This window comes from Rossellomorea sp. QJM3NY_18, from assembly GCF_056173145.1.
This window is the reverse complement of sequence record NZ_CM149659.1, coordinates 4,150,687-4,208,357: the sequence shown is the minus strand read 5'-3', so window position 1 is coordinate 4,208,357 and position 57,671 is coordinate 4,150,687. Positions and strand designations below refer to the sequence as shown.

58 protein-coding genes (2 of these 58 only partly in view) are annotated in these 57,671 nt (G+C 45.9%); 35 read left to right on the top strand and 23 right to left on the bottom strand.

What is annotated here, in order from left to right:
• From AC0VXY_RS21585 to AC0VXY_RS21565, 5 genes are all read left to right on the top strand, one after another.
• A protein-coding gene (locus AC0VXY_RS21585) for a DNA alkylation repair protein (protein ID WP_475526509.1) crosses the window boundary here: on the top strand, position 1 shows a 1-nt sliver of it. 695 nt of this gene lie to the left of the window's left edge; just 1 of its 696 coding nucleotides falls inside the window; the start codon falls outside the window, past its left edge; the stop codon is cut by the window's left edge — 1 of its three bases falls inside, at position 1.
• Between the two features lie 108 nt (positions 2-109).
• A complete protein-coding gene (locus tag AC0VXY_RS21580) occupies positions 110-1,288 on the top strand; it encodes a MalY/PatB family protein (protein ID WP_475526508.1) in 1,179 nt (392 codons plus the stop codon).
• Between the two features lie 255 nt (positions 1,289-1,543).
• Positions 1,544-2,734: a glycine C-acetyltransferase gene (locus tag AC0VXY_RS21575; protein WP_475526507.1), complete on the top strand. Its 1,191-nt coding sequence runs from the start codon at positions 1,544-1,546 to the stop codon at positions 2,732-2,734.
• A gap of 90 nt (positions 2,735-2,824) precedes the next feature.
• Positions 2,825-3,766, top strand: a complete 942-nt coding sequence (locus AC0VXY_RS21570; protein ID WP_475526506.1) for an L-threonine 3-dehydrogenase — start codon at positions 2,825-2,827, stop codon at positions 3,764-3,766.
• A gap of 452 nt (positions 3,767-4,218) precedes the next feature.
• Complete coding sequence (locus AC0VXY_RS21565; RefSeq protein ID WP_475526505.1) at positions 4,219-5,475, top strand: ATP-binding protein; 1,257 nt, start codon at positions 4,219-4,221, stop codon at positions 5,473-5,475.
• Positions 5,476-5,529: 54 nt separating this feature from the next.
• Here AC0VXY_RS21565 and AC0VXY_RS21560 read toward each other — a convergent pair whose 3' ends face one another.
• Complete coding sequence (locus tag AC0VXY_RS21560; RefSeq protein WP_475526504.1) at positions 5,530-6,891, bottom strand: YjiH family protein; 1,362 nt, start codon at positions 6,889-6,891, stop codon at positions 5,530-5,532.
• A 366-nt stretch (positions 6,892-7,257) separates the two neighbouring features.
• Between AC0VXY_RS21560 and sda the strand changes: the two genes are divergently transcribed.
• Entirely contained in the window at positions 7,258-7,389 is a 132-nt protein-coding gene (gene sda / locus AC0VXY_RS21555) for a sporulation histidine kinase inhibitor Sda (protein WP_224944160.1), read from the top strand.
• 121 nt (positions 7,390-7,510) lie between these two features.
• Here the strand turns inward: sda and AC0VXY_RS21550 are convergent, their stop codons facing one another.
• The gene (locus AC0VXY_RS21550; protein ID WP_475526503.1) at positions 7,511-8,824 is read right to left on the bottom strand and encodes a short-chain fatty acid transporter; all 1,314 of its coding nucleotides are present in this window, start codon (positions 8,822-8,824) and stop codon (positions 7,511-7,513) included.
• A gap of 970 nt (positions 8,825-9,794) precedes the next feature.
• A complete protein-coding gene (locus tag AC0VXY_RS21545; RefSeq protein ID WP_475526502.1) occupies positions 9,795-11,309 on the bottom strand; it encodes a BCCT family transporter in 1,515 nt (504 codons plus the stop codon).
• Between the two features lie 160 nt (positions 11,310-11,469).
• On the opposite strand from AC0VXY_RS21545, the gene AC0VXY_RS21540 reads away from it, so the two are divergent.
• On the top strand, positions 11,470-12,339 hold the full coding sequence (locus AC0VXY_RS21540) for a Cof-type HAD-IIB family hydrolase (protein WP_475526501.1): 870 nt from the start codon (positions 11,470-11,472) through the stop codon (positions 12,337-12,339).
• Positions 12,340-12,399: 60 nt separating this feature from the next.
• On the top strand, positions 12,400-13,491 hold the full coding sequence (locus AC0VXY_RS21535) for a PQQ-dependent sugar dehydrogenase (protein ID WP_475526500.1): 1,092 nt from the start codon (positions 12,400-12,402) through the stop codon (positions 13,489-13,491).
• Positions 13,492-13,559: 68 nt separating this feature from the next.
• Here the strand turns inward: AC0VXY_RS21535 and AC0VXY_RS21530 are convergent, their stop codons facing one another.
• The 3 genes from AC0VXY_RS21530 to AC0VXY_RS21520 form a co-directional block, all read right to left on the bottom strand.
• Positions 13,560-13,652 carry a putative holin-like toxin gene (locus tag AC0VXY_RS21530; protein ID WP_219169586.1) on the bottom strand — a complete coding sequence of 31 codons (93 nt, stop codon included), beginning with the start codon at positions 13,650-13,652 and terminating at the stop codon, positions 13,560-13,562.
• 73 nt (positions 13,653-13,725) lie between these two features.
• Positions 13,726-13,947 carry a helix-turn-helix domain-containing protein gene (locus AC0VXY_RS21525; RefSeq protein WP_435988918.1) on the bottom strand — a complete coding sequence of 74 codons (222 nt, stop codon included), beginning with the start codon at positions 13,945-13,947 and terminating at the stop codon, positions 13,726-13,728.
• Positions 13,948-13,950: 3 nt separating this feature from the next.
• Complete coding sequence (locus tag AC0VXY_RS21520; protein WP_435988919.1) at positions 13,951-14,526, bottom strand: sigma-70 family RNA polymerase sigma factor; 576 nt, start codon at positions 14,524-14,526, stop codon at positions 13,951-13,953.
• A 300-nt stretch (positions 14,527-14,826) separates the two neighbouring features.
• Between AC0VXY_RS21520 and AC0VXY_RS21515 the strand changes: the two genes are divergently transcribed.
• Positions 14,827-15,171, top strand: coding sequence for a hypothetical protein (locus AC0VXY_RS21515; RefSeq protein ID WP_475526499.1), 345 nt, complete (start codon positions 14,827-14,829; stop codon positions 15,169-15,171).
• A gap of 50 nt (positions 15,172-15,221) precedes the next feature.
• Here the strand turns inward: AC0VXY_RS21515 and AC0VXY_RS21510 are convergent, their stop codons facing one another.
• From AC0VXY_RS21510 to AC0VXY_RS21475, 8 genes are all read right to left on the bottom strand, one after another.
• On the bottom strand, positions 15,222-16,016 hold the full coding sequence (locus AC0VXY_RS21510) for an SDR family NAD(P)-dependent oxidoreductase (protein ID WP_475526498.1): 795 nt from the start codon (positions 16,014-16,016) through the stop codon (positions 15,222-15,224).
• 225 nt (positions 16,017-16,241) lie between these two features.
• Positions 16,242-16,889, bottom strand: a complete 648-nt coding sequence (locus AC0VXY_RS21505) for a TetR/AcrR family transcriptional regulator (protein WP_261749256.1) — start codon at positions 16,887-16,889, stop codon at positions 16,242-16,244.
• Positions 16,890-16,922: 33 nt separating this feature from the next.
• Positions 16,923-17,939: an ABC transporter permease gene (locus tag AC0VXY_RS21500; RefSeq protein ID WP_475526496.1), complete on the bottom strand. Its 1,017-nt coding sequence runs from the start codon at positions 17,937-17,939 to the stop codon at positions 16,923-16,925.
• Positions 17,929-18,657: an ABC transporter ATP-binding protein gene (locus AC0VXY_RS21495; protein WP_475526495.1), complete on the bottom strand. Its 729-nt coding sequence runs from the start codon at positions 18,655-18,657 to the stop codon at positions 17,929-17,931. Before AC0VXY_RS21495 ends, AC0VXY_RS21500 begins: the two co-directional genes overlap by 11 nt.
• A gap of 170 nt (positions 18,658-18,827) precedes the next feature.
• On the bottom strand, positions 18,828-19,511 hold the full coding sequence (bshB2, locus tag AC0VXY_RS21490) for a bacillithiol biosynthesis deacetylase BshB2 (RefSeq protein WP_098438675.1): 684 nt from the start codon (positions 19,509-19,511) through the stop codon (positions 18,828-18,830).
• A gap of 34 nt (positions 19,512-19,545) precedes the next feature.
• Positions 19,546-19,893 (bottom strand): YojF family protein, encoded by a 348-nt coding sequence (locus AC0VXY_RS21485; RefSeq protein ID WP_475526494.1) that lies wholly within the window; start codon positions 19,891-19,893, stop codon positions 19,546-19,548.
• 185 nt (positions 19,894-20,078) lie between these two features.
• Positions 20,079-20,882, bottom strand: a complete 804-nt coding sequence (pdxK, locus tag AC0VXY_RS21480) for a pyridoxine/pyridoxal/pyridoxamine kinase (RefSeq protein ID WP_435988926.1) — start codon at positions 20,880-20,882, stop codon at positions 20,079-20,081.
• Between the two features lie 155 nt (positions 20,883-21,037).
• Positions 21,038-21,388 (bottom strand): YflT domain-containing protein, encoded by a 351-nt coding sequence (locus tag AC0VXY_RS21475; RefSeq protein ID WP_435988927.1) that lies wholly within the window; start codon positions 21,386-21,388, stop codon positions 21,038-21,040.
• Positions 21,389-21,521: 133 nt separating this feature from the next.
• Here AC0VXY_RS21475 and AC0VXY_RS21470 point away from each other — a divergent pair, with 133 nt between their 5' ends.
• From AC0VXY_RS21470 to AC0VXY_RS21455, 4 genes are all read left to right on the top strand, one after another.
• Positions 21,522-22,280 (top strand): DUF4230 domain-containing protein, encoded by a 759-nt coding sequence (locus AC0VXY_RS21470; protein WP_475526493.1) that lies wholly within the window; start codon positions 21,522-21,524, stop codon positions 22,278-22,280.
• Positions 22,281-22,295: 15 nt separating this feature from the next.
• Positions 22,296-22,970 carry a uracil-DNA glycosylase gene (locus AC0VXY_RS21465; RefSeq protein ID WP_475526492.1) on the top strand — a complete coding sequence of 225 codons (675 nt, stop codon included), beginning with the start codon at positions 22,296-22,298 and terminating at the stop codon, positions 22,968-22,970.
• A 285-nt stretch (positions 22,971-23,255) separates the two neighbouring features.
• Positions 23,256-23,549, top strand: a complete 294-nt coding sequence (locus tag AC0VXY_RS21460) for a YwdI family protein (protein ID WP_475526491.1) — start codon at positions 23,256-23,258, stop codon at positions 23,547-23,549.
• Between the two features lie 15 nt (positions 23,550-23,564).
• The gene (locus AC0VXY_RS21455; protein WP_475526490.1) at positions 23,565-23,936 is read left to right on the top strand and encodes a DUF423 domain-containing protein; all 372 of its coding nucleotides are present in this window, start codon (positions 23,565-23,567) and stop codon (positions 23,934-23,936) included.
• Between the two features lie 49 nt (positions 23,937-23,985).
• Here the strand turns inward: AC0VXY_RS21455 and gerQ are convergent, their stop codons facing one another.
• From gerQ to hemQ, 3 genes are all read right to left on the bottom strand, one after another.
• Complete coding sequence (gene gerQ, locus AC0VXY_RS21450) at positions 23,986-24,453, bottom strand: spore coat protein GerQ (protein WP_336200802.1); 468 nt, start codon at positions 24,451-24,453, stop codon at positions 23,986-23,988.
• Positions 24,454-24,477: 24 nt separating this feature from the next.
• The gene (locus tag AC0VXY_RS21445) at positions 24,478-24,900 is read right to left on the bottom strand and encodes a cell wall hydrolase (protein WP_435988932.1); all 423 of its coding nucleotides are present in this window, start codon (positions 24,898-24,900) and stop codon (positions 24,478-24,480) included.
• 139 nt (positions 24,901-25,039) lie between these two features.
• Entirely contained in the window at positions 25,040-25,786 is a 747-nt protein-coding gene (hemQ, locus tag AC0VXY_RS21440; RefSeq protein WP_435988933.1) for a hydrogen peroxide-dependent heme synthase, read from the bottom strand.
• A gap of 297 nt (positions 25,787-26,083) precedes the next feature.
• Here hemQ and pta point away from each other — a divergent pair, with 297 nt between their 5' ends.
• Together pta and lipL are read left to right on the top strand one after the other, a co-directional pair.
• Positions 26,084-27,055, top strand: coding sequence for a phosphate acetyltransferase (pta, locus tag AC0VXY_RS21435; RefSeq protein ID WP_475526489.1), 972 nt, complete (start codon positions 26,084-26,086; stop codon positions 27,053-27,055).
• 179 nt (positions 27,056-27,234) lie between these two features.
• Positions 27,235-28,077: an octanoyl-[GcvH]:protein N-octanoyltransferase gene (lipL, locus tag AC0VXY_RS21430; protein ID WP_475526488.1), complete on the top strand. Its 843-nt coding sequence runs from the start codon at positions 27,235-27,237 to the stop codon at positions 28,075-28,077.
• A 109-nt stretch (positions 28,078-28,186) separates the two neighbouring features.
• Here lipL and AC0VXY_RS21425 read toward each other — a convergent pair whose 3' ends face one another.
• Complete coding sequence (locus AC0VXY_RS21425) at positions 28,187-29,002, bottom strand: RsfA family transcriptional regulator (RefSeq protein WP_435994351.1); 816 nt, start codon at positions 29,000-29,002, stop codon at positions 28,187-28,189.
• Positions 29,003-29,250: 248 nt separating this feature from the next.
• Here AC0VXY_RS21425 and AC0VXY_RS21420 point away from each other — a divergent pair, with 248 nt between their 5' ends.
• From AC0VXY_RS21420 to AC0VXY_RS21410, 3 genes are all read left to right on the top strand, one after another.
• The gene (locus tag AC0VXY_RS21420; protein WP_060674304.1) at positions 29,251-29,475 is read left to right on the top strand and encodes a YuzB family protein; all 225 of its coding nucleotides are present in this window, start codon (positions 29,251-29,253) and stop codon (positions 29,473-29,475) included.
• 272 nt (positions 29,476-29,747) lie between these two features.
• Entirely contained in the window at positions 29,748-31,046 is a 1,299-nt protein-coding gene (locus tag AC0VXY_RS21415; RefSeq protein ID WP_475526487.1) for an HD domain-containing protein, read from the top strand.
• Between the two features lie 46 nt (positions 31,047-31,092).
• Complete coding sequence (locus AC0VXY_RS21410; RefSeq protein ID WP_435988937.1) at positions 31,093-31,602, top strand: YwgA family protein; 510 nt, start codon at positions 31,093-31,095, stop codon at positions 31,600-31,602.
• Positions 31,603-31,669: 67 nt separating this feature from the next.
• Here AC0VXY_RS21410 and AC0VXY_RS21405 read toward each other — a convergent pair whose 3' ends face one another.
• Both AC0VXY_RS21405 and AC0VXY_RS21400 read right to left on the bottom strand, forming a co-directional pair.
• Positions 31,670-31,858: a DUF4083 family protein gene (locus AC0VXY_RS21405; protein WP_435988938.1), complete on the bottom strand. Its 189-nt coding sequence runs from the start codon at positions 31,856-31,858 to the stop codon at positions 31,670-31,672.
• Positions 31,859-32,011: 153 nt separating this feature from the next.
• Positions 32,012-32,197, bottom strand: coding sequence for a 2-hydroxymuconate tautomerase (locus AC0VXY_RS21400; RefSeq protein WP_034765056.1), 186 nt, complete (start codon positions 32,195-32,197; stop codon positions 32,012-32,014).
• A gap of 277 nt (positions 32,198-32,474) precedes the next feature.
• Here AC0VXY_RS21400 and AC0VXY_RS21395 point away from each other — a divergent pair, with 277 nt between their 5' ends.
• Positions 32,475-33,080: a site-2 protease family protein gene (locus AC0VXY_RS21395; protein WP_435994353.1), complete on the top strand. Its 606-nt coding sequence runs from the start codon at positions 32,475-32,477 to the stop codon at positions 33,078-33,080.
• 15 nt (positions 33,081-33,095) lie between these two features.
• Positions 33,096-33,602 (top strand): YwhD family protein, encoded by a 507-nt coding sequence (locus AC0VXY_RS21390; protein WP_475526486.1) that lies wholly within the window; start codon positions 33,096-33,098, stop codon positions 33,600-33,602.
• Between the two features lie 314 nt (positions 33,603-33,916).
• Here AC0VXY_RS21390 and AC0VXY_RS21385 read toward each other — a convergent pair whose 3' ends face one another.
• Positions 33,917-35,977, bottom strand: a complete 2,061-nt coding sequence (locus AC0VXY_RS21385) for a transglycosylase domain-containing protein (RefSeq protein ID WP_475526485.1) — start codon at positions 35,975-35,977, stop codon at positions 33,917-33,919.
• 423 nt (positions 35,978-36,400) lie between these two features.
• On the opposite strand from AC0VXY_RS21385, the gene speE reads away from it, so the two are divergent.
• The 5 genes from speE (at position 36,401) to AC0VXY_RS21360 (ending at position 40,810) form a co-directional block, all read left to right on the top strand.
• The gene (gene speE / locus AC0VXY_RS21380; protein ID WP_435988941.1) at positions 36,401-37,231 is read left to right on the top strand and encodes a spermidine synthase; all 831 of its coding nucleotides are present in this window, start codon (positions 36,401-36,403) and stop codon (positions 37,229-37,231) included.
• Positions 37,232-37,334: 103 nt separating this feature from the next.
• Positions 37,335-38,207 (top strand): agmatinase, encoded by an 873-nt coding sequence (gene speB / locus AC0VXY_RS21375; RefSeq protein WP_258264530.1) that lies wholly within the window; start codon positions 37,335-37,337, stop codon positions 38,205-38,207.
• 207 nt (positions 38,208-38,414) lie between these two features.
• Entirely contained in the window at positions 38,415-38,852 is a 438-nt protein-coding gene (locus AC0VXY_RS21370; protein WP_286162912.1) for a YwiB family protein, read from the top strand.
• Positions 38,853-38,856: 4 nt separating this feature from the next.
• Positions 38,857-40,527: an arginine--tRNA ligase gene (gene argS / locus AC0VXY_RS21365; protein ID WP_475526484.1), complete on the top strand. Its 1,671-nt coding sequence runs from the start codon at positions 38,857-38,859 to the stop codon at positions 40,525-40,527.
• Positions 40,528-40,630: 103 nt separating this feature from the next.
• Positions 40,631-40,810 (top strand): XapX domain-containing protein, encoded by a 180-nt coding sequence (locus AC0VXY_RS21360; RefSeq protein ID WP_032086963.1) that lies wholly within the window; start codon positions 40,631-40,633, stop codon positions 40,808-40,810.
• 46 nt (positions 40,811-40,856) lie between these two features.
• Here the strand turns inward: AC0VXY_RS21360 and uvsE are convergent, their stop codons facing one another.
• Both uvsE and cls read right to left on the bottom strand, forming a co-directional pair.
• The gene (uvsE, locus tag AC0VXY_RS21355; protein WP_475526483.1) at positions 40,857-41,810 is read right to left on the bottom strand and encodes a UV DNA damage repair endonuclease UvsE; all 954 of its coding nucleotides are present in this window, start codon (positions 41,808-41,810) and stop codon (positions 40,857-40,859) included.
• Between the two features lie 11 nt (positions 41,811-41,821).
• Positions 41,822-43,027: a cardiolipin synthase gene (gene cls / locus AC0VXY_RS21350; protein WP_475526481.1), complete on the bottom strand. Its 1,206-nt coding sequence runs from the start codon at positions 43,025-43,027 to the stop codon at positions 41,822-41,824.
• 301 nt (positions 43,028-43,328) lie between these two features.
• Between cls and AC0VXY_RS21345 the strand changes: the two genes are divergently transcribed.
• The 10 genes from AC0VXY_RS21345 to AC0VXY_RS21300 form a co-directional block, all read left to right on the top strand.
• Positions 43,329-45,446: a 4Fe-4S dicluster domain-containing protein gene (locus AC0VXY_RS21345; protein WP_475526480.1), complete on the top strand. Its 2,118-nt coding sequence runs from the start codon at positions 43,329-43,331 to the stop codon at positions 45,444-45,446.
• Between the two features lie 325 nt (positions 45,447-45,771).
• A complete protein-coding gene (locus AC0VXY_RS21340; RefSeq protein ID WP_435988947.1) occupies positions 45,772-46,959 on the top strand; it encodes an acetyl-CoA C-acetyltransferase in 1,188 nt (395 codons plus the stop codon).
• A 224-nt stretch (positions 46,960-47,183) separates the two neighbouring features.
• Complete coding sequence (locus AC0VXY_RS21335) at positions 47,184-48,035, top strand: 3-hydroxybutyryl-CoA dehydrogenase (RefSeq protein ID WP_435988948.1); 852 nt, start codon at positions 47,184-47,186, stop codon at positions 48,033-48,035.
• A 29-nt stretch (positions 48,036-48,064) separates the two neighbouring features.
• Entirely contained in the window at positions 48,065-49,201 is a 1,137-nt protein-coding gene (locus AC0VXY_RS21330; RefSeq protein WP_475526479.1) for an acyl-CoA dehydrogenase, read from the top strand.
• Positions 49,202-49,371: 170 nt separating this feature from the next.
• The gene (locus AC0VXY_RS21325; RefSeq protein ID WP_475526478.1) at positions 49,372-50,511 is read left to right on the top strand and encodes an acyl-CoA dehydrogenase; all 1,140 of its coding nucleotides are present in this window, start codon (positions 49,372-49,374) and stop codon (positions 50,509-50,511) included.
• 111 nt (positions 50,512-50,622) lie between these two features.
• Positions 50,623-51,276, top strand: a complete 654-nt coding sequence (locus tag AC0VXY_RS21320; RefSeq protein WP_336201559.1) for a TetR/AcrR family transcriptional regulator — start codon at positions 50,623-50,625, stop codon at positions 51,274-51,276.
• Positions 51,273-54,539 carry a fused isobutyryl-CoA mutase/GTPase IcmF gene (icmF, locus tag AC0VXY_RS21315; RefSeq protein WP_475526477.1) on the top strand — a complete coding sequence of 1,089 codons (3,267 nt, stop codon included), beginning with the start codon at positions 51,273-51,275 and terminating at the stop codon, positions 54,537-54,539. The genes AC0VXY_RS21320 and icmF overlap by 4 nt, the downstream gene beginning before the upstream one ends.
• A gap of 322 nt (positions 54,540-54,861) precedes the next feature.
• A complete protein-coding gene (locus AC0VXY_RS21310; RefSeq protein ID WP_475526476.1) occupies positions 54,862-55,044 on the top strand; it encodes a hypothetical protein in 183 nt (60 codons plus the stop codon).
• A gap of 160 nt (positions 55,045-55,204) precedes the next feature.
• Complete coding sequence (gene rpoE, locus AC0VXY_RS21305; protein WP_475526475.1) at positions 55,205-55,765, top strand: DNA-directed RNA polymerase subunit delta; 561 nt, start codon at positions 55,205-55,207, stop codon at positions 55,763-55,765.
• Positions 55,766-56,227: 462 nt separating this feature from the next.
• On the top strand, positions 56,228-57,671 hold the 5' portion of the coding sequence (locus tag AC0VXY_RS21300) for a CTP synthase (protein WP_435988955.1). Its footprint extends 161 nt past the window's final position; only the first 1,444 of its 1,605 coding nucleotides appear in the window; it begins with the start codon at positions 56,228-56,230; its stop codon lies off the right edge, out of view.

Genomic DNA, 57,671 nt, shown 5'->3' with positions numbered 1-57,671 from the left:
GCAAGGGGTCCCGCAAAGAGATAAGGGGAAATTCCTATTTGTTTGTATTCACCCGGGCCCCAATCTAGTATAAAGTAAAGAAAGATAGATTCGAGAGGGGCATTGGGATATGAATTGGAATGATTGCATCGAGAGAACGAATACTCACTCCGTTAAATGGTCGTTTCCAAAAGGGGATGTGATCCCTATGTGTATAGCAGATATGGACTTCCAGGTTTCTTCTGCCATTGTGGAAGCACTGAACAAGAAGGCTCGGCACGGCATTTACGGCTATACGACGTTTAGCGATCGATACTTTGAGTCCATTATGTCATGGTGGAAAAGGCGATTCCAGATGGATATTGATAAAGAATGGATCAGCTTCAGTCCCGGGATCATTCCCGGAATCAATATACTGCTGTCCGTGCTGACTGAGCCTGGAGACGGTGTCATCATTCAGGATCCGGTTTATTATCCTTTCTATAGCACGATTGAGAATCATGGCTGTTCGGTGGTGAAGAATACTTTGCTCTATAAAGATGGTATGTATTCCATCGATTTCGACGATCTGGAAGAGAAAGCGAGTCGCTCAAGAACCAAAATCCTTATCCTCTGCAGCCCGCATAACCCTGTGGGGCGGGTGTGGACGGCTGAAGAACTGAGGAAAATCGGTGATATTGCCAAACGTCATGATTTATGGATCATCTCCGACGAAATGCACGGAGACTTAGTGTACGAAGGAAATGAACATATTCCTCTCTTTAAAGGGGATGAGAGTCTGTTGGACAGAAGTATTCTATGTGCAGCTCCAAGTAAAACGTTTAATATAGCGGGGCTGCAAACCTCCATCCTCCTTATTCCCAGTGAAGACGTAAGGGAGAAGTATCAGGACAAGCTCACCGGCTTTGGGTTAATGCGGCCGAATGTGTTTGGAATCGAAGGCACGATCGCGGCTTATGAGGAAGGGGAACCGTGGCTGAAAGAGCTCCTGATGGTGTTGGAAGAGAATAAACAGTATGTAGAGAACTATCTGGGGCAGCATCTGCCGGAGCTTAGAGCCATCCAGCCACAGGCCACACATCTGATCTGGATCGACTGTACCGGGTTGGATATGCAAGGGGAAGAGCTTTGCAGATTCTTCTTAGAAAAAGCCCGGGTCAAATTTGACGAAGGCTTCAAATTTGGAGAAAGCGGCCAATCCTTCGTCCGAATGAACATCGCCTGTCCCAAGGAACGGGTCGGCCTGGCCCTGAGAAGAATGCACGAAGCCATACTCCAACACCGTCTCGAAGGCAAAATAGTTAAATAACGGACTTGGATGAACAGAAGTGACGGCTTTTGTTCATCTTTTATTTTTCGCCAAATAAAATCAACTAACTTCAACCATTAGGGGAACACTAACATTAACCCGAAAACTGAAGATAATTTTTGTCCATCACGAAAAAACATGTTAAACTAAAAAATAGAATAATCCTTAGAAAACACAAAGAACCAACTGATAAATATTGTATTTTTGGAGTGGACATTTGTTTTTAAAACGCTTACATAACAGGAGGACGAGTATATGACAAGCAAGACATTAGATCACTTTCTACAAGAGAACCTTGAAGATTTAAAATCACGCGGTTTGTATAATGAAATCGATCCATTGCAAGGAGCTAATGGACCGGTGATCACCATTAACGGGAAAAAGCTCGTGAACTTATCTTCAAATAACTATTTGGGACTTGCTACAGACGAACGCCTGAAAAGGGTTGCCATTGAAGCGGTGAAAGAATACGGTGTTGGAGCAGGAGCTGTCCGTACCATCAACGGTACGCTGGATCTTCATGTGAAGCTTGAGGAAAAGCTTGCGAAATTCAAAGGAACAGAGGCAGCGATCGCTTATCAATCAGGATTCAACTGTAATATGGCAGCCATCTCAGCTGTGATGGATAAGAATGATGCCATTCTTTCAGATGAACTGAACCATGCATCCATCATTGACGGGTGCCGTTTATCGAAAGCCAAGATCATCCGTTTTGGTCACTCCGATATGGAAGATCTTCGTGCGAAAGCGAAAGAAGCTAAGAATTCCGGTCAATACAATAAAATCATGATTATCACAGACGGTGTATTCTCAATGGACGGGGATGTATGTAAGCTCCCTGAAATCGTTGAAATCGCTGAGGAATTCGATATCATGACGTATGTAGACGATGCTCACGGTTCAGGTGTCCTTGGTAAAGGTGCCGGTACGGTCAAACATTTTGGCCTGTCTGATAAAGTGGACTTCCAAATGGGTACATTATCGAAAGCGATCGGTGTAGTCGGCGGATATGTGGCGGGAACACAAAACCTGATCGATTGGTTGAAGGTCCGTTCACGTCCATTCCTATTCTCCACATCTCTGACACCTGCAGATGTGACGGCTTGTACGGAAGCCCTTGATCTTATTATGAATTCAACGGAACTTCAGGATAAGATGTGGGAAAACAGCCGTTATTTGAAGGAAGAGCTGACGAAGCTTGGATTCGATATCGGAAACAGTGAGACACCTATCACGCCTGTGATCGTCGGTGAAGAACAGGTAACGCAGAACTTCAGTAAGCGTCTCTATGAAGAAGGGGTTTATGCAAAATCAATCGTGTTCCCAACTGTACCAAGGGGAGCAGGACGTGTCAGAAACATGCCTTCCGCTGCACATACGAAGGAAATGCTTGATCAGGCGATAGCAGCATATGAGAAAGTCGGAAAAGAAATGGATATTATCTAATCAAACAGTACAAACCGTATAGGGCGCGACTTACATAGCCGTCCCTATATGTTTACGATATCACCAAAGGTAAATGCAGGAGGAAAGACGATGAAAAAGATTTTAGTAACGGGTGCTCTTGGACAAATCGGTTCTGAGCTCACCAATAAAATGCGTGAAGTATACGGTTCAGATAACGTTATCGCAACGGATATCCGTGAAACGGATAGTCCGGTTGTGAAAAATGGACCGTTTGAACAACTTGACGTCACCAATGGCGAGAAAATGTTTGATATTGCGAAAACACATAACGTGGATACGGTCATTCACCTGGCCGCGCTGTTATCCGCGACGGCAGAAGCGAAACCGCTTCTCGCTTGGAATCTGAACATGGGCGGACTTGTGAATGCCCTTGAGACGTCAAGAGAATTAGGATGCCAATTCTTCACACCGAGTTCCATCGGAGCATTCGGCCCATCTACACCAAAGGATTCCACACCACAGGATACAATCATGCGCCCAACGACCATGTACGGGGTGAACAAAGTATCAGGCGAGCTTCTTTCAGATTACTACTTCACGAAATTTGGAGTGGACACCAGAGGGTTGCGCTTCCCTGGACTTGTTTCATATGAAACCCTCCCAGGCGGTGGAACGACGGACTATGCTGTAGAAATCTACTACGAGGCAATCAAGAATAATGAGTATACTTCCTATATTGGTGAAGGTACTTACATGGATATGATGTATATGCCGGATGCCCTCAATGCGATCATCGACCTGATGGAAGCGGACGGTTCAAAGCTTGAGCATCGCAATTCCTTCAATGTGTCAGCCATGAGCGTGGCGCCTGAAGACATCGCCGGAGCGATCCGCGTTCATCAGCCGGATTTCAAGCTGGATTATCACGTCGATCCCGTTCGCCAAAGCATTGCTGAGAGCTGGCCAAACGCCATCGATTCAAGTGCAGCCATGAAGGAATGGGGCTTTAAAGCGGAATACGATTTAGCGAAAATGACATCAGATATGCTGGGTAAATTGAAAACGAAATAAGAGAAAGGATCCCTGTGAAACCGTTCATGGGGATCCTTTTTTCACTGTTCAAAATGTCTTAGAAAATACGACAAAAAGTGACAATATCTGATAGGTCCATGATATAATGAAAGAGAGAGTTCCCTTTTGTGGAAAAAAATGGTGAAAACGCTTCTCGATTATGCCAAACTTCAGTCCCGCCATCGTGTCTATATTTTCAAATGAATATTAATATCTGAAATTTCAGACCGAACGTGTTGACTTCGTCAATCGGACCCAAGTTATGCTGCGCATTCTCCCAATCAATTAACGGACGATTACTTGGTTTGGTTTAATTAGGAGGGTGGTACATATGAACTATATAGGTATGGGAGTCTATGTCCTCTTTTATATCACATCGATTGGACCCTATATATTTAATTTATTTTGAATAAAAAGTATGAGTGAGACGGGTGACTAAAATGATTGAGAAAATGAATCGTACAAAGACACATGCATTTCACAATTTAATCATGATCATGATGGCTCTATTCGTGTTTCAGATCCTCGCTATACTCATGCTTGATAAGCCTTGGAACATCATCGCTTCACTTCTTCTGGTGAGTGCGGCAGCAGCGGTTCTCCTCTTCCTGTTAAAGGAAGGAAATCGGTTTATGCTAAAGCACCAGAAATTATTAGAAGAAGAAAATCAGCTCTCGACCCTTCTTCATTCGCTACCCGATTTTGTCTGTTTCAAGGATGGGGAGGGGCGCTGGTTGAAGGTGAATCAGTTTGGACGTAAGCTGTATAATCTTGAGGACATTGATTATGTCGGCAAGACGGATAGGGAGCTGGGCAAGCTGGTTCCATTCTTTAAAGACGCCTTTGACTATTGCATCGATTCCGATGAGGAGTCATGGAAAGCAGAACAAGTCACCCGATGCGAGGAAGGGTTTTATCTTCCAAACGGAGAGTTCAAAACCTTTGACGTCATTAAAGTCCCTTTATTCCATTCGAATCAGGAACGAAAGGGACTGGTCATCATCGGCAGGGATATTTCCCAACAGAAGATTGCAGAAGAAATGCTGTTAAGAAAAGAGAAGCTTTCCGTTGTGGGGGAACTTGCGGCAGGGATCGCACATGAAATCAGAAACCCCCTTACAAGCATCAAAGGCTTCATTCAACTGTTGGAAGAAAACGAGCATGTATCCGGCCACTACCTTAAAGTCATGTCTTCTGAAATGGACAGGATCAATCAAATTGTTGGGGAGCTCCTCATTTTATCCAAGCCTCAAATGAGGGAATATCAACCTTTTGATATGAGTGACGTCCTGAGGTATGTGGTCAAGGTCATGGGGCATGAAGCCCTTCTTAAAGGCATCACATTGAACATCCAACTACCATCATCCCCGATTCATGTGTTCGGGGATAAGAATCAATGCATACAAGTCTTTATCAATATTATTAAAAATGCCATAGAGTCGATGGTTGAAGGGGAAATCGATGTCGACTGGAAAATAAGGAACGAGTCCATTCATATCATCATCGAGGATGAAGGGACAGGTATCCCTCCAGATCGATTGAAACGACTGGGAGAGCCGTTCTTCACACTGAAGGAAAAGGGCATGGGACTCGGGCTTACCATCAGTCAAAAAATTATCGAAGACCATAAAGGATCCCTTCAGATTGATTCTGAGGTGAATAAGGGAACGAAAGTGGAAGTGACGTTTCCGGTGGTTCAAAAGCATTAATACTTATTCCTATCAAAAAACCCAGGTTCGGATCCGAACCTGGGTTTCATATTTCTAAAAGATCATATGAGCAATCGCTACAATCACAAGTAACGTCAAAAATGTACGTTGCAGGAAGATGATGACCAGATCCTTGAAATCGACCGGGATCTTGGAACCAAGGAGCAGTCCGCCAACTTCAGACATGTAGATCAATTGTGTGACAGATAAGCAGGCGATGACAAAGCGCGTCAGCTCACTTTCAATTCCCGATCCGAAGATGGCCGGTAGGAACATATCAGCAAACCCGACAAGGATGGAGCGTGATGCTTCCGTTGCTTCCGGGATTTGCAGAAGCTCCAGGATCGGAATAAGCGGCATCCCAATGTATTCAAAGAACTTTGTGTTCTCGGCAACAATCAGGGCCGTTGTCCCGATCGCCATGACGATCGGTGCCACCCCCATCCACATATCCAGCACATTTTTCATTCCATCTGTGAAGAACTTCGAGGCACTGTTGTTGTTTTTCGCCTGTACAAGGGCCTGCTCGTAGCCATAACCGACACGGCTGTACCCTTCAGGGATCTCTTCCATCGTGTTTTTCCCTTCCTGACCATTGAAATACGTGTCAGGTTTACGGGATAAAGGCGGGATCCTCGGCAGGATAATCGCTGCAAGAAGTCCTGCGGCAGATACGGTCAGGTAAAATGGAATGAAATATTCCCCAAGATTCACCTGTGAAATGACGACAAGGCAGAAGGTGATGGATACGACTGAGAAGGTTGTCCCGATGACCGCTGCTTCCTTCTTCGTATAATAACCATCTTCATATTGCTTGCTTGTCAATAATACGCCGATCGTACCGTCCCCAAGCCACGACGCTAAGCAGTCAATGGAAGAACGACCCGGAAGGCCGAATACAGGACGCATAATTTTCGTTAAAAGTGCACCGAATAATTCGAGTAATCCGAAATTCAATAATAGCGGCAGGAAAAGTCCTGCAAAAAGAAATACAGAAAAAAGAATAGTAAGAAGTCCGTCCGCGTTTAATAGAAGTCCCCCTGTTGCATCTGACCAGACCCACTCAGGCCCTAGCTTAAACAGAGTCATCACGGCAAAGATGGCGCCGACTACTCTGACAACGGCCCATACAGGCCTGACATCGAATAGACTTGTAAAAAACGGTGATTTTTCAATGAAATCCGGGTGTGCGAGCTTTGTGATGAACGTGCCGATGACCGTCAGGATGATCAAGCCTGTCATAATGGAAGGTACATAGCTGCCGATCCAATCCTGTAGAAGCCCGGATAAGACCGCGATCGGTATCGTAATTCCGTCTTTCCCCGGGATCGGTATCATAAATAGAAAAACTCCCAATAAGGAAGGGATGATAAATCGTAAATGACTTGTTAGTGTAAAGCGATGTTGCTGATTCATAAATTCACCTCAGAAGTAGTAGTAACGGAAAATGAAACATTATTCATTTTAATGCATACATATAAATTTGTCCACAGAAAGTTAGAGGAAGGGAATGTATGTATCCCTCAGTAGGTTTTCCCAAAGGAAGGCGGGGTGAAACATAAAGTATTAATAATATCCAGTAAATCTATAATATCAGAAAAGAAAGCGCTATCTTTATGTATGTTTACCATTTTACTAAAATTTTATAAAATTTCAATAATAACATGAGTAGAAGGTGAATATCGAACTAAAAAAAGATTTTATAATTTGAAAATATGGGTTTAACCTCTGTTTATGTGGGTATAAAGAATTCATACCTTAGATGGTCAGGAGTTGTAATCGATGACATCTTTAACAAAACTTACAGAAGAACAGTTGGCCAATGTCTACCAATTGGCGCAGGAAGAAGGATTGGAAGAAGAATTTATTGAGATGTTAGAAGGAGAGCTGGAGAGAAGGGAAAGTGTACGATAGAAGGTAAGCGAATATAAAAGATAATGAGCTTCTATACATACCGGCCGGTCTCTTAGGAGGCCGGCCTTTTTATGGTTCCAGGTAAAAAACACCATCCGGAAGAATAGCACTGCTTATTCCATTATAAAAATAGTAACCCCAGTGAAATGACCACGCCACTGATGACAAGGATGATCACACAATAGCCCATAATATCCTTTGCCTTCAGTCCTGCGATGGCAAGAGCCGGCAAAGCCCAGAATGGCTGGATCAAATTGGTCCATGCATCACCCCATGCAACGGCCATGGCAGTTTTGGCGACCGATGCATCAAGGGTTTGAGCGGCATCGAGCATGATTGGAGCCTGAACAGCCCACTGTCCGCCACCAGAAGGAACGAAGAAGTTGACAATCCCTGCGCTCAGGAAGGCGAAGAAATAAAACGTCGCATCATTTGAAATCGATACAAAAGCTTCACTCATGACGACAGCGAGTCCGGATGCAGTCATCATCCCCATGATCCCCGCGTAGAAAGGGAACTGGATGACAATCCCGCTTGCTCCTTTAATGGCCTCTTGTACAGCCGCAAGGAAGCGCTTCGGCGTACCGTGAAAAAGAATGCCGAGAAAGAGGAACAGAAAGTTTACGATATCTAAATTTAGTGCGAAACCATTTTTAACAAAGTATGAGAATAAGAACACAATTCCGAGCACCGCCACAATAATCGATAAGATCATACTATTTTCAAGCTTATCGGCAGGAGTCATCGCTTCTTTTTCAAGGGTGGCAGCTGTCTCATTGAAGAGCTCGGGGTCAACCGTTATCGTCTCTTCTTTCGATGGCATTAACATCCTGTTGGTGATCGGAAGGACGATAAATAATGCTGCAACGATGATGAGAGTGGACGTGGCAAAGATGGTTTCATTGGTCGAAATGACCCCGATCAAATCCTGAAACGGATGACCATCAGTCGCAATCGAAAGCGGAATCGATCCTGAGAACCCTGCATGCCAGACGACAAAGCCCGAGTATGCACTGGCGATGAGCAATCGGTAATCGACGCCCTTCACCCGCTTGGCCAATTCTTTTGCAAATAATGCCCCGATGACAAGTCCGAATCCCCAGTTGATCCAGCTTGCAATCATGGAAACCACGGTCACGATGACGATGGCAGAACCAGGAGATTTGGCAAACGAAGCAAGAAACCCGAGGAACCGTTTAAATAGAGGACTGCTCGCAAGAACGTACCCTGTCACAAGGACCAGTACCATCTGCATGGAAAAGGCAAGCAGGCTCCAGAATCCATCCCCCCAATACTGAACCATCTCAAGACTTGAACTTTCAGTGAAAATGAGCCCAAGGCCGAACACGACCAACGTTAAAATGACCACGAATAAAAATGGATCCGGCAAATAACGCTGCATGATTTTGTTAGATAATGAAATAAGTCCCTTCATCTTCATCCCCCTTATAAAAATATACCTCCATACTATTCTTCTATAGTGATGAATGAAAATCCTTTCATTTTGTGTGAATTATAGAAAATGAAAAAGAGGATGGGACATAACAAAATCCATTTCTTCTAAAGGCGAACAAACATAAATTTAGTTAGGATTGCTTGCTACACCGCTTTTGATTTCCGTGCAAGACTTCGCTTTCCTCGGGCGGAAGGCGAGCCTCCTCGTCGCTTTTCGCTCCTGCGGGGTCTCACCTTTTCCGCTTTTCCCGTAGGAGTCTTCGTCTTGCACTCCAATCAAAAGCTAGATCCTGCTATATATACTGAATGTGCTTTAGCAATGATAACAAAAGGGTCATTCAACAAAATTGGTGTTATCCGTACGCAGACTATAGTTTTCTGATTTTCGATCATTTGGGGTGTGTCGAAGCAGAATGAATCATTCACATCTGTTTAGAAAGAGTATTTGTATAAGTAACGGTTAAGGTCACTGCCACTAATAGAATAACATTTGATGTATGCAATAGGTGAAACGATCTCGACATTACAAAATGATAGTGAAACACTTACGCTTGGAAAGTTGATTGGAGCGGAAGGTGCTCGACTCCTGCGGGAAACGCTGGACAGTCCGAAAAGCGGAAGCGGCTTGACCAGCCCCGACAAGCATAAGATGAATGGGCTAAGAAAGCGTTTTTTGCCTTCTTGGTCCATTTAGCTTATGACCTCGAGGGGCTAGCCGCTGTAGCTGGACAGGTGAGACCCCGCAGGCACAGCTGAGGAGGCTCACCGCCAGCCCCGCGGAAAGCGAGCACCTGTAGCGGAAATCAACCACTACTTACTACATCTTAAAGCAACGATGTTTACGTAAACATCCAATGAAAAATCCGAACGATTTCGATTTTCAAAAAAGAATTTCGAATGATCGTTCGGATTTTCTTTCAACTAAATACTTTTGTCCCAACCTCTAAGGGTTATTTTTTTACAGGACGGGCTTTGCTTTTTTCTTTCCGTAGAAGCCGGAATAACGTCACACACATGAAGATCAGGATGACTGTGAATGGCAGTGCAGAGACGAGAGAAGCGGTCTGTAATCCCTCGAGACCACTGGATACGAGCAATACAGCTGCTATGGCGGCAATCAATACTCCCCAGACGACCTTCACGATCATTGGAGGGTTCAAGCTCCCCTCTGTCGTCATACTACTTAAAATGTATGTCGCTGAGTCAGCCGACGTAATGAGAAAGGTAAAGATCAACAGAATGGATAGGACAGACAGGACCATGGTAAAGGGAAGTTCACCATATGTTGAAAATAAGGCACTCGTCACATCTTTATTGACCCCTTCCGCAATCGAGGTACCGCTGAATAAGTCCAGGTGAAGGGCAGTTCCCCCAAAGACGGCGATCCACATGAGGGCAATGAGTGGTGGAACGACCAACACGCCTACAATAAATTCCCTGATGGTCCTCCCTCGTGATACCCGTGCGATAAAGGCACCGACAAATGGAGACCAGGCGATGGCCCATGCCCAGTAGAAAATCGTCCAGTCCTGTACCCATGTGCCTCCCTGATAAGGTGTGAGACGAAGGCTGTAGCGGATGAAATTCGAAATGTAATCACCGATTCCAAGTGTGAATGTGTTTAAGATAAAGACTGTCGGACCGACGATGAACACAAAGAGCATCAGAAAAAGAGCCAAGGATAAATTGAGATTACTGAGCCATTTAATACCTTTATCAAGTCCTGTTGTGGAGGATGCTAAGTAAAGGATGAGCAGGATCAATACAATCACCAATTGAGTCCATGTGCCACTTCCTATTCCAAAGACGGAACTCAATCCTCCATTGATCTGCAGGATCCCGAGGCCGAGTGAAGTAGCGACACCCATGACGGTTGCAATGACCGCGAGTATATCAATCGTATTTTTAATGCCTTGTGACCCTTTACGTTGTCCGATCATGGGTGTGAGAGAGGTGGAAACGAGTCCATTGTCTCCTTTTCTAAATTGAAAGTAGGCAATGATCAACCCGACAATCGTAAAGACCGACCATTGACTGACTCCCCAGTGGAAAAAGGCATACCCCATTGCGAGGCGTGCGGCTTCTTCCGTCTGTGCTTCCACACCCGGGATCGGAGTTTCAAAGAAATGGCTCATCGGTTCTGCAATCCCCCAGAACACAAGTCCAATCCCGAACCCGGCGGAAAACAACATTCCTATCCATGTGAAGAATGGATACTGTGGCCGTTCCTCATCCTTCCCGAGACGTATTTTCCCGTATCTACTTCCCATAAGAAACAGTAGAAATAGCACAAAGAAAAATACGGACACAAGATAAAACCATCCAAACGAATAGGTGGTGAAACCAAAGGCTGCATTCGCTCCTTGTGCAAAAAGTTTCGGAAAAGAAGCGCCAAAAACAACTAAGATGGACAGAATAATAGCTGAAATCCAAAACACTTTGTTCAAATATGTACGGTTACCCATGAATAATCCTCCTGACGTAATAGACGAGCGTTCTCTTTATTTCTCATACCCTAATTCTTGCAGGGTATTCATATCAGGAGGGTGTTCAGTATAAAACCATAAAAGATTCATGATACAATGGCTAAATTAAGAATATTCAACAACAGGAAGGTGTTTACAAATGATTACATTCATTGCTACAGATATGGACGGAACGCTATTAAATGAAAATCAGGAAATCAGTGAAGCGAATAAGCAGGCTATCCTGGACGCACAGGAGCAGGGGATCGAAGTGGTGGTTGCCACAGGCAGGTCATATGAGGAAGCCCGTTATGTCATACAAGAAGCAGGCATCTCATGCGATATCGTCTGTGCCAATGGAGCAGAAGTGCGGAACAAACAAGGTGATATCATCTATCAGGCAGGGATTGAATCAACGCGCGCAAGAGAGATTGCCGCTGTCTTGAATGAAACCGGCATTTACTTTGAAATCTACACAGATCAGGGTACGTATACGGAAGACTATGAAATGGGAGTCGAATTGATCGTCAACATTTTCACAACGGCCAATCCCGGCGTTTCTGAAGAACAAGTGAGACAAGCGGCCAGGGAACGATTTGAAAAAGGGCATATCAAGCTAGTGGAAGATTACGGGGTCCTATTCGCAGATGACAGCCAGCTAGTCTACAAATTCCTTGTTTTCTCCTTTGATGAGAAGCAGCTGCAGGAAGCGAACGAGAAATTAAGTGAACTTACAGGCATCGCCATCAGCTCATCGGGTAAAGAAAATATTGAAGTGAACAGCCTTGAGGCACAAAAAGGCGTCGCTCTTGAGAAACTCCTCAAGGACAAAGGGTTGTCTCCTGAACATGCCATGGCCATGGGTGATAATCTTAATGACCTGTCCATGATGAAAGTAGTCGGAAGACCCGTAGCCATGGGAAATGCCCTTGAGCAGATTAAGGAATTCTGTCCATTCATCACGGCAACCAATAAGGAAGATGGTGTGGCCAAAGCCATCCAGGAAGTCATCCACCAACCGGCAAAGTAATGAGAACTCCTTCTGTTGTCCATACTGGTAAAAAAAGAGTGAATAAGGGGAGCTGGTAGGATGAAAATTAAAATGGGTTGGCTCGTGTTTCTCATGAGTCAGAGCTTACTACTAGGTGCGTGTTCGTTCGGACAGCCAGATGTGCAGCAGGAAGAAAGTGAATCAGTCACCAGGCCGAGTGTCGAAAGTAAGGTTGTGGCGCAGGATCTCTCCATTCCCTGGTCCATCCAGAAGCTTGGGGCTGTGTTCTACCTGACTCAACGGACAGGGGACATCGTTGAAATAAAGGATGGAAATAAATCCATAGTTAAGACCAGGCTTTCAAAGCCATTATCGGATCGACCTGAAGCGGGGCTGTTGGGGTTTGTGCTTCACCCGGATTTCGAATCGAATCAACAGGCCTTTGCCTATTATACGTACGGGGATTCAGATGCCAACTACAATCGGGTCGTAACCCTGAAGCGGAATGCAAGCGAATGGACAGAAGAAAAAGTCCTGTTGGACCGGATCCCAAGCGGTCAATTTCATCAAGGTGGCAGGCTTGAAATCGGTCCCGATCACAAGCTCTACATTACCACCGGGGATGCCACCAGGCAGGATCATGCTCAGGATCTCTCTTTCCTTGGTGGGAAAATTCTTCGCATGGATTTGGATGGCGGGATCCCGTCTGATAATCCATTTGAACAATCATACGTTTACAGCTACGGCCATCGGAATCCCCAAGGCCTGGCCTGGAATCAGGATGGAGCGCTTTATGAAACGGAACATGGTCCGAATGGATATGATGAAGTCAACCTGATCAAAGCCGGAAACAATTACGGCTGGCCGAAAATCACAGGTAGTGATAAGGAAGAGTCTATGATTTCTCCGCTGGCACACTCCGGTGAACCTTCATGGGCACCTTCTGGAGCGGACTTCTGGAATGCAGATTTCGTATTTGCATCCCTCGCTGGTCAAAGCGTAAAGCGATTTGATACGGAAACGGGGGAAGTAACCGATCTTCTCACTGGATTTGGACGTGTCAGGGATGTGCTGGTGGAAGGGGACACCCTTTATTTTGTCTCCAACAACACAGATGGGCGCGGAATCCCCCGTGAGAATGACGATAAGCTGTATGAGGTGGATTTGAAGTCAGTGATGAATGAAGAATAGAGTGACGGAAACCTCCCTTCGTTTTGGGGAGGTTTTTTTGCAAAAAAAAAACACGCTCAAAAGCGTGTTCATGAATGTTTATTTTCATCATTGGCTTTCAGAATCGCAATCACGAACATCCCAAAACTGAGCATCAGAGATAATACTTCGAATGTATTCATTATACATCGCCTCCTTATTCTAAGGCTTCCCGGATTCAAGATTGTCCTATACGCTTGAAATAAATGGAATGTTTCACTGCTTCTTTTCGTCAAATAATCCCGGGACATTTTCCAATGAATAGTTCCTGACATACCGGATCAATTTGATTTTTAACTCCTGCTCGAGGTCGTCCCTGTTTTCGAGTCGGGTCAAGTTCAATGATTTCCTGATTTTCGGTTCGAACCTCCGGATGACCTTCGTTTCATATTCCGTGTTACTCTTCGCTTCTTTGACTAAATCGTATAAAATTCCCATGGTTTATGATTCTCCTTTTTCTAAAATGGATTTTAATTTGCGTAACGCTTTTCGATGGGCTTTCGAGACGGCTTGTTGGGATACACCCTGCATTCTTGCTATCTCCGTATCAGACCGCTCCTGCACATAGGCTAAATCCAGGATATGCTTTTGTTTGTCGGTCAACGTTTTATAAGCCTGCAGGAGTTCTTCGTTCTCCAGGCATTCCATTAAGGTCGAATAATTGGTGAAAGGTGCAATATCCAATGCGGGATCCGGAACAAGGTCGACATACGATCCGCCATCTTCACCCACCTGGTTATCCAGGGTGAGAGGATGACGTTCGCTATATTTTCTTATATGCTTGTCAAAGTTCACACTATGAAAATAAAGGGATGAACTGACATAAGAGGTAAACCGGATATCAAAATAATAGGCTTTAAACGCTTCGTTTAAATGCTCTTCCTTCCTTGCACTGGGGTGACGTAAAAAATCTTCGACTAACTTACGGTTCTCGATTTGACTGATAAAGGACTCAACGGCTTTATTGTATTTGAGATGAGGATAATGACGATAAAATTCACTCACTAATGAATCCATTTTTTCACCACCAATAGAACATATGTTCGATTTTAAAGTAAAAAAAAGAGGAGAAAACATCTCTCTGCTTTTACTCTATAAAGAAGCGGAAGGGACCCATTTCCACAACCTTCTTCTCTTTAATCGATCCATAGTACTATCTATTAAACCACATATTACAGAATGAAGTAAGTGATGAATGCACTAATTTTCCCTTATTATCCACTTATTAGATGGGGGTAGGATTTTATAAAGGAGATTGAGGGTAGTTTATGTAATATAGTATACAAGGTTTATTCTTTATGAAAGGGAAGTGACGGGATGAGTGGTAAATGGAGGTTCGCCTTTCTTTTGGGAGGTTTGTTGCTGGGTGGATGTGCTGCAGACGATGGGAAGAAAGATCAGGATTCTACTGAAGTCAATTCGGATGTCCCTGCTGCCGAAACGGAACAGCCTGCGAATAAAATGGATGTTCTGGCCAACGATGAAAAGATCATAGAGATGTTAAAGAAGACCGGAGTCATAGCGGAAGACGCTACTCATGAAGAGATTGAAAAGGCTCTTCAGAAATACCTCCAGGATAAAAACAGTGACCAGCTGATGAATGAGAAAGAAAAGAAAAAATATATTGATGAGATTAAAAAGAAAATCCAGGAGGGCAGCTAGAAATTGGGAACGGGCAAGGGTGAAGAACCCTTGCCTGTTTCTTCATGAGATCAGCGCATGACACTGCCCCCTGAAATTTTGACCGATTCTCCGACAATGTTTGCGGCAGCATCACTTAATAGATAAACGATGGTGTTTGCGACTTCAACGGGGGAGGTTAATCTTCCTGAAGGAATGCTGTCCTTCGCGATTTCCAGTTGTTCCTCATAGCTTCTGCCTTCCCGTTCCCCTTTGGCTTTGATGGCGTTTCGACCCATCTCTGTATCGACATACCCCGGGCAAATGGCGTTGACTCTGATATCTTCCTCGATCGCTTCATGGGCAAAGGCCTGGGTGAACCCTGTCACTGCAAACTTGGATGCACTGTAAGCACTGTTTCCGTGGGTACCTCTCAGTCCGGAAAGGGATGAGATGTTAACGATCGCTCCACCTTTTAATCCCTTCATTTGGTTATAGACGTCCTGGGAGAGTTGAACCAGTGAGAAATAGTTTAGTTCCATGATTTTTCTCATATCTTCTTCAGTCAGTTTCTCCACCAGATCACCCCCGCCAATTCCGGCCGAATTCACAAGGCCTGTGATGGGACCGTGCTCTTTTCTTGCAGCAAATAGAAGCTGTTCGCGGTCTTCGGTTTTCGTAAGATCCGCTTTATGGAGAAAGACACTGGAAGGATCTTGGCATTCTGCTTTCAACTGATTCAGTTTTTCTTCATTCCGACCCGTAATCGTCACCTTGGCACCCGCTTGAACGGCAGTTTTTGCTGTTTCATATCCAATCCCCCCGGTGGCACCTGTGATAAGGATATGCTGATCTTTCAACGTGTTTTCATGAAAAATGAAACTCATTTTTTTACCTCCTTGTGATGTATAGTACGTTTTACCCGGGGGGGAGAGGTGGGAAACGGAAGTTGGCCGTTTTGAAAATAAAATCCCGTTTTTGAAAATAAAAGGGTGAGATTTGAAAATAAAAATGGATTTTTGAAAATAAAAGTAGTGAAATTGAAAATAAACGCTCCGGGACTCCACCTGCAACTGAAAAAGGACCCCGATTTGGAGTCCTTTCTACACGTTTTAACCTTTCCCGATCCCGTTTACAATCATCTGCACGGTCATTTCGATCTCTTTTTCATCATTCCAATCGGCTTCAGGAAGGAAAAGGTACCGAACGATGAGCAGGCCGAAGATGCTTGTAGCTGAAAATCGCACGACAGCTGGTGATGGCAGGTCGATAATCTGCCCCTTCTCTTTATAATGATCAACGAGGCGAACGAATTTCTCGAATACCTTTTCAGCGATATGCTCTCTGAACTGTTCTTTCAATTCGGGATGAAAAGGGATTTCCTGTATCAATATTTTAAAAGCGGTCATATTCTCTTTGAGGAACTCCTGGCGATTCAAAATCATCGCTTTCAGGAAATCTTCGTACCGGTCATACTTGGCATCAAGCACTTTATTAAGATCCCGGATTACAAAAGGAGCGATCAGTTTGGCCATCGTAGGGGATACAATCGAAAGAAGCAGGTCCTTCTTTGTTTTGTAATGCCGGAAGATGGTTCCTTCTGCGACGCCTGCCTTTTTAGCGATTTGACTGGTGGAAGTGGAGGCGTACCCTTTTTCAGCGAACATTTCGATGGCGGCCTCCACGATTTTCTGTTGTTTTTCTGTCAGTGATTCTTCTTCATCGAACAACTGTTTAAATATATTTTTTTCTTCAGACATTATTAAACCCCTAACTTGTCGTTCATTCCTACCCTATATTTTACGGTATTTTCGGAGGGCTGCAACATTAAGGACGATAAAGAGTAGAGAAAAACCGATCAGCACGGATAGATTAAAGAGTAAATCCCCGAATGCATAGCCGCGTATCATGACATCCCTTAGTGCATCAGCTGCATAATAAAGCGGGGTTAACGGCCCGATCCAGCTTAGCCACTCGGAGATGGTGTCTAAATTGAATAATCCCGAGAAAAAGATCTGAGGAACCACGACAATCGGAATGAACTGCATCATCTGTAATTCATTTTTAGCAAAAGCGGACAGCAATATTCCGAGAGTAAGAGCAGTGAACGATAAGGAAACGATGATGATCAATACGTTGAAAAAGCTGCCTTTCATCATCATGTCCAAGATGTAAATTGAGTACCACGAAATCAGGGATGCCTGAAGGAGCGTCACGATCCCGAAGCCGATCACGTAACTGACGACCATTTCCCAGATTTTAATGGGAGAAGCAAGCAATCGTTCGAGAGTTCCCGTCGTTCTCTCTCTTAAAAAAGACACGCCACTGATTAAAAAGACGAAGAAGAAGACGAAGAATCCAAGAAGAACGGGTCCAAAGAAGTCAAACATCTCCATATCCTTACTTCCATGCACATACTTCACTTCATCGGTCATGTTTTGTGAAGGAGAAGGGAATAAGGTCTGTACCTTCTTCATGACGGCCCCATTGACAGTGGGATCACTGCCTTCGATGACAATGGATGGTGAAGTGGGGTCTTCGAATGAAATATAGCCATCCAATTTTCCACTTTTAATGTCCTTCAATGCTTCATCAGGATTCCGATAGACTTGGAAATCCTCTGTATCAACCTTCGCTTCCATCTTTTGCGGCAGGTCTACAATGGCGACCTTTGCGTCATAATCCTCAGTGTCAAAAACAAGGTACAGCATGCTGAGGATCAGGAGTGGTGCCAGAAACATCAGGGCCAATGTGCGTTTGTCCCGGAGGAGCTGCTGAAGGATACGGATGATAAATCCACTAATTCTCAACGGAAACACCTCCATTTTTCAAAAAGACATCTTCAATTGAAGTGACCCCGTACGTTTCTTTAATCCCGGCAGGTGTGTCGCTTGAAATGATTTCTCCATGCTGCAGGAGACCCAGCGCGTCACATCTTTCTGCTTCATCCATGACGTGAGTCGTAATGATCAGCGTCCTGCCTTCTTCTTTCAGCCGGTGGAAGCTGTCCCAGATTTCTTTTCGCAGGACGGGATCGATCCCGACGGTCGGTTCATCAAGAAATAGGACTTCTGGGTCATGAAGGAGGGCAATGGCAAGGGAAAGTCTTCGTTTCATCCCGCCTGAATATTGATGAACCGGCTTGTTCAGGTGTTCAAGTAGATCGACGGTGTTCATCACTTTTTCGATTTGTGCTTTTCGGTCGTTTTTCTTTAATCCATAGAGGGATGCCATGAAGGATAGGTTTTCTTTAGCCGTCAGCTCATCGTATAGGGCATCGGATTGAGCCATATATCCGATGGTAGGGTAAAGGTCGTCTGCCTTCAGCTTGTTCCCTTTGAAGATCACACTGCCGGATGAAGGCGTTTCAAGTCCGATCATGAGCTTGATGATTGTCGTTTTCCCTGAACCTGACGGGCCCAATAATCCGTAGATTTGTCCTTTAGGAATAGCAAGATTGATTTTTTGTAATACGTTCTGTGAGCCAAATGATTTTGACAGCTCCCGTAATTGGATAATGGAATCCATGTAAATCACACCTTTCAAAAGTAGTGAGTGATTACTCACTATTAATATAAAGTAAGAGGATCGTTTTGTAAAGTGAGTAATCACTCACTAATTTATTCTTCTCATTTATTTTTAGAAGAGCCTACATGAAAAAAAGAGCCTGAGCAGCGGCCCAGACTCTTCTTATCTCATTATTTCACGTTGTCATTTTCCCATTGATAGCTCCAGAATCGTTCAACGGTGACCCATTTTAATGATTCAGGATCATTTTGCTGAATGCCTTTTTCAAGATCCTTCAGCATCCAGGCCGTTTGGGAGATATGGGCCTTCATGGCACCGATTTTTTGATCTTTGACCGGTGTGATATCAACAAAGATATCGGGTTTGCCCAATTCTTCTTCGCAATTCTTAGAGAATGCCAGGCAATGAAGCTTTGGTCTTGATGCTTTCGGAAGGCGTCTGACGGCACGGACGACGGCTCTTGCAGTTGCTTCATGATCCGGGTGGACCGAGTAGTCCGGGTAGAACGTGATGATGAGGGACGGGTTTAATTCTTCGATCAGCTCCGTCACCATGTTTGAAAGCTTTTCATCATTTTCAAATTCAAGGGTCTTATCCCGGTAGCCCATCATGCGCAGATCCTGTATTCCCATCACGTCGGCGGCTTTTTGCAGCTCTTTTTTCCGGATTAAAGGAAGGGATTCCCGGGTCGCAAATGGCGGGTTTCCTAAGTTCCTTCCCATTTCCCCTAATGTGAGGCATGCATAGGTGACGGGCGTTCCATTGTTCACGTGGGTGGAAATGGTCCCTGATACACCAAATGCTTCATCATCCGGGTGAGGGAAGATGACAAGTACCTGTCTTTCTTTTTCCATTTTGACCTCTCCTTTATTTATAGGTTCAAGTAGTTTAATTGAAAGGGGTTGGACTGATTTCAAGGGCAACGGCCAGTTTCCCGTCCCCGCCATGTCCTGCAAGCAGCAAGCGGCCCTGTTCATCCAATTCATAATGAGTCAATCCCTCGGCATAGATCCAGCCGATTTCAATTTTCAGACCGACACGGTAAGGTCCGTCCCCGATGATTTTTCCGTGCTCGTAGTTCACTTTTGCGTTACGTATATAGGCTCCCGCGGAGAAGAAGCCTTCATTGAAGTGTGAAGCGTAGGCTCCGTTGGTGGTTTCTAAATGTATATAAACGTCCTGACGGGCAAGCTGGGTGATGATTCCCTGCACATCGGCAATCTTAATTGGTTCCATTCTTTTTCCTCCTTAAATACAGAAAAGACTCTTAACCATTATGTACTATCTTACTAAAATTCATGATTGAATGCGAAAAGTATGATTGAGAGAAGGGGGATTCGCGACAGTGGAGGTCCGTACCTCAAAAAAAGGTGCCAGGCACGAATGGGTATATTCGTTCCTGGCACCTGGGCGGGAGAGTATTATTTATTGAAGCGGTTGTAGGCTCCGTGCATGACGGGCCCTACGTATTCGTTCAGTTTGAAGCCGTGTTTGATGGCTGCAGTGACAAAGGATTTGGCATTCTTAACCGCTTCTTTCACGTCTTGTCCATTGGCAAGGTTTGCCGTGATGGCTGCGGCGAACGTGCATCCTGCTCCGTGGTTATAGGTAGTTTCTACTTTCTCTTCTTCAAGTAGAGTGAATTCGCTTCCGTCATAGAATAGATCGAGTGCTTTATCGTGCTTTAATTGCTTTCCGCCTTTGATGACAACGTTTTTAGCTCCCAGGTCGTGAATCTTCCTGGCTGCTTCCTTCATTTCATCAATCGTTTTGATCGGACCGGTCCCGGCAAGCTGCCCCGCTTCGAACAGGTTAGGGGTGACAACGGTCGCACGCTGCAGTAAGTGCTCTCTCATGGCGTCGGTTGTTTCAGGGTGAAGGACTTCATCTTCCCCTTTACATACCATGACTGGATCGATAACGACTTTATTTAAACCGAATGCATCGATTTTTTTCGCCGCAAGTTCAATGATCTCGACCGTGCCAAGCATTCCTGTTTTCATGGCATCGATCCCGACAGACATAACCGTTTCCAATTGTGCTTCCAGAGTGTCGATGGACAGTGGGTGAACGTTATGGTGCCAATGGTTGTCAGGATCCATGGTCACGACAGTGGTAAGAGCCGTCATACCATATACGCCGTGCTCCTGAAACGTTTTAAGATCGGCTTGGATCCCGGCGCCTCCGCTTGAGTCGGATCCGGCGATCGTGAGTGTTTTTTTCATGGCTGCATTCCTCCTGTGATTTCGTTTCATTGTAAAAGTCTGACTAAAGAATATAATATCGGACGGGTAAATACAAATCCTTTTGACTATAGATGACGACAAAAAAGACGCCGGATGAAAATCCATCGACGTCTTTACGTAGCTGTTAGACAAACTTAGAAAGGTTTCGCATTATTATTCGTAGCTTCTTTAGAAGCAACAATGACAAGCTTGCCTTTATCAAGTTCTTCCTCATAGGCATCGGCTTCTGCCTGATTCATCCCGACAGACTTCATTTTCGAACGCAGTTCATCTCCGCGGCTGTTGAACATATTACCCATGGATTCAAGGATTCCTTGCTCTTTTATCCCGGTTGATTCCGTATTTGTTGCCTCTGTGATGTGTTTAGAGCGATGTTTGTCATGAGCGAATACGTAAATGTCATCTTTCGTATAACCTTCACTTGTGAACATTTCGATTTCTTTCTTTGCCTCTACCACATTCTGTACTGTTTGAACTTTATACATGTTTATTACCTCCGTGTTTTTATGTCTTGTCCCTTCTTTTCCCGGTAGGATCAACTTCAAACTTTCCAAAATATAGAAGTAGAATAAATGTTTCCAAGATTCTACATTATTTCCTATAATAGAAGAGAGGAAGGTGAAGGATTTGACAAGTCAACACAAGAAAATACAAGAAATGGAAGCGGTTTTGGCAGATTTGAAGGAGGCTGAAAGACAAACGGGTGCCTCTTTGGCCATTGACAATAGAAGAAGCGGGCGTCGGGGATTGACCAATACCCTCCTGGCTTCGTGGAAAAGAAGAGTGTTGCTCTTTCTGATGGTGCTCTTGCTAGGGGTGGGAGGGGCATCGATAGGAGTCTACTACTGGTTATCTGGCTCTACTTTTACAGAAGAAAAGGGCTCATTTGTGGAACGGATTCAAGAAATGAGTTCACTGGCCACGGCTCAAGGGTTTGTGAAAGCCGTGATCGAGCAGGAAGATAATCAGTTATTCGGGAAAGAAATCAATGCGGATCTTCCCGGAACGAAACGAAAACTTCTGATGGTCGTTCCCGGGACCGTCCTTGCCGGGGTGGATTTACAAGAGATCGATGACAAAGATATAGTAGTAAATGAAGAGAAGAAAGAAATCCGGCTTACGCTGCCCCGTGCGGAAATCCTTCAGGAACCGTCCATCGATACGGACAATATCAAGACGTTCTCTGTGGAAGGGATCTTCCGGAATGATGTAGACTGGAATGAAGGGTTTGCCCTTGCGGAAGTGGCAAAGGATCAAATCAGTCAGGAAGCGATCGAACAGGGGATCCTTCAAGCTGCTGAAAAAAATGCTGAAAAATCATTGACGGGTTTCTTTGAACAATTAGGGTACGATGTGACGATTGAATTTCAAAACTAGAAAGGGTGTCTGCTGGTGTCGGCGATTTTTCAAAATGATTGGGGACACGTTCTGGAAGATGAACTTCAGAAGGAGTACTACCGGGATTTACGGGAATGGCTGAAAGGGGAGTATCAGACGAACCTTACTCATCCACCCATGCACGATATTTTTAACGCTTTTCACTATACAGCCTTTGAAGACGTAAAGGTTGTCTTACTGGGGCAGGATCCGTATCATGGAGCAAATCAGGCAGAGGGCTTGAGTTTTTCTGTGAAAAAAGGGGTGAAAATTCCTCCCTCCCTGCGAAACATGTACAAGGAGCTTCAGGAGGATGTGGGATGTCCGATTCCCAATCACGGCTCACTGGTGAAATGGGCCGAACAGGGTGTCCTCCTATTAAATACAGTGCTGACCGTCGGGGACGGCAAGGCCCACTCCCATAGAGGGAAGGGGTGGGAACGGTTCACAGATCGAGTCATCTCCTTATTGAATGAGCGGGAGAAGCCGGTGGTGTTTTTGCTATGGGGGAAGCCTGCCCAGGCGAAGCAGTCGTTGATTGATTCATCCAGGCACTACATTGTCACGGCTCCCCATCCGAGCCCTTTATCGGCCCACCGCGGCTTCTTTGGAAGCAGACCTTATTCAAAAACGAACGGGTTTCTTCGTGAACAGGGAATGGAAGAAATCGACTGGTGTGTAGAATCGTGATGTTTCACGTGAAACACAGAGGGAGGAAGCTTTGTGAAAAAGGAAGAAAGGATCAACTGTTTTCAATGTCAGTATTTTTATACAACGTGGGAGCAGGCTCACCCGCGGGGATGTAAAGGCTACGGGTTTAAAACAAAAGCGATGCCTTCCCTTGTGGTTTTACAATCCTCCGGGAGTCCATGCATGAAATTCAAGGCGAAACAAAGATGATATTTGCGAAATCCTTCAATAAGAATTAGGATAAAGACGTACATACTGTAGACCTTGTGGAAGGAGTCAATCATTGTGAATATCCCACATCAATCATTAATCAAGAAAATCGAACATGAACTCGGTAAAGCGAAGTCTGCTGAAAAGTCCCAGCAAATCCGTGAACATGTTTATTCAATAAAAGCACTATGTGAAGTATTGCTGGAGGAGAACAACGGGGCATCCACCCAGCCTGCGTTTTCCCAACCTCAGCAAACGATGCCGTATTTCCAGGAATCACAGCCTGTTCAGAAGCCCGTTTCCATTCAGAAGGAAGAGCCTCTCGAAACAGATGACGGAGCCAATGGCAATTCTTTATTTGACTTTTAACCTAGGAGGTTCATCATGAAAACATTTATCATTATCGGTGCCATCAACGCCTTTTTATCCGTGGCACTTGGAGCTTTCGGTGCCCACGCATTGGAAGGGAAGATTTCACAGAAATACATCGATACGTGGAATACAGGGGTTCTTTATCAAATGTTCCATGCGATCGGGATCATCATCGTCGGAGTGCTGATGGGAAATGTCACGCCAACATCCCTGCTTTCCTGGTCAGGCTGGCTGATGCTGATCGGAATCATTCTTTTCTCTGGAAGCCTTTACGTACTGAGCATCTCAGGAGTGAAAATCCTAGGGGCGATCACACCGCTTGGAGGAGTAAGCTTCCTCGTCGCCTGGGTACTTTTGATCGTATTTGCAGCGAAAACATTATAAACAAAAAAGATACCCTGTCAGGAAGTGGATTTCCTGACAGGGTATTTTTTTAGCGTTGGGAATAGCTTTGCATGGAGCCTCCCGCACCATATGGATATTCATACTCGATTTCTTCATCAAATGTAATGTAATCAAGATAAATCATCGGAATGAGGTACCGTGTGCCGGTTTGTGGATCGCTCAGGATAAGGTGATCCCGGCCGGCGGCTTCAATGATCCCTTTGAACACCTTCGCATTCCATTCCTTATTATTTTCAAACGTCGTATAAACCGTCGCGACTTTTCCTTTATTCAACCTGAGAATATTCTCGATATACGACTCTTCAATCGGAAGCATTCCCGGAACATTTTGAGAAGGCGCCGGGGCATTCGTAGGGGAAGGAATTTGAAACCCTCCACCGCCTTGCTGCTGGGGATAGTATTGTCCCTGACCTTGCCCACCACCGTAATACTGACCATAAGGATTATAAGCAGATTGATTATACCCTTGATACGGGTTTGATTGTTGGTTCGCCAAACCGAATACCTCCTTTAAGTAAGATTAATATACTTTCGGACAATCACCTTGAGTGGGTTGAAAGAAACAGTGGGACTTGAACCGCCCGGAGTTCGACTGGTTATACCATTGATCCGGACAGCTCCCGGCCGGCTTAAAGAACCAAAGGGAGTAAGACGCAGGGTGATACCTGCCACCTTTAATGGTCTTCCGCGCCAAATCGATATCCTTCTGCCGGGCCCGCTGATAGAAATAGCTTTTCTGGGTGGCCTCAAATCCACCGGGACTCTGAAACACCATATCCTGAAGATTAGCCAATTGCTTAAAGTCAAGGCAATCGGACCGGACCCGATTCACACCGACATTTCCCACCATAAGCATTCCAAGCTGTCCTTCACCCTCGGCCTCAGCCCTCATCAGTCGAGCCAGGAGCTTCACTTCCTTCTCGTTATAAGGAATAACACCCATCTTCTCCCACCTCACTTTAGAAGATGCTATGTCTCACTATTTCATGTCTATGTGGTGGGAGAAATATTTATTCATTTGTTTTATTGACTGAACCCATAAAAAAACGACAAGCCAAAGGGACTTGTCGTTTATGTTGTATTTAGTTGACGTGAAGGAATTTAGAAATACCTTCTTCTTTTAACAGGTTTCCTACGTAGAAGGCACCGAACTCACCGAAGCGGGCGCTTACTTCGTCAAAACGCATTTCGTATACGAGCTTTTTGAACTGAAGCACGTCATCGGCGAACAGAGTGACACCCCATTCGTAATCATCGAAACCAACAGATCCCGTAATGATCTGTTTCACTTTACCTGCGTATTGGCGGCCGATCATACCATGACTTCTCATCATGTCACGACGCTCTTCCATCGGCAGCATGTACCAGTTATCATTCCCCTGGCGGCGCTTGTCCATCGGGTAGAAGCAGATATGCTTCGCTTTTGGAAGGATCGGGTAGATGCGTTCCTGTACGTATGGATTCTCGTAAGGATCGCCCTCTGAAGGCATGTAGTTGCCGAGTTCCACTACAGAAACGTATGAGAATGTCGGAATAGTGAACTCAGCGATTTTCAGCTTGTTGAATTCATTTTCCAGCTCATTTAGTTCTTCCATTGTCGGACGAAGGATCATCAGCATGAAGTCCGCTTTCTGCCCAACAATCGTGTAAAGGGCATGGCTTCCTTCTTTTGCATCCTGAGTGCTGTTCAATCGATCTAAGAAACGGTGGAATTCTGAAATAGCCGAGGCTCTCTCTTCACTCGGAAGCATCTTCCATGAAGTCCAGTCCATTGCGCGAAAATCATGCAGGGAATACCAACCATCTAATGTTTGTGCCGGTTCTGCCAACGTAATCACTCCTTAAAGTACTTTTTCCAACTTTACTATATCATAGTTTCACCCTAGAGTAAGAATACAAAACCCAATGTCGCAAAAATGGCACAAATGGTGGATAGCCGGTGGATTTCTGGAACACACTATCCTCGTAGATTGTCATATAGGCTTAGGTTATTGTCAGTTTGGGTAAAATTATTAGAAAACAAAGACTTTTGAGTTGAAACCGGTATCATTACTCCTTTTCCTTGAATTCTTCATTGAGAAGAGTATTCTAAGATTGGATATGTATAAATCAAGGAGGTTCCTCTATTGAGCAACTTATTTACAACATTAACGGATAAAGTAAAAGGCAAAGAGTTAAAGATCGTTTTCCCTGAGGGGACGGATGAACGCATTCTGACAGCAGCATCCCGTTTGTCTGCTGACGGTATCCTGACACCGATCGTAGTCGGAAACGTGGATGAAGTGAACGCCAAAGCGGATCAGCTGGGAGTCAAGCTTGACGGTTGTGACGTCCTCGACCCGGCATCATTTGCTGGAATGGACGAGCTTGTGAAAGCATTCGTGGAACGTCGAAAAGGAAAAGCGACTGAAGAAGATGCGAAGAAAATTCTCTTGGACGGAAACTACTTCGGTACGATGCTTGTATACACCGGCCAGGCTCACGGACTTGTAAGCGGAGCTGCCCACTCAACGGCTGATACGGTTCGCCCGGCCCTGCAGATCATCAAAACAAAAGAAGGCGTCCGCAAAACATCCGGTGTCTTCATCATGGTACGTGAAGACGAGAAGTATGTATTCGCTGACTGTGCGATCAATATCACACCTGACAGCCAGGATCTAGCTGAAATCGCCATCGAAAGTGCGAAGACAGCTGACATGTTCGATATCGATCCACGCGTTGCGATGCTGAGCTTCTCGACAAAAGGATCGGCTAAATCACCTGAAACGGAAAAAGTGGTAGAAGCCGTATCTCTCGCAAAAGAAAAAGCACCGGAACTGACTGTCGACGGTGAATTCCAATTTGACGCTGCCTTCGTTCCATCCGTAGCAGAGAAGAAAGCACCTGGTGCGGACATTCAAGGGGATGCCAACGTATTCGTATTCCCAAGTCTTGAAGCAGGAAACATCGGATACAAAATCGCACAACGTTTAGGAAACTTCGAAGCAGTAGGCCCGATCCTTCAAGGACTGAACGCCCCTGTGAACGATCTTTCCCGCGGTTGTAACGAAGAAGATGTGTACAAGCTTGCATTGATTACGGCAGCTCAGGCGCTGTAAGGAGATTGATGTATTGGGAAACCGGATCCTTTAGGGGGTTCGGTTTTTTTGTGTTCTTTATTAGTGCCAGGCACCAGGTGATGGATCCGGTATTTGTTCACCCGTCCGGCCCCTTTTTCAGAAACCCCACCATTATGTGATATAATGAGCTCGCATGTTGTAAGTGAAGGAGAAGCGTTATGGATAAGGAAAAAGCGTATGCACTGCTTCGTCAAGATCGATGGAGAGTGATTGATCAATCAAGTTTGGGACCGATGTTCGGGGCCCTGCAGTCGTTTGCCATGGACGATACATTGTGCACGGTGATCGGAGCAGGTCAGTCTGATCCGACGGCACGCTCATGGGTCCATCATCAAACGGTTGTATTAGGCATTCAAGATACAAAACTGCCGTTTCTTTCTGATGCCTTAGAGGTGTTGGAAGAGGAAGGCTACCGATATATTGTACGAAACTCCGGGGGCCTTGCGGTCGTATTGGATGAGGGGGTACTGAATCTCTCATTGGTTTTCCCAGATTCTGAAAAAGGCATCGACATTAACCGTGGATACGACGCGATGTGGCTGCTGGTAAAGGATATGTTCAGGGAATTTGACGTGGAGATCGAAGCGAAGGAGATCACACAGTCTTACTGTCCCGGCAGTTACGATCTCAGCATCAATGATCAGAAGTTCGCGGGGATCTCCCAGCGGAGGATCCGAAACGGAGTAGCCGTTCAGGTGTATCTTTGCGTCAGTGGGAGCGGTTCTGAGCGGGCGGGACTGATTCAGCGTTTTTATGAGACCGGACTGAAGGGTGGAACGTCGAAGTTTACGTTTCCGACAATTGACCCTGAGGTGATGGCTTCTTTATCGGAGCTCTTAGGCGTCGAATTATCGATTCAAGATGTGATGCTCCGCTTCCTGCAATCGTTGAAAGGATTCAGCGGCGAATTTTACAGCAGTGCCCTCCAGGGAGAAGAGTATGGGATGTACGAGATGTATTATCAGCGGGTCGTGGATCGGAATGAAAAGGTATTAGGATAATGAAGAGAGCGGGACTTCTATGGGAATGGGAGTCCGGCTTTTTTTATCCCGGCATCCCTTCTCTACCAAAAAACCAGCACGCCCACAGGCGCACTGGTTGGGAATCCCATTATTCAGCAACTTTCTCGAGATTTCCGTTTCGGTCCATCTTGAATCGCGGTGCTTTCGATTCGTCTTCATCGAATACGACGAGTTTTCTGGCCCGGTTCATGATTTGCATGAGTGTTTCGTAGTCTTCCTGCATCGTAACGGAGTTGTTTTCAAGGGCTTTGACTTTCTTTTCGAGATCGGCATTCTCTTTTCGGAGGTCGGAAATCTCCTGCTTCAATCTCTGATTCTCAATTTTCACGTAGTCGGAGTTCATGTTGGTTTGGGCCAGGTTCTGAAGGAACGCGATCACCTTTTCAAGGGTGACTTCCCCTTTAAGTCCCGATGGTTTTACAACATGGTTGGCAGCAGGTGCTTGTGGCGCCACGTAAGCTTGTTCCTCACTTGCTTCCACTTTAAAGTTCTGTGCTGCTTCTTCAGTTTCTTTCCCCAGTTGCTCTGTTTCCGGTACGTAGTTCTCGTACTCGGCAAATTCCATTTCTTCTTCCGCTTCAGACATTGATAGAGACATAGCGTCTAAATCTTCGAAGGAAGGTGTCGGTGGCTGGTATAATAGCTTTTTCTTGCCGCCCTGGTCTTTCCCGAGGATGCGGTGGCGCTGTTTGCGTTGTTTTTTTGCTAGTGAAAGAGCTTTCTCGTACTGATGGCGCACGACGGCGTTCCAGCGGAATCCACATGCGGCGGATGTGCGGTTCAGTTTGTCCCCGACTTCCTCGAAGGCATTCAGCTGTGTGCTGCCTTCACGCACATGACGTAGGACCGTTTCTGCCAATAATAGATCATTTTCTTCCGTCCAGGCATCCTGTCTTGTTTTCATCATCATTTTCATCTCAACTCCCAAAGTTTTCTTAAAGTATTCGTTGATTAAAGGATGGACCATTTAGAAGGTTTTTATACGAATATGTTAAAATTATTTTCTGTCTGCTAGTTTCGTTGTATCAGTGATGAACGTATGCAGGATGGAAACGATGTTCACTTGCAATACATGACTGAAAACTGTATTCTATAAATCGATGTTTACGACGTATAAAATCCATTTCAATAGATAGAAAGGGTTGTTGACAGATGGCAAACGAATTCCGTGTTTGCGATGATTGTCAGGCCGTTAACCTAAAGACCTTGATCCCGAAATTAAAGGATATTGATCCGGATGCACCGATCGACATTGCGTGCCAATCCTATTGTGGTCCAGGACGCAAAAAGACATTCGCTTTTGTGAATAATCGTCCTGTAGCGGCGTTGACTGAAGAAGAACTGATGGAAAAAGTGATCAAGAAAATAAAGAAATGAAGGGAAACTTCCACCTGAGGGAGTTTTTTCTTTTCTACTGATAAAAATAAATAAAGGTTTGCGGTTCTTTGGAAAAGGAAACTACATAAGGGGCATAGAAATAAGTAGGAGAGAATTTTTTGTCAAGCGTCCAAATTTTTTTGAAGGATTTGGAACGCTTGCGGTTGAACTATCAAAGGACAAATACCTATTTTTTTCGACAAAATTCGAGATGAAAGCGATGACGCAAGTCGCTATAATAGAAATATGCTAGTTTAGGAAGAGGGTAGAAGATGGAGTATGCCAAGCAGAAATTACATGAAGAAAAAGTATTTAAAGACCCTGTTCATCGCTATGTTCATGTAAAGGATCGCGTGATTTGGGATTTGATCGGGACGAAAGAGTTCCAGCGACTCCGCAGAATCAGACAGCTCGGAACCACCTACTTGACCTTTCACGGGGCAGAACACAGCCGGTTCAATCATTCTCTTGGCGTGTATGAGATCATTCGCCGCATCGTCGATGATGTCTTCGTCGGAAGACCGGAGTGGAATCAGGATGAGCGATTACTGTCATTGTGTGCTGCGTTATTGCATGATCTTGGGCACGGACCGTTTTCCCATTCCTTTGAAAAGGTGTTTCACCTCGATCACGAGCATTTTACCCAAGCCATCATCTTAGGGGATACAGAGGTGAACGCGGTTCTCGGTAAAGTGGCACCGGATTTTCCAAAACATGTGGCAGAAGTGATCGCGAAGACGTACAGTAACAAGCTGGTCGTCAGCCTCATTTCAAGCCAGATCGATGCCGATCGTATGGATTATCTGCAGCGTGACGCCTATTTTACAGGGGTTAGCTATGGACATTTCGACATGGAGCGGATCCTCCGTGTCATGAGGCCGCGTGAAGATCAGGTCGTCATCAAGCAAAGCGGGATGCATGCCGTGGAGGATTACATAATGAGCCGCTATCAGATGTACTGGCAGGTATATTTCCATCCGGTCACCAGAAGCGCAGAAGTGATCCTGACGAAAATATTACATAGGGCAAAGGAGCTTCATGAAGAATCCTATTCCTTTAAGCAAAGCCCGATCCATTTTTATTCCCTGTTTGAGGGGGAAGTGGCCCTTGAGGATTACTTAAAGCTGGATGAAGCGGTCATCATGTACTATTTTCTGATTTGGCAGGAAGAAGAGGATCCGATTTTACGGGACTTATGCGAGCGGTTCATGAACCGGAATCTCTTCAAGTACGTGGAATTTGATCCGGCGAAGGAATACAAGAAGCACAGTGAACTGGAAGCCCTCTTTAAAAAGGCGGGAATCGATCCCGATTATTATTTAGTGGTGGACTCATCTTCAGATCTTCCATACGATTTCTACAGGCCAGGCGAAGAAGAGGAACGCCTCCCGATCCATCTATTAATGAAAAATGAGGAGCTTCGTGAACTTTCCAGACAGTCGGATATCGTGGATTCCATCTCCGGAAAGCGCCGGACCGATCATAAATTATACTATCCAGTGGATTTACTATATGACGAATCAACAAAGAAAAATATTAAGCGCCAGATACGTTCGATTCTGGAGTTGTAGACAAGAGCCTGACATATGCAATACTAGGAGTAGGAGATGACGTACATTGTTAAAAGAGCATGCAAAATTGATGAGTGCCTTCTTAGCCTCGGGTGAAGTGGTGGGAAGAAAGAAGCTTCAGAAGATGATATACATCGCGAAGAAGCTTGAATTCCCGTTTCAGGAAAAATTTCAATTTCATTTTTATGGTCCGTACTCGGAGGAACTGACGCTTCGGGTGGAGGAGCTATGCAATATGGGGTTCATCTCCGAGGTGAAGGAAAAAAAAGGCGGCTACTTTCAATACCGCTATGCCGTCACGAAAGAAGGGGAGGACTTCCTGGAAATCTATGAAAAGGATATGCCCTGCCTGAAGGATTGCCTTACGGATATGAACGTTCAATCAGCACGTTTTTTGGAACTGGTTTCGACCATCTTATATTTTGATAATCTTTCAAAAGAAGAAGTCGTGGAAAAAGTGTTCACACTCAAGAGCAAGCAGAAATATACAGAAGAAGAAATCGACGAAGCCTTCGCTTACATTGATGGACTAAAATCGAAAAAAATCGTTCAGTAGAGAACGTTCTTATAGGATTGAAAGGGGGGATCACTCGACAGGAGTGATCCCCCTTTATATAATCTTGCTATTTTGATGATTGATCCATTTTTTCAATGATTTGATCAAGCTTTTCTTCAACCTGTTTGTCTTGGTTCCGCTGCTGGATCCTTCTGTTTCGAAGCCCTTTCGCCACCACAAAAGCGACAACGACAATGGCTATAAGTAAAGCCGTCATGAACAACTGTAAGAAAACATCGCCAATCGTCATGTCCATTCATTTCATCCTTTCCGTCGACTGTATGGTATATCGTATTCTTAAGATGCAAATGTTGCCCGTGTGGAATCCCGGATTTATGAAAAGGCGAAGACATAAGACAAGCCCGCTGAAAAGGAATGCCTTTTCAGCGGGCTTGTCTTATGTTTGCTTCTATTGATCACTGAGTCTCTTGCCTCCGACGGCATAGTGACCCTTCGTCATTTCTTCAATGAAGACGACGATTTTTTCTTCAGGGGCACCGGTTGTTTCGCTGACGGCTTCTGTCACTTTTTCAACGAGGGCACGTTTTTGCTCTTCTGAACGGCCTTCGAGCATTTTTACGGTGATATAAGGCATAATGATTCGCTCCTTGGTTTTGGATTTGGTACAATCTGTGGTAGGCTCCTGTATTCATGCCTACCATTTAAATGTAATGGGTAGGGGATGAGAGAGCAAGTTTGGTATGATGGAAAGATGAAGTGTCATGAAGGCAGGAATTTTTCTGTATACTATGGAATAAGAAAGTAAAACATTTTTTAAAGGAGTACATACTTTGGATACAATTAGCTCACTTTTTGAGTCGATCTCCGTCTTTCGGTTGGAAGAGCTTCCGTTTGTCGTGATCGCCCTCGTCATGGCCTTTACGGTTCATGAGTTCGCACACGCCTTTGTGGCATACAAGTTCGGGGATACGACAGCGAAGGATCAGGGAAGACTCACATTGAATCCGATTCAGCATCTGGACCCCCTGGGAACCATTTTAATATTAATCGCGGGATTTGGCTGGGCGCGGCCTGTGCCGGTCATGAGATCACGTTTTAAGAATCCCCGGTTGGCGGGAGTGTTGGTATCGGTTGCCGGCCCCCTGAGTAATTTTTTACTGGCGTTCATTGCATTCGGTTTTTTCTATTTCTTTGTAGGGGTGACGGGCGGAGTCGGGGTACCGCCGTTTGTCATTGATCTCCTGCAGATGATCGTTTACTTGAACGTACTGTTGTTTGTCTTCAACTTACTGCCGTTCCCTCCACTGGATGGGTACCGGATCATCGAGGACTTGTCACCGAATCATGTCAGGGCAAAATTGTCCCAGTATGAGCAATATGGCGTTCTGCTGTTTTTGATCATTATCATCACGCCTCTGGACGAATATACGATCTGGCCGTTATTACAAGGCGGCATGACCGCGACCAATCAGGCATTCAGTGCGATATTCACGACTATTTTTTCAATCTTTAACTAGAAGGAGTGACGTTTCATGGAAAAGAAAAAAAACATTGGATTCAATATCATCAAAAGTGATCCCACTGACGGCCATGGCGGATACGGGGTAGGGTCATTGAGCCTTGATAATGTTTCGCCTGTGATGATTGATGTCGAAGAAGGTGAAGCGACGATCGAAATCGGCGCCTTGCATGCAAGAAGCCCGATTGAAAAAGGGATCAAGTTCACGAATAACCGTGAGGACTCGGCTGGCGGTAAGCTGTACTGGCTGATCTGGGTGACCATCGACCGGATGGAAGAAGGCCCGTACTATGCAGGCATGACGGCTTGTGAGCTCGTCGTGAACCGCGAGAAGCGCAGGGGCTACAAGTCCATGCCGGAACATGTGAACAATATGGATAAATCCATCAAGCGGAAGATCGTCCTGGATCACCTGGACGACAGATCCAAAGGAATTCTCACGGACTTTTTAAAGAATCATGATGAAGGTATGTGGGAACGCTCAAAGGATGAACTGAAGGAAGCGCTAAAAATAAAATAGATCGTTTTGTGAACAAAATGTGACATTTTTTTGAATATGTCGTTCACATCTTGCTCTATGGGTGGAAAAAAAGTACACTTAAATCACAGTTTGCACATAAACTAGGACATGAAAAACCCCGGGTTCGCACAAACCCGGGGTTTTTTGTTATATCGAAAAGCGGAGGTGGCTCGTTCAGAGGCGATAAGCATAAGGCGAGCCAATCGGAAAGGCGCCCTTTGCCTTTTTGGTTTGCTTGACTTATGACCTCGAGCCTCTAGCCGCCGGAGCTGGACATGTCGAAAATCCCATTTCCAGCTAAATAACAATAAAAACTAAAAGATCCAATCCTTCACTTTATCATACCAGGGCTTCTTTTCTTTTTCCGGTACCTTTTCTTTCGGTGCTTCTTTTTCACCCAGATGTTCATGGCAGTATTCTGTCGGTTCTGTGCCTTTTACAAAATAGGTGAAGCGCTGAACGGGACAGTCTTTTGTTGCGAGCAGTCCGTTATGGGGGTTCACGGCCACGCCGACGACGCCCTTGGTCGGTTTGAAGTTCTTGACGGGTTCATCCTTCAGGGCTTCCTCCATGAAGTGGACCCAGATTTTCTTGGCATAGTATTTATCATCGACCAGGGAGACTTCTTTTCCTTTATCGTATCCGGTCCACACTCCCGCTGTTAATTGAGGGGAGTAGCCGATCATCCAGTTGTCTGTATTGGTTGTCCCGGATTTACCTGCATAGGGACGGGTCGCGTCTTTCCGGATCTGGATCCCTGTGACCGTCGAGTAATCATTGAGCTTAGGATCGAATATCCCGGTGAGCATATGGGTCATGACGTAGGTGAGATCCGGGTCGAGTACCTGCTCTTTTTTAGATTTCTGTTCATAGATGATGTTCCCCGACCAGTCTTCCACTCTTGTAATGAAGACGGGCTTCACTTTGTAGCCGCCATTGGCAAAGATGCTGTAGGCATTGACCATATCGATGACCCGTGCCCCTGACGTACCGAGTGCCGAAGATGGGTATTTTTTCACCTTAGTCGTCAATCCGAACTTCTCTTTTGCCGTTTTCGTCAAGGTGTCCTGACCGATGAAGAGGTGGGTCTTCACGGCGTAGACGTTATCAGATAGAGCGATGGCCTGGGCCAGGGTGATGTCACCATCTGCATATTTATTGTTGTAATTATGAGGGGTGTACTTTTTTCCATCATCGAATGTGAAGGACGTCATTTCGCTCTTCATCGTCGTGGATGGCGTAAACCCCTGCTTTAAAGCAGAGTAGTAGAGTAGCGGCTTGATCGTTGATCCCGGCTGGCGGATTGCCTGCACGGCACGGTTAAATGGACTCTCTTCGTAATTTCGACCCCCGACTAAAGCTGTTACATATCCATTTTTAGGGTTCATGGACACAAACCCCAATTGGATATCCGATTTATCGGGGATCTGTTCCTTCACGACTTTCTCGGCGGCTTTCTGGTGATCGGGGTTTAGGGTCGTGTATACCTTCAGTCCTCCCATCTCAATCGTGCGTTCCTCGATTCCCAAGTCGGAGCGGAGGATGCTTTTCACGACATCTTGAAAATAGGGGGCGGTTTCCGCCTTTTGATGGGCGTGCTCGCCTGTGATGCGGATTGGTGCGGCTTTGGAAACGGTCTCTTGCTCTTTTGTTATAAAGCCGTCATCGGTCATGGACTGAAGAATGAGTTCCTGTCGATTCTTGCTATTTTCAAGATGGGTGACAGGCGAATAGTAGGACGGTGCTTTCGGTATCCCGGCGAGCATGGCCGCTTCGGAAACCGTCAATTGATTGGCATCCTTGCCGAAGTAATATTGACTAGCTGCCTGGACACCGTATGCGCCGTGTCCGTAATAGATGGTATTTAAATAGCCTTCTAGAATGTCCTTCTTGGAGTAGTTCATTTCAATCCTTATCGTATAAAGCGCTTCTGAAATCTTTCGTTTCCACGTCTTATCATGAGAAAGAAATAGATTGCGAGCGTACTGCTGTGAAATGGTACTGGCCCCCTGTACCTTCGACATCGCTTTGACGTCGGCCAGTGCTGCCCCTGCCATCCGCTTCAGGTCAAACCCGTAATGCTGATAGAAGCTTTTGTCTTCAATGGAGATCGTCGCTTCAATGAGGGCAGGTGAGATTTCCTTCAGTCCCACCCAGTAACGCTTCTCGTCTGTATTCGTTTCTCCTATGACCGAACCATCCTCACCGTAGATCAAAGTAGATTGAGGGACGGCAAGGGGAGGCGGCCCCTGGACCTTAGCGTAAATCAAAACCCCCATGATCCCCAACAAAAAGAGGACCATAGCCGCGAGAGCCCCGACCACTGCAAATCTCGCATATTTCTTTGTCTTCCCCATTCGAGCCATCAGTTCCATACCTCTCCCTACTTTCCCTACAGAGGTCCGCATCATTTGAGGGACGGACCTTGGATTTTTCTTATAGTTGTCATCTCGTTTATACTGATTACTGTGTAGTATCAGTATGAAAAGATTTACGAGATTTTAAACCTCAAAGGTTTAGAAAAAATTTCACTTGAAATTTTGCTAGATTCCACTATACTTTTTCTCATGTTTGTATTTATCATGATAGGGAAGGATAAAAATGACGTCCGTTCCGGATGTTTTTATAAATAGGAGTAAAGCCCGTTATGTCAGGGTTTCGCTTAACAGAGTGATCTATTTTGTCCTAAAGATGAACGTGTGAAAACTCAAACTAGTGGTATATGATTTTGACAGCGAAGATCGACCTATGCTGGAAAAACTGATAAAAATATGAAAACAAGAAGGGAAGTTGAAACAATGAGTGGACTTTGGTACACAGAGAAACAAACAGAAAACTTCGGGATCACGATGAAAATCAAAAAGACTTTACATACAGAGCAAACGGATTTTCAATATCTTGAAATGGCTGAAACAGAAGAATGGGGCAATATGCTGTTCCTTGACGGCATGGTCATGACGAGCCAGAAGGATGAGTTCGTCTATCACGAAATGGTCGCGCATGTTCCATTATTCACGCATCCGAACCCGGAGAACGTGTTGGTTGTCGGCGGTGGAGACGGAGGCGTCATCCGTGAAGTGTTGAAACACCCAAGCGTGAAAAAGGCCGTACTGGTTGAAATCGATGGGAAAGTGATCGAGTACTCCAAGAAGTATCTTCCTGAGATTGCAGGAGAATTAGAGAATGAGCGCGTGGATGTACAAGTCGACGACGGCTTCATGCACATCGCGAAGAGTGAGAACGAATATGACGTGATCATGGTCGATTCCACTGAGCCTGTTGGCCCGGCGGTGAACTTGTTCACAAAAGGATTCTACGCAGGGATCTCGAAAGCCCTGAAAGAAGACGGAATCTTCGTCGCGCAGTGTGACAACCCTTGGTTCAAAGCAGACCTTATCCGCCAGGTACAGAGCGACGTAAAGGAAATCTTCCCAATCACACGTCTGTACACAGCGAGTATCCCCACATACCCAAGCGGATTGTGGGCCTTCACGATCGGTTCCAAAAAGCACGACCCGATCGAAGTGCCGGAAGAGCGTTTCCACGACATCGAAACGAAATACTACACACCGGAACTGCACAAAGCAGCATTCGCCCTTCCGAAATTCGTTAAAGACCTGACAAAATAAATGGGAGGGACGGACCTCACATTTCAACGGTAAATCGCTTAAAATCAAGGAGGGACGGACCTTAACCAAGGTCCGTCCCTCTCTAAAAGAGAGGTTGAAGAATATGCGTTTTGATGAGGCTTATTCAGGTAATGTGTTTATTAAGAGCCATCCTTCTTATGAGGATAGCCAGGTGGTCCTTTACGGGATGCCGATGGATTGGACGGTCAGTTATCGTCCTGGTTCCCGTTTCGGCCCGACCCGTATCCGTGAGGTGTCCATCGGTCTGGAGGAGTATAGCGCGTACCTAGACCGGGAACTTGAAGAAGTGAAATACTATGATGCCGGTGATATCCCGCTTCCGTTCGGTAACCCGCAGCGGAGCATCGATATGATTGAAGATTATATCGACGGCCTGCTCGGAGACGGGAAGATCCCGTTCGGAATGGGTGGGGAGCACCTGGTCTCATGGCCTGTGATGAAAGCCATCGCGAAGAAATACCCGGATCTTGCCATCATCCATATGGACGCTCACACAGACCTGCGTGAAGAGTATGAAGGGGAGCCGCTATCCCACTCGACTCCGATCCGTAAGATCGCCGAGCATATCGGGCCAAAGAACGTTTATTCATTCGGCATCCGTTCCGGGATGAAAGAAGAATTCCAATGGGCGAAGGAAAACGGCATGCACATTTCGAAATTCGAAGTGCTCGAGCCGTTGAAGGAAATCCTTCCTCAGCTTGCAGGACGTCCTGTTTATGTGACGATTGATATTGACGTATTGGACCCTGCCCATGCTCCTGGAACCGGAACCGTGGACTGCGGGGGAATCACATCCAAGGAATTACTGGCATCCATCCATGCCATTGCTCACTCAGACGTGAACGTCGTGGGAGCGGATCTGGTGGAAGTGGCGCCAATCTATGATCCATCCGAGCAGACAGCGAATACGGCAAGTAAGCTGATCCGTGAAATGCTTCTTGGCTGGGTGAAATAAACCATCAAAGCCTCTTCTCATTGGCAGAAGAGGCTGTTCTTTTGCCGATAATCCGCTTACATCCCCCCAATAAATGAAAACTCACCGTGTTCCATTGCAATTTCCCACAATACTTCTTATACTTAATTAGTTAGAAGGAAGGGACGTCTATTTGAGGGACGGACCTATCACTTGATCGGACCCTAAAAAGAAAAGGATGTGAGTGGTTTGACGGCAAAAACAGATTACACCCCTGTCAAAGTTCACTTGAAAACCAAAATCACAATAGGAGAGGAAAGTGACTCTTTTGAATTGGTATCATTTGGTCGATACTATGAAAAAGGAGATGCCGTTTTTCTAAAGTACGATGAAGTACAAGAGGAAGGGACCACTCATACGATTGTTAAAGTAACGGATCGACAGGCCCTCATCCTCAGAAGCGGGGCAGTCAAAATGAGAATGGCCTTCAACGAACTCGAGGAACAGAACGGTTCTTACGAGAGCCAGCTCGGCACCCTTTTACTTACAACCAAAACGAAAACACTTTCACATACACAGAGTGACTCGGAGCTTGAAGGGAATTTCAATCTTTCATACGAGTTAAAGATGCAGGACAGCCCGGTTGGGGATTATGTTATGTCCATTCACTATAAGGAGGAAGCATAGCGATATGAATATCGTCGAAAAAGTACAAGAAAACCTGAAAGCCGAAATCAGAGCAGCGGTCCTGAAAGCGGGACTCGCAACTGAGGATCAGATCCCGGATGTCATCCTTGAGATCCCGAAAGAAAAGTCACACGGGGATTATTCAACGAATATGGCCATGCAGCTGGCAAGAGTCGCAAAAAAAGCACCACGCATGATCGCTGACGACATCGTCGCTAACTTCGACCAGTCCAAAGCGTCCATTGAAAAAATGGAGATTGCAGGACCCGGCTTCATCAATTTCTACATGAATAACGAATACTTAACAGATTTGATCCCGTTGATTCTCGATCAGGATCAGGAATACGGTCAGTCAGACGCGGGAAATGGTGAGAGAGTGAACGTCGAGTTCGTATCTGCCAACCCGACAGGTGACCTTCATCTAGGTCATGCCCGTGGAGCGGCCGTCGGTGATTCCCTATGTAACGTCCTTGAAAAAGCGGGCTATAACGTAACCCGTGAATACTACATCAATGACGCCGGAAATCAGATCCACAACCTGGCGATCTCCGTTGAGGCACGTTACTTCCAGGCACTTGGACAGGACAAGGCGATGCCTGAAGACGGGTACCACGGGGCGGACATCATCGGAATCGGAAAGAAACTGGCTGAAGAATTCGGCTCGAAATATGCAGAAGTAAGCGACGCGGAACGCTACAAGTTTTTCCGTGAATACGGCCTGAAGATTGAAATGGCCAAGCTTCAAAAGGATCTTGAAATGTTCCGCGTTCCGTTCAATGTGTGGTACTCTGAAACATCCCTTTATGAAAATGGGAAAATCGATGCGGCATTGAAAACGCTGAGAGATAACGGTCACGTATACGAAGAGGACGGCGCAACCTGGTTCCGTTCCACTGAACTTGGCGATGACAAGAACCGTGTTCTTATCAAGAACGACGGCACGTACACATACCTGACTCCGGATATTTCCTATCACCAGGATAAATTCGAGCGCGGGCATGATGTGCTGATCAATATTTGGGGAGCGGATCACCACGGTTACATCCCCCGAATGAAAGCGGCCATCGAAGCACTTGGCTTTGACCGTGACAAACTGGAAGTGGAAGTGATCCAACTTGTTCACCTTTACAAAAATGGTGAAAAGATGAAGATGAGTAAGCGTACAGGGAAAGCTGTTACGTTACGTGAGCTTGTGGAAGAGGTCGGCCTTGATGCTGTCCGCTATTTCTTCGCCATGAGAAGTGCCGATACGCATATGGATTTTGACCTGGACTTAGCGGTTTCCCAGTCCAACGAAAACCCTGTATATTATGCTCAATATGCCCACGCGCGTATTTGCAGTATCCTTCGCCAGGCAGAAGAGCAGGGATTGGCTTCAGAAGACAAGATCGACTTAAAACTGATCGGTACGGAAAAAGAAGTGGACCTACTGAAAAAGCTGGGTGAGTTCCCGCAAATGATCGCCGACGCTGCGGAGAAACGCACGCCTCACCGTGTGGCAAACTACATCAATGACCTGGCATCTGCTTTCCACAGCTTCTACAATGCTAACAAGGTACTTGATGAAGATAACCGTGAACTGACGACAGCACGTCTCGCTTTAGTAAAAGTCGTTCGTGTCACGTTACAAAACGCTCTTGCCTTGATCGGTGTAGCAGCTCCGGAAAAAATGTAAATAGATATACCAAAGGTCCGTCCCTCATCAGGATGGACCTTTTTCTTATATTTCGGCCGCTTTGACGTATAATAATGGAAGATGGATGAAGGAGGAGAATGGTATGAAAACCGTCGTATTGGCGATCGTAACCGGATTTTTAGTCGGGTTTATCTTTGCTTTATTTAAGTTACCGATACCGGCCCCGCCAGCATTGGCAGGAATTGCAGGAATTGTGGGTATTTATCTTGGGTTCAAAGCCTTTATGGCAATTCAGCCCTGGATCGAGTCTGTATTTAAATGATGTTTACATAAAAAAGATGAACACCCAAGTGTCCATCTTTTCTTCTTTACCACTCAAGGGTCCCGCCATTGATCCTTTTCACCCCGCGGATGGAAGATAAATCTTCAATCAGCTTCAGCATGGCAAGATCTTTATGTTTGGCTTCGATCATAAAATCTACGTCTTGATCCAACGTCTTCAGGGTTTTGAAGAAACCTTCCACAAATCCCGGGTCGACCAGGTCGGCATGGGAGCGGAAGGCCTTATCGGATTTAGGGGAGGAAATATGTATTTTCGGCACTAAATCTCTCCTGTTCCAGGTGGAAAAAATGTCTTCAAGATACCCCTCAAGAGGCTTATCACTTGGATTGGCTTCGTGATGGTGAATGTCCAGGACCATGGGGATATTCTCTTTTTGACAAACGGTGAGCGTTTCTTCGACGGTATAGGTCTTGTCGTCATTTTCGAGTGTCATGATGTCTTTTACATCCGGAGGGAGGTCTTTCAGGTTTTCATGAAAACGGATCAGCGTTTCTTCCTTATCCCCGTAGCTCCCGCCGATATGGATATTGATGACGGAATCCTTCTCGATCCCCATATATTCAAGCATCCGGTAGTGATACACCATATCTTTCACAGCATTGTCCGTCACATGCTGCTTGGGACTCGTGAATAAGGTGAACTGGTTCGGGTGAAAGCTTGCCCTGATCCCGAACTTTTTGATCAGATCGCCAAGTTCCTTCCATTCATGTTGAAAAGGGGAATGGAAATCCCATTCCACTTCAGGATGAGTGGCAAGGGGAACGAGGGAGCTGGATAATCGGTACAGCTTGATTTCGTGAGCCGCACATAGATACAGGATGCGTTTCGTATGCTCCAGGTTTAACCTCGTCACTTCCCTAAGGCGATCCATCCGCTCATTTCTGGGTAACTCTGTGTATCGCTTATATGTCATGGTTTTGGCCGGGCTTGCATCCCATAAAGAGAGGGAGTTCGCCACGAATCCAAGTCGGACTTTCATGTGTCATCCCCCTAGAGTAAGATTGAAATGGCTGAAGCGACGCGTTCTTTTAACCGGGTGAGCACAGAAACCGATGAGAGATCGCTTTCGCTTAACATGTCGGATGCCGCCATGTCTTTTTCCATTTCCTTTTTCAACGTCTGGATAAATCCTTTATCGTAGATCAGGTTATTGATTTCAAAATTGATAAAGAAGCTCCGCTTATCAAAATTGGCCGTGCCGATATCACAGAAATGGTCATCGACGACCATCACCTTTGCATGATAGAAGCCGTCCATGAACTGATACACTTTCGCACCACTAGCGAGCAGGGGCCTGAAATAAGGGAAGGCTGCTTCTTTCACCAGCATATGATCGGCATTATTCGGGATGATGATCTTGACGGTAACCCCTCTGTCCAGTGCCCCCAAAAGCGCGTCCATCAAGATCGGAGTAGCAATGAAGTAGGGTGTCCCGATAATGATTTCGCTTTGTGCTTCGTCGATGAATTTTCCAAAGAAGTCTTCAATATTAACCCCCTCGGTCGGGAAAATTTGATGCTGAATGCTTCCTTTTTCAGCGGGAGGGAAATACTTTGCTTCGTTCTTCAAATCCTTCTGTGTAGCGCGGTGCCAGTCAATGCAGAACTCAGTCTGAAGATCGTGGACACCTTCACCTTCCAACCGGAGATGATAATCCCTCCAAGGAGAAAGCTCGGGCTTATCATTTTCATCGATATATTCCTTTCCGATGTTGTAACCACCCAAATAACCGATCACCCCGTCGATGACGGTAATCTTCCGGTGATTACGCTGCTGGGAGGAAAAGAACAGGTAGGGAAGCTTGACTCTCCGGCAGAAATCGACTTCCACACCCGCATCACGAAGCTCCTTTACCTTCGACTTCGGGACGTTATGACTCCCGATTTGATCCATCAGAAGACGGACCTCAATGCCTTCTTGTGCCTTTCCTTTCAATAATTCCAGGAACCTCAGGGCAAAGTGGTCATCCTGGACGATATAAAATAATACATGAATGGAGGCTCTTGCTTCTTTCATGTCTTTAAACATTTGATCGAAAAGCTCGGGTCCCCTTGAAAATAATTCGATATCACTCATTCGTTTCTCATAATCTCTTCTTGTCCGCGTCCGGATGAAATGACTTCTCCCCAATTTGAAATCGAGCATCAGCCATCCGATGATTGCGGCAAGGATAACCAATAGGATTAACCACCACATAGAATCACTCTCTCATTTGCATTATCTTTAGTATGTCCTCTTTCTTTGGTACTTTGCATCCTTTCTTCTTTTTCCCTTTCACTAGTCCTTTTGAAACCTGTGGGGGGTACAGAAAGTCCTGTTTTTTTACGAGCTGAAGGATCACCTGTGAAAAGGTTTTCATTTTTATTCGGAAAAACCATTGACTGAATGCTCATTCATAATATAATGGAGATATGAACTATTCAGAATATTAATTTGGTTTGTAAAAGTTTGAACAAAGGGGAAGTTCATCGGACCAAAGAAGGGGGAGTGTTTGTCTATGAATGGGTTACTCATTCTCAATTGGGTCGCATTTATCCTTGTGACCGTTTATGCACTGAGTCTGTTTGTGTATGTAGTAAAGACGAGAATTGAATATATTAAGCTCGGGAAAAAAGTGGAGTTCGACAAACGATTCAAAGAACGATTCCAGAAAATCCTGGTCAATGTCTTCGGACAAAAGAAGCTCTTGAAGGATAAGAAAAGTGGAGCGATCCACGTGATGTTCTTCTACGGATTCATCCTCGTTCAGTTCGGGGCCATCGATTTCATCTGGAAAGGGCTTGCTCCGGGAAGTCACTTACCACTTGGACCGTTATATCCAGGTTTCACATTCTTCCAGGAAATCGTCACACTCATGATCCTTGTGGCGGTTGTGTGGGCATTCCATCGCCGCTATGTGGAAAAACTGGTCCGTTTAAAAAGAGGATTCAAATCTGGGCTGGTCTTATTATTCATCGGTGGATTAATGCTGTCTGTCCTTGTCGGAAATGGAATGGGCATCATCTGGCATGGGGAAGACCTTGCCTGGACGGAGCCTGTTGCATCGCTGATCGCAGGGGCACTTGGAGGCATCGGGGAAACGGCATCCATCGCCATTTTCTATGTAGCCTGGTGGATTCACTTACTATTCTTACTGGCATTCCTTGTGTATGTGCCGCAATCCAAGCACGCTCACTTGATCGCAGGTCCTGCCAATGTTTATTTCAATCGTTTAGACAACCCTGGGAAGCTTAAGCCCATCGATTTTGAAGATGAATCAGCCGAAAGCTTCGGGGTAGGGAAAATTGAAGAATTTACACAGCACCAAATGATCGATTTCTACGCATGTGTGGAATGTGGTCGTTGTACGAATATGTGTCCGGCAACCGGGACAGGGAAAATGCTTTCCCCGATGGATCTCATCGTCAAACTTCGAGATAACCTGACGAATCACGGTGCTGTCGTGACGCAGAAGAAGCCTTGGGTGCCGACATTTGCATTCAATGGGACGAAAGGGAACCAGCTTGCGATGGCAAGTGCCACTCAGGCGGCTGAAGAAGCGGCTGCCGGTGCTGCGTACAGTCCAAGCCTGATCGGGGACGTCATCACGGAAGAAGAAATCTGGGCATGTACCACGTGCCGTAACTGTGAAGACCAATGTCCGGTCATGAATGAGCACGTAGATAAAATCATCGACCTTCGCCGTTACCTTGTCCTGACAGAAGGAAAGATGGATGCAGACGCACAGCGCGCCATGCAAAACATCGAGCGCCAGGGGAATCCTTGGGGTCTGAACCGTAAAGAGCGTGAAAACTGGCGTGAGGGAAGAGAAGACGTGACGATCCCTACGGTAAAAGAAATGAAAAAAGCGGGAGAAGACTTCGAATTCCTATTCTGGGTCGGATCCATGGGTTCATTCGATAACCGAAGCCAAAAGATTGCCTTATCTTTCGCCAAGCTGATGAATGAAGCCGGCGTGAAGTTTGCGATTCTCGGTAATAAAGAAAAGAACTCCGGTGACACACCGCGCCGTCTTGGAAACGAGTTCTTATTCCAGGAGCTTGCCGGTCAAAATATCGCTGAGTTCGAAAAACATGAAATCAAGAAGATTGTAACGATTGATCCGCATGCGTACAACATTTTTAAAAATGAGTATCCGGACTTTGGCCTGGAAGCGGAAGTCTACCATCATACTGAACTTCTGCATCAGCTGGTACAGGAAGGGCGCCTGAAGCCGCAATATGAAGTGAACGAAACAATCACCTTCCACGATTCCTGTTACCTTGGCCGTTACAATGAAGTGTATGACCCACCGCGTGAAATCCTGAAATCCATTTCCGGAGTGAAATTGGTCGAGATTGAGCGTAACCGTGAAAAAGGCATGTGCTGTGGAGCGGGTGGAGGACTCATGTGGATGGAAGAAGACGCAGGACACCGCGTCAACGTCTCCCGTACCGAGCAGGCACTGGCTGTCAGTCCGTCGGTCATCAGCTCAGGCTGTCCATACTGCCTGACGATGCTATCGGATGGTACAAAGGCAAAAGAAGTGGAAGAAACGGTTTCTACTCTCGATGTCGCAGAAATTCTTGAAAAAGCCGTTTGTGGCGATCTAAAGGACCAACCGGCTGCATCTTAAAAAGAATATTATCCTTTAGATAATGAATGGCACACGCGTTCATCAAACAAACAGGAGTGAAACAAAATAGTCTCTATTGCGTTTCGCTTCTATTGTTTTTCTACAATAGTAAATTTAATAGAAAAATAAAAACTTTCTAAAAAATCGGGTGCGTTAGCATTAAAAATGAAGTACAATAAAGGTATATCGGGGACAAAATTTGTCCCTTCTCTTATGAGGATTAGTTGAGCGAGCGTTCAGTCGAAAGTCGATCAAATTTTTTTAAGGTAAATTGAAAGCGTATACAAATTAACGGATAAAACCCATATAAAGGAGAGCGATGGAGATGGGAAAAACGGTTATTTTAGACGGAGCAAGAACGCCTTTTGGTAAATTCGGGGGAAGCCTCAGCAGTTTTACAGCTTCAGAGCTTGGCGGTTTCGCTATGAAGGAAGCCTTGAAACGGGCCGGCGTAAACGGGGAAGAAGTAGAAGAAGTCATCCTCGGATCTGTTTTACAAGGAGGACAGGGCCAAATCCCTTCCCGTCAGGCATCACGCCACGCGGGCTTACCTTGGAATGTCAAAACGGAAACGATCAATAAAGTATGTGCGTCAGGAATGCGAAGCGTCACATTGGGAGACCAGATCATCCGAGCAGGCGACGGTGAAGTGATTGTGGCAGGTGGAATGGAATCCATGTCCAATGCTCCTTACATCCTTCCGAAAGCCCGCTGGGGATTTAAAATGGGAGATTCTCAGGTAAAAGACCTGATGGTACACGACGGATTGACGTGCAGCTTCAACAATGTCCACATGGGAACGTACGGAAATGAAACAGCGAAAGAATTTGAACTATCAAGAGAAGAGCAGGACGAATGGGCACTCAGAAGCCATCACAGAGCCGTAAAAGCGACCGAAGAGGGGGTGCTCGGTGAAGAAATCGTTGCTGTTGAGGTACCTCAACGCAAAGGAGATCCGATTGTCGTAGCGAAAGATGAAGCCCCACGGAAAGAAACATCCATCGAGGCACTGGCTAAATTAGGGCCTGTCTTCGGATCAGAAGGAACGATCACAGCAGGGAACGCTCCAGGGGTCAACGACGGAGCGGCAGCCATGGTCCTCATGAGTGAAGAAAGAGCCAAGAAGGAAGGGAAACAGCCGTTAGCGACCATCCTTGGCCATACTGCCCTCGCTGTTGAAGCAAAGGACTTCCCGCAAACACCGGGGCTTGTGATCAACGAGCTTCTCAAGAAAACAGGGAAATCCCTTGAAGAGATCGATTTGTTTGAAATTAACGAAGCATTTGCAGCCGTGGCATTAACGAGCGGGAAAATCGCCGGCCTTGATCCAGACAAAGTCAATGTGAACGGTGGAGCCGTTGCCCTTGGCCACCCGATCGGAGCAAGCGGGGCCCGCATCATCCTTACACTCGCATACGAACTGAAACGCCGCGGAGGAGGAATCGGAATAGCCTCGATCTGCAGTGGAGGCGGTCAAGGGGATGCGATCATGATTGAGGTAGCGAAGCAGTAGGGTGGTGACTTGTTGTACCAGGTACAGATGGGATTGTTTGTACCAGGTACATAATCGGTGGAGTGTACCAGGTACACACTTGGCAAAGTGTACCAGGTACAAAGAGAGCAAAGTGTACCAGGTACAAAGGGGAGTGATTGTACCAGGTACACTCCTGAGTTCAGCAGCTGACCCACAAAAAACCAACTAGATTACTAGTCTCATATAACAAAGGGGAGAACAAAATGAACATTAAAAACGTAATGGTCATCGGCGCGGGACAAATGGGCGCAGGAATCGCCCAGGTCTGTGCACAGGCAGGGTTCAACGTATACCTGAACGATTTGAAAGAAGAGTTTGTCCAAAAGGGAATGGGTGTCATCACGAAGAATCTGTCCCGTTCCGTGGAAAAAGGAAGAATGTCTGAAGAAGATAAAACAGCTACAGTAAATCGTTTGACGGCTTCAACTGATATCCAGGACGCCAAGAAGGTGGATCTTGTCATCGAAGCGGCAGTTGAGAATATGGACATCAAAACGAAGATTTTTGCTCAGTTGGATGAGATCACGCCGGAGCATACGATTTTGGCTTCGAACACGTCTTCCCTTCCGATCACGGAAATTGCGGCAGCGACGAAGCGGCCGAAACAAGTGATCGGAATGCACTTCATGAATCCGGTACCGGTGATGAAATTGGTTGAAATCATCCGTGGGCTTGCGACAACGGATGAAGTGTATCAAGTGATTGAAGATATGACGAAGTCACTTAATAAAGTACCGGTAGAGGTGGAAGATTTCCCGGGATTCGTTTCAAACCGCATCCTGATGCCGATGATCAATGAAGCGATCTACACCCTTTATGAAGGGGTGGCGAGCAAAGAGGCGATCGATGAAGTGATGAAGCTCGGTATGAATCACCCGATGGGACCGCTGACTCTGGCTGACTTCATCGGACTCGATACATGCCTCTATATCATGGAAACCCTGCATGAAGGTTTCGGTGACGATAAATACCGTCCATGCCCGCTACTCCGGAAATATGTGAAAGCAGGCTGGCTGGGTAAGAAAACGGGCCGCGGCTTCTATTCGTACGAGTGATCACGACGAACATCAGGGAGGAAACAGTCATGGAGTTACGATTCACGGAAGAGCAGCAGATGATGAGAAAGATGGTCCAGGATTTTGCCGAAACAGAAATCCAGCCGTTCATCGAGAAGATGGAAGCGGGGGAGTTCCCGAGGGATATTTTAAATAAAATGGCCGGGCTTGGCTTGATGGGAATCACGATTCCCGAGAAATATGGCGGATCAGAGATGGACTTCACCTCGTATATCATTGCGATTCATGAGCTTTCGAAAGTAAGCGCCACCATCGGGGTCATCCTGTCGGTCCATACGTCAGTGGGAACCAATCCGATTCTTTACTTCGGAAACGAGGAGCAAAAGCAAAAGTTCCTTCCGAAGCTTGCAACTGGTGAGTATTTAGGGGCTTTCTGTCTGACCGAGCCAAGTGCAGGGTCCGATGCGAAGAGCCTCAAATCCCGGGCCGAAAAGCGCGGGGACCACTATGTGGTGAACGGATCGAAAGTCTTTATCACCAATGGTGGGGAAGCCGATACGTATATTGTCTTTGCGACGACGGATTCGACGAAGGGGAGCCGTGGGGTATCGGCCTTCATCGTTGAGAAGGATACACCTGGTCTTGTGATCGGGAAAGACGAACATAAAATGGGGCTGCACGGTTCACGTACCGTCCAGCTGACGTTTGAAGATATGAAAGTCCCGGCTGAAAACCTTCTCGGTGAAGAAGGGGAAGGCTTCAAGATCGCCATGGCGAACCTGGATGCCGGCAGGATCGGAATTGCCGCGCAGGCACTTGGAATCGCGGAAGCGGCTTTCAATTACTCAACGGCTTATGCAAAAGAACGGGTGCAGTTCGGCAAACCGATCGCCGCGCAACAGGGAATCGGTTTTAAGCTTGCTGATATGGCGACGGCCGTTGAAGGCTCGAAGCTTCTTGTGTACAGGGCTGCTAATCTTCGCTCTAACAACACCTCCTGTGGGAAGGAAGCCAGTATGGCTAAGCTGTTTGCTTCGAAAACAGCCGTCGAAGCGTCGACGGAAGCGATTCAGGTGTACGGCGGATATGGGTATACGAAGGAGTATCCGGTTGAGCGCTTGTTCCGTGATGCGAAGGTGACGGAGATTTATGAGGGTACGAGTGAGATTCAGCGGATGGTGATTGGGAAGCATTTGTTGGTGTAGATGAAAGTGTTTATTTGAAATTTTGATAGGGTGTCGTTGTGCATATATTCTGAAGCGTGTCAGACCCCGATTAATATTTTAGTGTTTCGTGGCGTAAAGGGGTTTGTTGCATTGCTGGTTTTTTTAGGGTGCCAGACCCGGTATGTAGTAGATATGAGGAGGAGTTTGAGATGAATTTTAAGTTATCAGAAGAGCATGAAATGATACGTAAAATGGTGCGTGATTTCGCGCGGAATGAGGTGGCTCCTACTGCTGCTGAGCGTGATGAGGAAGAGCGTTTTGATATGGATTTATTTAAGAAGATGGCAGAGCTTGGGTTGACGGGGATTCCTTGGCCTGAAGAGTACGGCGGGATCGGCAGTGACTATCTGGCGTATTGTATCGCTGTTGAAGAACTTTCAAGAGTGTGTGCGTCTACAGGTGTTACATTGTCCGCCCATACTTCGTTAGCCGGTTGGCCAGTATATAAATTTGGTACGGAAGAGCAGAAGCAGAAATACCTTCGTCCAATGGCGCAGGGAGAGAAGATTGGTGGTTACGGACTGACAGAACCGGGTTCGGGATCTGATGCAGGCGGTATGAAGACGACGGCCCGTTTAGAAGGAGATCACTACGTATTGAACGGCTCTAAAATTTTCATCACAAACGGTGGGATCGCTGATACGTATATCGTATTTGCCTTGACGGATCCTTCCCAGCGCCAGCGTGGAACGAGCGCCTTCATCGTAGAAGCAGACTTCGCAGGGTTCTCTGTTGGGAAAAAAGAGAAGAAGCTCGGGATACGCTCTTCTCCAACAACTGAGATCGTATTTGAAGATTGTAAAGTACCGAAAGAGAATATGCTTGGAAACGAAGGCGATGGCTTCAAAATTGCGATGATGACACTTGATGGCGGTCGTAACGGGATTGCCGCTCAAGCAGTGGGGATTGCCCAAGGAGCACTTGATGCGTCCGTTGAGTACGCAAAAGAGCGTGAGCAGTTCGGTAAACCGATTGCAGCGAACCAGGGGATTTCATTTAAGATCGCTGATATGGCGACATCCATCGAGGCTTCACGTCTATTAACCTATCAAGCTGCATGGCTTGAGTCAGAAGGGCTTCCATACGGGAAAGAATCGGCGATGTCGAAGCTGATGGCCGGGGATACGGCGATGAAAGTGACGACGGAAGCGGTTCAGATCTTCGGGGGTTATGGCTATACGAAGGACTATCCGGTAGAACGTTATATGCGTGATGCGAAGATCACTCAGATTTATGAGGGAACTCAGGAGATTCAGAGGCTGGTTATTTCGCGGATGGTGACGAAATAGGATAGCTAGGTTAAGAGAGATAGACGGGTATCTGCTTTGTTGGGGGATGAAGCAGGTGCTTTTGGAGTTGGGGTCAATGGGAGAATCGGAATATAAAGGCGGTCGGTTGTTTTGAATAAGAAGAGGGAAGTTCATGCTTCTGTTAAGGATGAGCGTTTGGTGGAAAAGCGGCGTGATCAGATGATTCGCGGGGCCGTCTCTCTGTTTAAACAAAAGGGGTTTCACCGCACCACGACCAGAGAGATTGCAAAGGCCGCCGGATTCAGTATCGGAACGCTGTATGAATATATACGAACAAAGGAAGATGTCCTGTATTTAGTGTGTGACAGCATTTATGAGCAGGTTCGATTGGAGCTTGAGGAGCTTGATGTTGGTAAAGGGACGCTTGAAAATTTACGTCTCGGTATCGCTCATTATTTTCAGGTGATGGACCGGATGCAGGACGAAGTACTCGTCATGTATCAGGAAGCGAAATCCTTATCGAAGGATGCCCTTCCATATGTGCTCCGGAAAGAACTTGAAATGGTGGGGATGGTGGAAGATCTCATCAAAGGCTGTGTCGACAGCGGAAAGCTTGAGCTTGATGATGATCAGATCCATATGCTGGCCCAGAATGTATTCGTCCAGGGGCAGATGTGGGGATTCCGTCGCTGGGCACTTCAGAAGAAGTATACACTCGAGGAATTCATCCATCTTCAAATCGAACTCACTTTTACCGGAATCATCGGATTTGAAAAACAAGGGAGAACAGGGGGAGTAATATGAGCACGGTTGAGATTTATAAACCAAAGCACCATGTTCGTTTTGTCACGGCATCGAGCCTGTTTGACGGACATGATGCGTCGATCAACATAATGCGTCGGATTATCCAGGCAAGTGGGGCGGAAGTCATCCACTTAGGCCATAACCGTTCTGTAGAGGAAGTCGTCAATGCTGCTATTCAGGAAGATGTTCAGGGGATTGCGATTTCATCCTATCAGGGTGGACACGTGGAATACTTTAAATATATGTACGACCTTTTAAAAGAAAGAGGGGCTTCCCATATCCGCATTTATGGCGGAGGCGGCGGAGTGATCATACCGCGTGAAATCAAGGAACTTCACGAATACGGGATCGCCCGCATCTTCTCACCTGAAGACGGACGGACTCAGGGTCTTCAAGGCATGATCAATAAGATGATCGAGGAATGCGATTTCCCGACCATCAAGGGAAGCGTGAATCAGGAAGTCGAGAAGCTTTCTACCGGTAATGTGAACACGGTATCAAAGCTGATTTCACTTGCCGAATATCAAGTCGGGGCCAACGAAGAAGTGGCGGCGACAGCCCAGACCGTTTTTTCTGAAATCAAGAGCTTGGCGAAAAAAGCACCTGTCCTTGGGATCACGGGAACGGGTGGTGCAGGGAAGAGTTCCTTGACGGATGAACTGATCCGCCGTTTCATCAACGAACTTCCAGAAAAGAAAATCGCGATTTTGTCCATCGATCCAACGAAACAAAAAACGGGAGGGGCTCTTCTTGGGGACCGTATACGCATGAATGCGATCTTCAATCCCCGTGTTTATATGAGAAGTCTTGCCACACGTGGTTCGAAAACGGAACTTTCACTGGCGATCAAGGACGCGATCAATGTCGTGAAAGCGGCAGGATATGACCTGATCGTCGTGGAAACGAGCGGGATCGGTCAGGGGGATGCTGAAATCGCCGAGATCTGTGACATGTCCATGTACGTCATGACCAGTGAGTTCGGTGCACCGTCCCAGCTGGAAAAAATCGATATGATCGACTTTGCCGATCTGATCGTCATCAATAAGTTCGAGCGCAAAGGCTCGGAGGATGCGAGACGCCAGGTACAGAAGCAATACCAGCGCAGTCATATGCTCTTTGATAAAGACCTTGATGACATGCCTGTGTACGGCACGATCGCCAGCCAGTTCAATGATCCGGGAACCAATGCTTTATTTGCGGCAATTGTCGAAACGGTGAACAGGAAAATGGAGCTGGATTGGAAAACGGGCTTCTCCAAAGACGTAGATGTGGAAAAACAAAACGTCATCATTCCAAACAATCGTCGTTATTATCTGCGTGAGATTGCGGAAACGGTGCGTAATTATCATAAAAAAGCAGAAGAGCAAGTGAACCTGGCTCGCCGTTTGTTCCAGCTTGAAGGGGCAATCGAAGCGGTCAATGAAAAAGAAACGAATGATGGGGTTGTAACGTCCCTTCAAACGTTGAAAGAAGAAGTCGAAAACAAACTAACGTCAGAATCGAAACAGATTTTACAAAAATGGGATAACCTTAAAGAAACGTACAGCAAGGATCAATTCATCACAAAGATCCGTGATAAAGAAATCGTCACTGAGTTAAAGACGAAGAGCTTATCCGGACTCGATATCCCGAAAGTCTCCCTTCCAAAATACAAAGACTACGGTCAAATTTTAGATTGGGTCTATAAAGAGAATGTTCCAGGATCATTCCCTTACACAGCAGGAGTATTCCCGTTCAAACGCAAAGGAGAAGATCCGAAGCGTCAATTCGCCGGTGAGGGAACGCCTGAACGGACGAACCGCCGTTTCCACTACCTGTCGAAAGATGATGATGCGAAACGTTTGAGTACCGCCTTTGATTCTGTGACTTTATACGGTGAAGATCCGGATCACCGTCCTGACATCTACGGAAAAGTCGGAGAAAGCGGTGTGAGCATCTGTACGCTGGAAGATATGAAGAAGCTGTATGCTGGTTTCGATCTGTGTGCGCCTTCAACATCCGTGTCCATGACGATCAATGGTCCGGCACCGATCATCCTTGCCATGTATATGAACACGGCGATCGATCAGCAGATCCGCATGAAGGAAGAAGAGCTCGGCCGCGTACTCACAGTAGAGGAATATGTGGAAGTGAAGGAACAGACCCTTCAAGTCGTTCGCGGAACGGTTCAGGCAGATATTTTAAAAGAAGATCAGGGACAAAATACGTGTATCTTCTCAACTGAGTTCGCCCTGCGCATGATGGGGGACATCCAGCAGTACTTCATCGATCACAAAGTACGGAACTATTACTCTGTATCGATCTCCGGTTATCATATCGCCGAAGCGGGAGCCAACCCTATTTCCCAGCTTGCATTCACATTGGCAAACGGGTTTACGTATGTCGAATACTATTTAAGCCGTGGAATGGATATCAACGCCTTTGCGCCAAACCTATCATTCTTCTTCTCGAACGGCCTCGATCCTGAGTATACGGTGATCGGACGTGTGGCACGACGCATCTGGTCGACTGTGATGAGGGATAAATACGGTGCGAATGAACGCAGTCAAAAGCTGAAGTATCACATCCAGACATCCGGTCGATCCCTGCATGCCCAGGAAATCGACTTCAATGATATCCGTACGACGCTTCAAGCATTAATGGCCCTGCAGGATAATTGTAACTCCCTGCATACAAACGCCTATGATGAAGCCATCACGACACCGACGGAAGAATCCGTGCGCCGTGCCATGGCGATCCAGATGATCATCACGAAAGAACATGGATTATCCAAAAATGAAAATCCGCTTCAAGGCTCGTTCATCGCAGAAGAACTGACGGATCTCGTGGAAGAAATGGTCCTCACAGAATTCGACCGCTTAAATGACCGTGGAGGAGTACTCGGATCCATGGAAACACAATACCAACGTGGAAAGATCCAGGAAGAATCCATGTACTACGAAATGAAGAAGCATTCCGGTGAACTTCCGATCGTGGGAGTGAACACGTACCTGAATCCGAATCCACCTTCAGAAGAACAAATGGACAGCATGGAACTGGCACGTGCCACAAAAGAAGAAAAAGAAACACAAATTCAAAATCTGCGGGACTTCCAATCACAACACAAAGACCAAACCGAAGAAGCCCTCACCCGCCTGAAACAGGCAGCGGTCGGCGGAGGAAACATCTTCGAACAACTCATGGAAACCGTAAAAGTCGCAAGCCTCGGCCAAATCACACGCGCCCTCTACCAAGTAGGCGGCCAATACCGACGCAATATGTAACACATAAAAGGAAATGAGACTACTGTATCAGTGCAGTGGTCTCTTTTTTCAGTAGGCTAATATTTGATGATCAGTATGCATAGTAGTAATAATGAAGTGGGTTTTCTTTTGTTCTTTGTCAGGAAATCAACAACGCCTCTCTCATAAAAAATAAAAAAGAAATCACATCAAGTTTAAATTCCCGCCAAACCGTCTATCCTTTATACGAAATCAACCAATTTTTAACATGAACTTAATACTTATAGGGTAGGATTTCCTATATAATAAGAATTATCAGACAAGGAGACAGGAAAGTACGATACATACGTTTGGATGTGAGACTGTGAAGACCATTTTTCGCTACATACTATTAATCATCACTATATACGCCGCCATCCTTTTATATCAACTTCAACTGGGGGCCATCCCTTTTTTCCTGCTCTCTTTTTATCTATTCTATGAAGCGTTCCGGGTCGTAAGGAACAGTCACAAAGAAGAGAAGTGGGGAAATGGCAGGCCTTCCTGAAATCAGTTGTGAAAAAAATGCAGAAAAAACGAGATATGTATAGCATAAAGTGATTTATATTGATTATAATGTTGAATATGGTTAAAATTGATAATGGAGAATTTTTGCCCTTTTTTACTCTACTTAGTAGAGTGTGAAATAGAGAAAGGAAGTGCGTAAAGTGAGTCTTAAGCAATTATCCAAAGAAGAATTGAGTCAAACATCATTCATTGAATTGGCACATGAAATTTTAGTAGAGAAAAAGCAAGCGATGGCATTTGAAGAGATCGTGAAGGAAATCAAAGGTTTGCTTGGAATCTCTGATAAAGAGGTAAAGAGCCGTTTACTTCAATTCTACACGGACTTGAATATCGATGGTCGATACATTGCCATGGGTGATAACCGTTGGGGACTAAGAGAATGGTACCCGGTTGATCAAATCGAGGAAGAGACCGTTCCAACCATGAAATCCAGCAAAAAGAAAAAAGCGAAGAAAAAAGACGAAGATCTGGATCTGGAAGATTTCGATGATCTGGATGATGAAGATCTTGATTACGAAGATCTTGATGATGCCGACGATGATGATGATCTTACGGATGACGACGATGTCGAAGTTGATGCAGACGAGGATCTGGACATCGATGACGACGACGAGGAAGAGCTCGAGATCGATGAATTCGACGATGTCGAAGAAGACGACGAAGACGAAGAAGATGAATCAGAAGAAGTGGAAGAGAAATAATCTCTCCCGAATCAGTACGGCTCCCGTCAGGCTTTATGGCCTCCCCGGGGGCCTTTTGATTTGCGTGAAATGCTTGAAAATTCTATCCCTTATTCTATGCTTGACTTCTACCTCTTAGGAAGGTAGTATTTTATTTGGGCTCCCTAAACAGGGACAGATCACGTATATCACGCTCCCCTTACAAGATTGTAAGCGGGGCGTTTTTTGTTTTTATAAGAAGTATGCATTGACATGAACGGGTTTTTGCCAACCTTTTATAAGTGACGGATCGATTCTTTAAAGACCCCTTACATTTTTATGTATCTTGATAACAAGAGGCTGTCTTTAAGCGTGAGTATGCAGATGAATTTATTTTAAGAGAATGGACTTGTCCTTCTTTGAACAAGATAAATTCATGACATACCGACAAAAGACACCCTCTACTTTTTTTGAACCAAACTTACTTTAAAGGGGGACATATACATGACTAAGTATATTTTCGTAACAGGCGGCGTAGTGTCGTCACTAGGGAAAGGGATCACAGCAGCGTCCCTTGGAAGACTACTCAAAAACCGTGGAGTGAGCGTCACGATCCAGAAGTTCGATCCATACATCAATGTGGATCCGGGAACGATGAGCCCTTATCAGCACGGTGAAGTTTTCGTAACCGATGATGGTGCTGAGACGGATCTTGACTTGGGTCACTACGAGCGTTTCGTTGACATTAATCTGACGAAATACAGCTCTGTGACAACAGGTAAAATCTATTCTACTGTTCTGAAAAAAGAGCGCCGCGGGGATTATCTTGGCGGGACTGTGCAGGTCATCCCGCATATCACAAATGAAATCAAAGAGCGCGTTTACCGTGCCGGCCGCGAAACGAATTCCGATGTCGTGATCACGGAAATCGGTGGAACGGTTGGAGATATCGAATCACTTCCATTCCTTGAAGCGATTCGCCAGATCAAGAGTGATGTCGGTCGTGACAACGTGATGTATATTCACTGTACGCTTATCCCTTACATTAAAGCGGCGGGTGAAATGAAGACGAAACCGACTCAGCACAGCGTGAAAGAACTCCGCAGTCTCGGAATCCAGCCAAATGTCATCGTCGTGCGTACAGAAATGCCGATGACCCAGGATATGAAAGACAAGATCGCGTTATTCTGCGATATCGATAAACATGCGGTAATCGAAGCAATGGATGCAGATACGCTTTACTCTGTACCACTTGCTCTTCAGGATCAGAAACTTGATGAAATCACATGTCAGCACTTGAAGCTGAACTGCCATGAAGCAGACATGACCGAGTGGAATGAGCTGGTCGACCGTGTGAAAAACCTTTCCCGCAAAACAAGGATCGCCCTTGTCGGGAAGTATGTTGAATTGCAGGATGCCTATATTTCTGTAGTGGAAGCTCTTCGTCATGCAGGTTATCATTTCGACAGCGACATTGAAGTGAGATGGTTGAACTCTGAGCTTGTCGACAGCGAAAACGTTGCCGAAAAACTGGCAGACGTAGATGGGATCCTTGTACCAGGCGGCTTCGGTGACCGCGGTGTCGAAGGAAAGATCGCTGCGACGCAATATGCCCGTGAAAACAAGATTCCTTTCCTTGGAATCTGCCTTGGCATGCAGCTTGCATCTGTAGAATATGCCCGTAACGTCCTCGGAATGGAAGGGGCCCACTCAGCTGAGCTTAACCCGGAAACGCCATACCCGGTCATCGATCTATTACCGGAACAAAAGGATATCGAAGATCTCGGTGGAACACTGCGCCTTGGATTATACCCATGTAAGCTGACAAAAGGTTCAAAAGCCTATGCAGCCTACGACGGGGAAGTCGTGTACGAACGTCACCGTCACCGTTTCGAATTCAACAATCACTACCGCGAGCAAATGGAAAAAGCCGGATTCATCTTCTCCG

Coding starts and splice junctions, on each gene's coding strand:
- AC0VXY_RS21580 (WP_475526508.1), top strand. CDS start 110: ATGAATTGGAATGATTGCATCGAGAGAACGAATACTCACTCCGTTAAA.
- AC0VXY_RS21575 (WP_475526507.1), top strand. CDS start 1,544: ATGACAAGCAAGACATTAGATCACTTTCTACAAGAGAACCTTGAAGAT.
- AC0VXY_RS21570 (WP_475526506.1), top strand. CDS start 2,825: ATGAAAAAGATTTTAGTAACGGGTGCTCTTGGACAAATCGGTTCTGAG.
- AC0VXY_RS21565 (WP_475526505.1), top strand. CDS start 4,219: ATGAATCGTACAAAGACACATGCATTTCACAATTTAATCATGATCATG.
- AC0VXY_RS21560 (WP_475526504.1), bottom strand. CDS start 6,891: ATGAATCAGCAACATCGCTTTACACTAACAAGTCATTTACGATTTATC.
- sda (WP_224944160.1), top strand. CDS start 7,258: ATGACATCTTTAACAAAACTTACAGAAGAACAGTTGGCCAATGTCTAC.
- AC0VXY_RS21550 (WP_475526503.1), bottom strand. CDS start 8,824: ATGAAGGGACTTATTTCATTATCTAACAAAATCATGCAGCGTTATTTG.
- AC0VXY_RS21545 (WP_475526502.1), bottom strand. CDS start 11,309: ATGGGTAACCGTACATATTTGAACAAAGTGTTTTGGATTTCAGCTATT.
- AC0VXY_RS21540 (WP_475526501.1), top strand. CDS start 11,470: ATGATTACATTCATTGCTACAGATATGGACGGAACGCTATTAAATGAA.
- AC0VXY_RS21535 (WP_475526500.1), top strand. CDS start 12,400: ATGAAAATTAAAATGGGTTGGCTCGTGTTTCTCATGAGTCAGAGCTTA.
- AC0VXY_RS21530 (WP_219169586.1), bottom strand. CDS start 13,652: ATGAATACATTCGAAGTATTATCTCTGATGCTCAGTTTTGGGATGTTC.
- AC0VXY_RS21525 (WP_435988918.1), bottom strand. CDS start 13,947: ATGGGAATTTTATACGATTTAGTCAAAGAAGCGAAGAGTAACACGGAA.
- AC0VXY_RS21520 (WP_435988919.1), bottom strand. CDS start 14,526: ATGGATTCATTAGTGAGTGAATTTTATCGTCATTATCCTCATCTCAAA.
- AC0VXY_RS21515 (WP_475526499.1), top strand. CDS start 14,827: ATGAGTGGTAAATGGAGGTTCGCCTTTCTTTTGGGAGGTTTGTTGCTG.
- AC0VXY_RS21510 (WP_475526498.1), bottom strand. CDS start 16,016: ATGAGTTTCATTTTTCATGAAAACACGTTGAAAGATCAGCATATCCTT.
- AC0VXY_RS21505 (WP_261749256.1), bottom strand. CDS start 16,889: ATGTCTGAAGAAAAAAATATATTTAAACAGTTGTTCGATGAAGAAGAA.
- AC0VXY_RS21495 (WP_475526495.1), bottom strand. CDS start 18,657: ATGGATTCCATTATCCAATTACGGGAGCTGTCAAAATCATTTGGCTCA.
- bshB2 (WP_098438675.1), bottom strand. CDS start 19,511: ATGGAAAAAGAAAGACAGGTACTTGTCATCTTCCCTCACCCGGATGAT.
- AC0VXY_RS21485 (WP_475526494.1), bottom strand. CDS start 19,893: ATGGAACCAATTAAGATTGCCGATGTGCAGGGAATCATCACCCAGCTT.
- pdxK (WP_435988926.1), bottom strand. CDS start 20,882: ATGAAAAAAACACTCACGATCGCCGGATCCGACTCAAGCGGAGGCGCC.
- AC0VXY_RS21475 (WP_435988927.1), bottom strand. CDS start 21,388: ATGTATAAAGTTCAAACAGTACAGAATGTGGTAGAGGCAAAGAAAGAA.
- AC0VXY_RS21455 (WP_475526490.1), top strand. CDS start 23,565: ATGAAAACATTTATCATTATCGGTGCCATCAACGCCTTTTTATCCGTG.
- AC0VXY_RS21445 (WP_435988932.1), bottom strand. CDS start 24,900: ATGGGTGTTATTCCTTATAACGAGAAGGAAGTGAAGCTCCTGGCTCGA.
- lipL (WP_475526488.1), top strand. CDS start 27,235: ATGGATAAGGAAAAAGCGTATGCACTGCTTCGTCAAGATCGATGGAGA.
- AC0VXY_RS21425 (WP_435994351.1), bottom strand. CDS start 29,002: ATGAAAACAAGACAGGATGCCTGGACGGAAGAAAATGATCTATTATTG.
- AC0VXY_RS21420 (WP_060674304.1), top strand. CDS start 29,251: ATGGCAAACGAATTCCGTGTTTGCGATGATTGTCAGGCCGTTAACCTA.
- AC0VXY_RS21415 (WP_475526487.1), top strand. CDS start 29,748: ATGGAGTATGCCAAGCAGAAATTACATGAAGAAAAAGTATTTAAAGAC.
- AC0VXY_RS21405 (WP_435988938.1), bottom strand. CDS start 31,858: ATGGACATGACGATTGGCGATGTTTTCTTACAGTTGTTCATGACGGCT.
- AC0VXY_RS21400 (WP_034765056.1), bottom strand. CDS start 32,197: ATGCCTTATATCACCGTAAAAATGCTCGAAGGCCGTTCAGAAGAGCAA.
- AC0VXY_RS21395 (WP_435994353.1), top strand. CDS start 32,475: ATGGCCTTTACGGTTCATGAGTTCGCACACGCCTTTGTGGCATACAAG.
- AC0VXY_RS21390 (WP_475526486.1), top strand. CDS start 33,096: ATGGAAAAGAAAAAAAACATTGGATTCAATATCATCAAAAGTGATCCC.
- AC0VXY_RS21385 (WP_475526485.1), bottom strand. CDS start 35,977: ATGGAACTGATGGCTCGAATGGGGAAGACAAAGAAATATGCGAGATTT.
- speE (WP_435988941.1), top strand. CDS start 36,401: ATGAGTGGACTTTGGTACACAGAGAAACAAACAGAAAACTTCGGGATC.
- speB (WP_258264530.1), top strand. CDS start 37,335: ATGCGTTTTGATGAGGCTTATTCAGGTAATGTGTTTATTAAGAGCCAT.
- argS (WP_475526484.1), top strand. CDS start 38,857: ATGAATATCGTCGAAAAAGTACAAGAAAACCTGAAAGCCGAAATCAGA.
- AC0VXY_RS21360 (WP_032086963.1), top strand. CDS start 40,631: ATGAAAACCGTCGTATTGGCGATCGTAACCGGATTTTTAGTCGGGTTT.
- uvsE (WP_475526483.1), bottom strand. CDS start 41,810: ATGAAAGTCCGACTTGGATTCGTGGCGAACTCCCTCTCTTTATGGGAT.
- cls (WP_475526481.1), bottom strand. CDS start 43,027: ATGTGGTGGTTAATCCTATTGGTTATCCTTGCCGCAATCATCGGATGG.
- AC0VXY_RS21345 (WP_475526480.1), top strand. CDS start 43,329: ATGAATGGGTTACTCATTCTCAATTGGGTCGCATTTATCCTTGTGACC.
- AC0VXY_RS21340 (WP_435988947.1), top strand. CDS start 45,772: ATGGGAAAAACGGTTATTTTAGACGGAGCAAGAACGCCTTTTGGTAAA.
- AC0VXY_RS21335 (WP_435988948.1), top strand. CDS start 47,184: ATGAACATTAAAAACGTAATGGTCATCGGCGCGGGACAAATGGGCGCA.
- AC0VXY_RS21330 (WP_475526479.1), top strand. CDS start 48,065: ATGGAGTTACGATTCACGGAAGAGCAGCAGATGATGAGAAAGATGGTC.
- AC0VXY_RS21325 (WP_475526478.1), top strand. CDS start 49,372: ATGAATTTTAAGTTATCAGAAGAGCATGAAATGATACGTAAAATGGTG.
- icmF (WP_475526477.1), top strand. CDS start 51,273: ATGAGCACGGTTGAGATTTATAAACCAAAGCACCATGTTCGTTTTGTC.